General features: G+C 34.6%; 60 protein-coding genes, 1 pseudogene and 1 riboswitch (1 of these 62 running past the window's edge). Of the genes and pseudogenes, 59 read left to right on the plus strand and 2 right to left on the minus strand.

Annotated elements, in window-relative coordinates; genetic code table 11:
• From DER71_RS02160 to tkt, 18 genes are all read left to right on the plus strand, one after another.
• The coding region (locus DER71_RS02160; RefSeq protein ID WP_114457469.1) for a formate--tetrahydrofolate ligase at positions 1-92 on the plus strand (92 nt) is incomplete at its 5' end.
• Between the two features lie 259 nt (positions 93-351).
• Positions 352-954: a hypothetical protein gene (locus DER71_RS02165; RefSeq protein ID WP_114457470.1), complete on the plus strand. Its 603-nt coding sequence runs from the start codon at positions 352-354 to the stop codon at positions 952-954.
• A 36-nt stretch (positions 955-990) separates the two neighbouring features.
• Entirely contained in the window at positions 991-2,232 is a 1,242-nt protein-coding gene (gene glp / locus DER71_RS02170; RefSeq protein ID WP_114457471.1) for a gephyrin-like molybdotransferase Glp, read from the plus strand.
• Between the two features lie 74 nt (positions 2,233-2,306).
• A complete protein-coding gene (locus DER71_RS02175; protein WP_199505546.1) occupies positions 2,307-3,299 on the plus strand; it encodes a beta-ketoacyl-ACP synthase III in 993 nt (330 codons plus the stop codon).
• Positions 3,300-3,317: 18 nt separating this feature from the next.
• Entirely contained in the window at positions 3,318-4,247 is a 930-nt protein-coding gene (gene fabD, locus DER71_RS02180) for an ACP S-malonyltransferase (RefSeq protein ID WP_114457472.1), read from the plus strand.
• A 28-nt stretch (positions 4,248-4,275) separates the two neighbouring features.
• Complete coding sequence (gene fabF / locus DER71_RS02185; RefSeq protein WP_114457473.1) at positions 4,276-5,520, plus strand: beta-ketoacyl-ACP synthase II; 1,245 nt, start codon at positions 4,276-4,278, stop codon at positions 5,518-5,520.
• Positions 5,521-5,838: 318 nt separating this feature from the next.
• Complete coding sequence (locus tag DER71_RS02190) at positions 5,839-7,338, plus strand: carboxyl transferase domain-containing protein (RefSeq protein WP_114457580.1); 1,500 nt, start codon at positions 5,839-5,841, stop codon at positions 7,336-7,338.
• Positions 7,339-7,371: 33 nt separating this feature from the next.
• A complete protein-coding gene (locus DER71_RS12325; protein WP_255416515.1) occupies positions 7,372-7,494 on the plus strand; it encodes a hypothetical protein in 123 nt (40 codons plus the stop codon).
• Positions 7,495-7,499: 5 nt separating this feature from the next.
• Positions 7,500-7,883, plus strand: a complete 384-nt coding sequence (locus DER71_RS02195) for a biotin/lipoyl-containing protein (protein WP_114457474.1) — start codon at positions 7,500-7,502, stop codon at positions 7,881-7,883.
• 112 nt (positions 7,884-7,995) lie between these two features.
• Positions 7,996-8,931, plus strand: a complete 936-nt coding sequence (gene arcC / locus DER71_RS02200) for a carbamate kinase (protein ID WP_114457475.1) — start codon at positions 7,996-7,998, stop codon at positions 8,929-8,931.
• A gap of 118 nt (positions 8,932-9,049) precedes the next feature.
• Positions 9,050-9,877 (plus strand): Asp23/Gls24 family envelope stress response protein, encoded by an 828-nt coding sequence (locus DER71_RS02205; RefSeq protein ID WP_114457476.1) that lies wholly within the window; start codon positions 9,050-9,052, stop codon positions 9,875-9,877.
• Positions 9,870-10,853, plus strand: coding sequence for a GTP 3',8-cyclase MoaA (moaA, locus tag DER71_RS02210; protein ID WP_114474249.1), 984 nt, complete (start codon positions 9,870-9,872; stop codon positions 10,851-10,853). The genes DER71_RS02205 and moaA overlap by 8 nt, the downstream gene beginning before the upstream one ends.
• Position 10,854: 1 nt before the next feature.
• Positions 10,855-11,331 (plus strand): cyclic pyranopterin monophosphate synthase MoaC, encoded by a 477-nt coding sequence (gene moaC / locus DER71_RS02215; protein WP_114457478.1) that lies wholly within the window; start codon positions 10,855-10,857, stop codon positions 11,329-11,331.
• Positions 11,315-11,821 (plus strand): molybdenum cofactor biosynthesis protein B, encoded by a 507-nt coding sequence (locus tag DER71_RS02220; protein WP_114474250.1) that lies wholly within the window; start codon positions 11,315-11,317, stop codon positions 11,819-11,821. Before moaC ends, DER71_RS02220 begins: the two co-directional genes overlap by 17 nt.
• Before the next feature lie 93 nt (positions 11,822-11,914).
• Positions 11,915-12,358 (plus strand): MOSC domain-containing protein, encoded by a 444-nt coding sequence (locus tag DER71_RS02225; RefSeq protein WP_114457480.1) that lies wholly within the window; start codon positions 11,915-11,917, stop codon positions 12,356-12,358.
• Between the two features lie 124 nt (positions 12,359-12,482).
• A complete protein-coding gene (locus DER71_RS02230; RefSeq protein ID WP_114457481.1) occupies positions 12,483-14,840 on the plus strand; it encodes a glycoside hydrolase family 65 protein in 2,358 nt (785 codons plus the stop codon).
• Positions 14,841-14,854: 14 nt separating this feature from the next.
• Entirely contained in the window at positions 14,855-15,733 is an 879-nt protein-coding gene (locus DER71_RS02235) for a DMT family transporter (protein WP_114457482.1), read from the plus strand.
• Between the two features lie 102 nt (positions 15,734-15,835).
• Complete coding sequence (tkt, locus tag DER71_RS02240; protein WP_114457483.1) at positions 15,836-17,800, plus strand: transketolase; 1,965 nt, start codon at positions 15,836-15,838, stop codon at positions 17,798-17,800.
• Positions 17,801-17,924: 124 nt separating this feature from the next.
• Here the strand turns inward: tkt and DER71_RS02245 are convergent, their stop codons facing one another.
• Positions 17,925-18,356 (minus strand): divergent PAP2 family protein, encoded by a 432-nt coding sequence (locus DER71_RS02245; RefSeq protein WP_114457484.1) that lies wholly within the window; start codon positions 18,354-18,356, stop codon positions 17,925-17,927.
• Between the two features lie 171 nt (positions 18,357-18,527).
• Here DER71_RS02245 and DER71_RS02250 point away from each other — a divergent pair, with 171 nt between their 5' ends.
• The 36 genes and pseudogenes from DER71_RS02250 to DER71_RS02430 all read left to right on the plus strand — a co-directional run bounded on the left by DER71_RS02250 (position 18,528) and on the right by DER71_RS02430 (position 51,676).
• Positions 18,528-19,865 carry a folylpolyglutamate synthase/dihydrofolate synthase family protein gene (locus DER71_RS02250; RefSeq protein WP_158531703.1) on the plus strand — a complete coding sequence of 446 codons (1,338 nt, stop codon included), beginning with the start codon at positions 18,528-18,530 and terminating at the stop codon, positions 19,863-19,865.
• A gap of 4 nt (positions 19,866-19,869) precedes the next feature.
• Positions 19,870-20,436: an SPOR domain-containing protein gene (locus DER71_RS02255; RefSeq protein WP_114457486.1), complete on the plus strand. Its 567-nt coding sequence runs from the start codon at positions 19,870-19,872 to the stop codon at positions 20,434-20,436.
• 123 nt (positions 20,437-20,559) lie between these two features.
• On the plus strand, positions 20,560-21,885 hold the full coding sequence (rsxC, locus tag DER71_RS02260; protein WP_114457487.1) for an electron transport complex subunit RsxC: 1,326 nt from the start codon (positions 20,560-20,562) through the stop codon (positions 21,883-21,885).
• A gap of 11 nt (positions 21,886-21,896) precedes the next feature.
• Positions 21,897-22,808, plus strand: a complete 912-nt coding sequence (locus tag DER71_RS02265) for an RnfABCDGE type electron transport complex subunit D (protein WP_114457488.1) — start codon at positions 21,897-21,899, stop codon at positions 22,806-22,808.
• Positions 22,809-23,369 carry an RnfABCDGE type electron transport complex subunit G gene (locus DER71_RS02270; protein WP_114457489.1) on the plus strand — a complete coding sequence of 187 codons (561 nt, stop codon included), beginning with the start codon at positions 22,809-22,811 and terminating at the stop codon, positions 23,367-23,369.
• A complete protein-coding gene (rsxE, locus tag DER71_RS02275) occupies positions 23,369-23,965 on the plus strand; it encodes an electron transport complex subunit RsxE (RefSeq protein WP_114457490.1) in 597 nt (198 codons plus the stop codon). Before DER71_RS02270 ends, rsxE begins: the two co-directional genes overlap by 1 nt.
• Before the next feature lie 3 nt (positions 23,966-23,968).
• Positions 23,969-24,559 carry an electron transport complex subunit RsxA gene (rsxA, locus tag DER71_RS02280; RefSeq protein ID WP_114457491.1) on the plus strand — a complete coding sequence of 197 codons (591 nt, stop codon included), beginning with the start codon at positions 23,969-23,971 and terminating at the stop codon, positions 24,557-24,559.
• A gap of 21 nt (positions 24,560-24,580) precedes the next feature.
• Complete coding sequence (locus tag DER71_RS02285) at positions 24,581-25,573, plus strand: RnfABCDGE type electron transport complex subunit B (protein WP_114457492.1); 993 nt, start codon at positions 24,581-24,583, stop codon at positions 25,571-25,573.
• A gap of 178 nt (positions 25,574-25,751) precedes the next feature.
• The gene (locus tag DER71_RS02290) at positions 25,752-26,159 is read left to right on the plus strand and encodes a NusG domain II-containing protein (RefSeq protein ID WP_114457493.1); all 408 of its coding nucleotides are present in this window, start codon (positions 25,752-25,754) and stop codon (positions 26,157-26,159) included.
• Positions 26,160-26,187: 28 nt separating this feature from the next.
• Complete coding sequence (locus DER71_RS02295; RefSeq protein WP_114457494.1) at positions 26,188-26,703, plus strand: Gx transporter family protein; 516 nt, start codon at positions 26,188-26,190, stop codon at positions 26,701-26,703.
• Positions 26,704-26,707: 4 nt separating this feature from the next.
• A complete protein-coding gene (locus tag DER71_RS02300) occupies positions 26,708-27,283 on the plus strand; it encodes a nucleoside triphosphate pyrophosphatase (protein ID WP_114474251.1) in 576 nt (191 codons plus the stop codon).
• A gap of 19 nt (positions 27,284-27,302) precedes the next feature.
• On the plus strand, positions 27,303-27,998 hold the full coding sequence (gene radC, locus DER71_RS02305) for a DNA repair protein RadC (RefSeq protein WP_114457496.1): 696 nt from the start codon (positions 27,303-27,305) through the stop codon (positions 27,996-27,998).
• Between the two features lie 16 nt (positions 27,999-28,014).
• On the plus strand, positions 28,015-29,055 hold the full coding sequence (locus DER71_RS02310) for a rod shape-determining protein (RefSeq protein ID WP_114457497.1): 1,041 nt from the start codon (positions 28,015-28,017) through the stop codon (positions 29,053-29,055).
• Positions 29,056-29,058: 3 nt separating this feature from the next.
• On the plus strand, positions 29,059-29,898 hold the full coding sequence (gene mreC, locus DER71_RS02315; protein WP_233486964.1) for a rod shape-determining protein MreC: 840 nt from the start codon (positions 29,059-29,061) through the stop codon (positions 29,896-29,898).
• A gap of 14 nt (positions 29,899-29,912) precedes the next feature.
• On the plus strand, positions 29,913-30,413 hold the full coding sequence (gene mreD / locus DER71_RS02320; RefSeq protein ID WP_158531704.1) for a rod shape-determining protein MreD: 501 nt from the start codon (positions 29,913-29,915) through the stop codon (positions 30,411-30,413).
• On the plus strand, positions 30,401-32,290 hold the full coding sequence (gene mrdA / locus DER71_RS02325; protein WP_114457500.1) for a penicillin-binding protein 2: 1,890 nt from the start codon (positions 30,401-30,403) through the stop codon (positions 32,288-32,290). The genes mreD and mrdA overlap by 13 nt, the downstream gene beginning before the upstream one ends.
• 62 nt (positions 32,291-32,352) lie before the next feature.
• On the plus strand, positions 32,353-32,952 hold the full coding sequence (minC, locus tag DER71_RS02330) for a septum site-determining protein MinC (protein WP_114457501.1): 600 nt from the start codon (positions 32,353-32,355) through the stop codon (positions 32,950-32,952).
• 24 nt (positions 32,953-32,976) lie between these two features.
• Positions 32,977-33,771, plus strand: coding sequence for a septum site-determining protein MinD (minD, locus tag DER71_RS02335; protein ID WP_114457502.1), 795 nt, complete (start codon positions 32,977-32,979; stop codon positions 33,769-33,771).
• A 22-nt stretch (positions 33,772-33,793) separates the two neighbouring features.
• Positions 33,794-34,048 carry a cell division topological specificity factor MinE gene (gene minE / locus DER71_RS02340; protein WP_255416517.1) on the plus strand — a complete coding sequence of 85 codons (255 nt, stop codon included), beginning with the start codon at positions 33,794-33,796 and terminating at the stop codon, positions 34,046-34,048.
• A 12-nt stretch (positions 34,049-34,060) separates the two neighbouring features.
• A complete protein-coding gene (rodA, locus tag DER71_RS02345; RefSeq protein WP_114457504.1) occupies positions 34,061-35,200 on the plus strand; it encodes a rod shape-determining protein RodA in 1,140 nt (379 codons plus the stop codon).
• A gap of 31 nt (positions 35,201-35,231) precedes the next feature.
• On the plus strand, positions 35,232-37,100 hold the full coding sequence (locus DER71_RS02350; RefSeq protein WP_114457505.1) for a TIGR03960 family B12-binding radical SAM protein: 1,869 nt from the start codon (positions 35,232-35,234) through the stop codon (positions 37,098-37,100).
• On the plus strand, positions 37,090-37,791 hold the full coding sequence (locus tag DER71_RS02355; RefSeq protein ID WP_114457581.1) for a TIGR03936 family radical SAM-associated protein: 702 nt from the start codon (positions 37,090-37,092) through the stop codon (positions 37,789-37,791). Before DER71_RS02350 ends, DER71_RS02355 begins: the two co-directional genes overlap by 11 nt.
• Positions 37,792-37,796: 5 nt before the next feature.
• Complete coding sequence (locus DER71_RS02360; RefSeq protein ID WP_114457506.1) at positions 37,797-39,479, plus strand: Rne/Rng family ribonuclease; 1,683 nt, start codon at positions 37,797-37,799, stop codon at positions 39,477-39,479.
• Between the two features lie 159 nt (positions 39,480-39,638).
• Positions 39,639-39,950 carry a 50S ribosomal protein L21 gene (rplU, locus tag DER71_RS02365; RefSeq protein WP_114457507.1) on the plus strand — a complete coding sequence of 104 codons (312 nt, stop codon included), beginning with the start codon at positions 39,639-39,641 and terminating at the stop codon, positions 39,948-39,950.
• A 38-nt stretch (positions 39,951-39,988) separates the two neighbouring features.
• On the plus strand, positions 39,989-40,267 hold the full coding sequence (gene rpmA / locus DER71_RS02370) for a 50S ribosomal protein L27 (protein ID WP_114457508.1): 279 nt from the start codon (positions 39,989-39,991) through the stop codon (positions 40,265-40,267).
• A 146-nt stretch (positions 40,268-40,413) separates the two neighbouring features.
• Positions 40,414-41,685: a GTPase ObgE gene (obgE, locus tag DER71_RS02375; protein ID WP_114457509.1), complete on the plus strand. Its 1,272-nt coding sequence runs from the start codon at positions 40,414-40,416 to the stop codon at positions 41,683-41,685.
• An 11-nt stretch (positions 41,686-41,696) separates the two neighbouring features.
• Complete coding sequence (gene yhbY / locus DER71_RS02380; RefSeq protein WP_114457510.1) at positions 41,697-41,993, plus strand: ribosome assembly RNA-binding protein YhbY; 297 nt, start codon at positions 41,697-41,699, stop codon at positions 41,991-41,993.
• Positions 41,994-42,024: 31 nt separating this feature from the next.
• Positions 42,025-43,962, plus strand: coding sequence for a ribosomal protection-like ABC-F family protein (gene abc-f, locus DER71_RS02385; protein WP_114457582.1), 1,938 nt, complete (start codon positions 42,025-42,027; stop codon positions 43,960-43,962).
• Between the two features lie 689 nt (positions 43,963-44,651).
• Positions 44,652-44,813: pseudogene (locus DER71_RS12455) on the plus strand (flavodoxin family protein); the annotation flags it as partial.
• Positions 44,814-44,890: 77 nt separating this feature from the next.
• The gene (locus tag DER71_RS02395; RefSeq protein ID WP_114474252.1) at positions 44,891-46,429 is read left to right on the plus strand and encodes an ABC transporter substrate-binding protein; all 1,539 of its coding nucleotides are present in this window, start codon (positions 44,891-44,893) and stop codon (positions 46,427-46,429) included.
• 147 nt (positions 46,430-46,576) lie between these two features.
• Complete coding sequence (locus tag DER71_RS02400) at positions 46,577-47,515, plus strand: ABC transporter permease (protein WP_114457513.1); 939 nt, start codon at positions 46,577-46,579, stop codon at positions 47,513-47,515.
• Between the two features lie 17 nt (positions 47,516-47,532).
• Positions 47,533-48,408 (plus strand): ABC transporter permease, encoded by an 876-nt coding sequence (locus DER71_RS02405; RefSeq protein ID WP_089655701.1) that lies wholly within the window; start codon positions 47,533-47,535, stop codon positions 48,406-48,408.
• Positions 48,409-48,414: 6 nt separating this feature from the next.
• The gene (locus DER71_RS02410; RefSeq protein WP_114457514.1) at positions 48,415-49,389 is read left to right on the plus strand and encodes an ABC transporter ATP-binding protein; all 975 of its coding nucleotides are present in this window, start codon (positions 48,415-48,417) and stop codon (positions 49,387-49,389) included.
• A gap of 12 nt (positions 49,390-49,401) precedes the next feature.
• Complete coding sequence (locus tag DER71_RS02415; RefSeq protein ID WP_114457515.1) at positions 49,402-50,382, plus strand: ABC transporter ATP-binding protein; 981 nt, start codon at positions 49,402-49,404, stop codon at positions 50,380-50,382.
• Between the two features lie 33 nt (positions 50,383-50,415).
• Positions 50,416-50,823, plus strand: a complete 408-nt coding sequence (locus tag DER71_RS02420; RefSeq protein WP_089655698.1) for an Rrf2 family transcriptional regulator — start codon at positions 50,416-50,418, stop codon at positions 50,821-50,823.
• Between the two features lie 508 nt (positions 50,824-51,331).
• Entirely contained in the window at positions 51,332-51,676 is a 345-nt protein-coding gene (locus DER71_RS02430) for a DsrE family protein (RefSeq protein ID WP_114457517.1), read from the plus strand.
• Between the two features lie 118 nt (positions 51,677-51,794).
• Here the strand turns inward: DER71_RS02430 and DER71_RS02435 are convergent, their stop codons facing one another.
• Positions 51,795-53,729: an SLC13 family permease gene (locus DER71_RS02435; protein ID WP_233487362.1), complete on the minus strand. Its 1,935-nt coding sequence runs from the start codon at positions 53,727-53,729 to the stop codon at positions 51,795-51,797.
• Between the two features lie 260 nt (positions 53,730-53,989).
• Between DER71_RS02435 and DER71_RS02440 the strand changes: the two genes are divergently transcribed.
• The 5 genes from DER71_RS02440 to DER71_RS02460 form a co-directional block, all read left to right on the plus strand.
• A complete protein-coding gene (locus DER71_RS02440; RefSeq protein WP_114457519.1) occupies positions 53,990-54,706 on the plus strand; it encodes a LexA family transcriptional regulator in 717 nt (238 codons plus the stop codon).
• A gap of 152 nt (positions 54,707-54,858) precedes the next feature.
• A complete protein-coding gene (locus tag DER71_RS02445; protein ID WP_233486967.1) occupies positions 54,859-55,146 on the plus strand; it encodes a nucleotidyltransferase family protein in 288 nt (95 codons plus the stop codon).
• 129 nt (positions 55,147-55,275) lie between these two features.
• Entirely contained in the window at positions 55,276-55,494 is a 219-nt protein-coding gene (locus tag DER71_RS12150) for a DUF86 domain-containing protein (RefSeq protein WP_233486968.1), read from the plus strand.
• A gap of 440 nt (positions 55,495-55,934) precedes the next feature.
• A riboswitch (cyclic di-AMP (ydaO/yuaA leader) is annotated at positions 55,935-56,057 on the plus strand.
• Between the two features lie 140 nt (positions 56,058-56,197).
• On the plus strand, positions 56,198-57,520 hold the full coding sequence (locus DER71_RS02455; RefSeq protein WP_108142509.1) for a TrkH family potassium uptake protein: 1,323 nt from the start codon (positions 56,198-56,200) through the stop codon (positions 57,518-57,520).
• A gap of 20 nt (positions 57,521-57,540) precedes the next feature.
• A protein-coding gene (locus tag DER71_RS02460) for a TrkA family potassium uptake protein (protein WP_108142510.1) crosses the window boundary here: on the plus strand, positions 57,541-57,671 show its start. 523 nt of this gene lie beyond the right edge of the window; the window shows 131 of its 654 coding nt (coding positions 1-131); it begins with the start codon at positions 57,541-57,543; its stop codon lies beyond the right edge, outside the window.

Genomic DNA, 57,671 nt, shown 5'->3' on the forward strand with positions numbered 1-57,671 from the left:
GGCCAGTGCTGATAATGCCTGGGCTACCTAAGAGACCATCAGCAGAAGATATAGACATAGATGCAGATGGTAAGATATCAGGCCTGTTCTAAAAATAAATAATGATAAAGATTTTGACATAACACCTAAGCCATCATATATTATATATGGTGGCTTTTAATAATTATCCAGCAGTATCAGTGATCTGTAATATACAAAATTAGATGAAGGATAAATGAAGATAATATAGAAATAGATATATTAAAGATAAGTTTGCATATATAATAAAAAAAGCTGACTTATCTAAAAATATTTATCTTTATGGTGCTATATTTTGACAGCATCAAGTATATTATATGGGGAGGATTTAAAATGGATATTATTGGAGTGGCTGGTTCTACAAGTAAAGCAGGTAAAACTACTTTGATAAGTTTAATGCTGGAAGACAGCAGATATAAAACTGCCGTTATTAAAACTTCAATAGATAACAGTCTAAATCAGTATAAAATTATTACAGATAGAAAGATAATACATCAAAAAGGTACAGATACTGCAAGGTTTATAGAATCTGGTGCTGACAGAGTTGTACTGCTAAAAAGTCCTGCCAGTCAAATTCCGGAAGCTTTTAATATTGTAGAAAATTTAATTGGAAAAGTGGAGCGGCTGCTTATTGAAGGGAACACTTTAAATAATTTTTTAAATCCTGATCTGATTTTTTATCTTGATAATAGTGAAGAGGAAGAAAAAGAGTCTGCCAGGATAATAAAAAATAGAGCACATATTATTGTAAGCTCAAATATACTGCTGCAGCGCAGAAAGCTGACAGAACTACCGATTGAAATCAAAGCAGACAGTTTAACCTGCTATCAGACACACCTGCTGGCAGATTTGCTCAAAATCAATGTTGGACGGGTAGGAAAAATAATTCATGATCAAAATATAAAAGTTAAAAAATGTCAGCTGGGATTATTTTAAACATAAAAATATAATATTTTATTAGGAGTGATATAGTTGGGAGAATTTTTTGATTTAATTACTGCAGATAAATTAAAAAATATTATCACAAATAGTTTAAAAGATCGAAAAGTAGAAATAGAAAATATTGATTATCTTTCTTCATTAAATAGAATTACTGCAGCAGATATTAAGGCAGGAGAATTTCTCCCCCCTTTTAATCGTTCAGCAGTAGATGGTTATGCTGTAAAAGCTGCTGATACAAATGGAGCTTCATCTTCTCTTCCTGCATATCTGAATATAGCAGGAGAAGTGGAAATGGGTAAAAAAGCTGAGCCTATAATAAAAGAAGGAGAAACAGTTTATATACCAACAGGAGCTATGCTGCCGGAGGGAACAGATAGTGTAGTAATGATTGAAGAAACAGAAAAAATCAGCGACAAGCTTGTGGAAATTTTCACATCAGTATCACCTGGAGAAAATATTATCAAAAAAGGTGAAGATATGAAAGCAGATGATATTATTATAAAAAAAGGCAGAAAAATAACTCCAAGGCATATAGGTGCCTTTGCCGGACTTGGAATTACTGAAATCCCAGCAGTAAAAAAACCAAAAGCAGTAGTAATATCAACCGGGGATGAACTTGTATCTGCTGATAAAAGACCAGTTGCTGGAGAAATAAGAGATATCAATTCACCTGTCTTAAAATTATTATTAGAAAAATGGGGAGCAGAAGCAGAAATAGCTGGTATTGTAGAAGATAAACCAGAAAAATTGGAAGAAATGATCTTAAAAAATAAAGATAAGGATATAATATTGATTTCTGGAGGAAGTTCTATTGGGTTAAAAGATATGACAGTTAAAGTATTAAATAAGCTCGGCAGTCCAGGAGTTTTGGCTCATGGTGTAGCTGTAAAACCGGGTAAACCTACTATATTTGCTGTTCTGGGAAAACAGGCTGTTTTTGGACTGCCAGGTCATCCAGGCTCAAGCTGGAATGTAAGCAGCATATTTGTAAAAAAAGCAGTAGAAGAATTGCTGACAGTAGATGACGAAAAAAATAAAATTAAAAAGAATATAAAAAAAGCTGTTTTAAGCAGAAATATTATGTCTGAAAAAGGTAGTGAACACTATTTTCCAGTAAAATTAGTAGAAGAATCTGGAAAGTTGAAAGCTCTTCCACTACTTGGTAAATCAGGGTTGATAAGTATTCTTGCAGAGGCAGATGGTGTAATTAAAGTTAAGATAAATACAGAAGGTTTTAATAAAGGTGATTTGGTCGATGTCGAATTATTTTAGATTCATCTAAAACTTGACTATCGGTCAGAAATCTGATATAACTTTATTAGATTACCCTGAGGAAGGTGATAATTTTGAGAAAAGCTACAATTGCTGGTATGGGAAAATACCTGCCAGAAAAAGTAATGACAAATAAAGATCTAGAAAAAATTGTGGATACGAATGATGAGTGGATAAAGTCAAGAACTGGAATAGAAAAAAGAAGAATAGCAGCAGATGATGTACCATCATCTGAACTTGGTTTAAAAGCTGCCAGAGCAGCTTTAAAAAATGCAGAACTTGATGCAGAAGATCTGGATTTGATTTTGGTTGCCACAGTAACACCGAATATGCCTTTTCCTGCTACTGCCTGTATTATACAGGATGAACTTGGAGCAAATAAAGCTGCGGCTTTTGATCTGGAAGCAGGCTGTTCAGGATTTGTATATGGATTAAGTGTTGCTAGTCAGTTTATAGAAACAGGAATGTACAACAATATACTGGTTATTGGTACAGAAACACTTTCTAAAATAGTAAACTGGGAAGATAGAACAACCTGTGTTCTTTTTGGAGATGGCGCAGGTGCTGCTGTTTTAAAGCCGACAGAAAGTGGTGGTATTCTTGCATCACATTTAGGATCTGATGGTTCGGGAAAAGATGCATTATATATTCCAGCAGGAGGATCACAAAAACCTACTACAGAAGAAACAGTTAAAAATAATGAACACTACTTAGTTATGGAAGGTAATAGGGTATTTAAATTTGCTGTAAAGACAATGAGTAAAGCGTCACTAAAAGTTTTAAAACAGGCCGGACTTAAAAAAGAAGATATTGATCTGCTGATACCACATCAGGCAAATACAAGGATCATAGATGCTTCTGCAAAAAGATTAAAGCTGGAAAGTGATAAGGTTTATGTTAATCTGCCGGAATACGGAAATACATCTGGAGCATCTGTACCGATTGCACTGGCAGAAGCTGAAGAAAAAGGGTTAATTAAAAATGGAGATATAGTACTATTGGTTGCATTTGGTGCTGGTTTAACATGGGCATCAGCAGTTATGGAATGGAATGATCTTAAAGGATAAAGTATTGGAGGTTTTAAAATGAGTGAAAAATTAGTTTTTTTATTTTCAGGACAGGGTTCACAATATGTAGGAATGGGAAAAGAATTATACAATAAATATCCATCTGCTGCAGAAATAATGGATCAGGCTGTTGAAATTCTGGATTTTGATATTAAAGATTTGATCTTTAATGGTCCGGAAGAAGAATTAAATAATACTAAAAATACCCAACCTGCTATATATATAGTTAGTGCCATGGTAAATAAAGTGCTTGCTGAAGAAGGAATATTCCCTTCTGCAGCGGCAGGACACAGTTTGGGCGAATACAGTGCACTTTCAGCAGCGGGTGTAATTTCATTTATTGATGGGCTGAAACTGGTTCGCCGCAGAGGTGAACTGATGGATCAGGCAGACCCGGAAGGCAGAGGAACAATGGCTGCTGTTATTGGACTTGCTGATGAAGTCATAAAATCAGTACTGGCGGAGATAGATGGAATTTGTACTGTTGCCAATTATAATTCTCCCGGTCAAGTGGTTATTTCTGGAGAAAAAAAGGCGGTTAAATCAGCTGAAGAAATTTTAAAAGAAAAAGGAGCTAAAAAAGTAATTCCACTACAGGTAAGTGGTGCCTTCCATTCTCCTCTAATGGAGCCTGCCAAAAAAGAGCTGAAAAGAGAAATTGAAAATACAAATTTTACTGAAGCTGAGATTCCGTTTATTGCAAATGTGACTGCTTCATATCTGCAGAGTGGTGCAGAAATTAAAGATGCACTTATAAAACAGCTTACTAATAGTGTTCGCTGGGTAGAAACTATAGAAAGATTTAAAGAAGATGGTTATGAAACATATATAGAAGTTGGACCTGGAAGAGTTTTAAAAGGTCTGATGCGCAGAATAGATAGGAAGTTAACAGCATATAATGTTGAAGATGAAAAAAGTTTGAAAAAAACATTAAAAAAACTTAAATAAAATTTTATATCTGGAAGGAGATTTTATAATGGGAAAGAGAGTTGTTATCACCGGTGCAGGAGTGCTGCACTCACTTGGAGATCAGGTAGATGAATTCTGGAAAAATGTAGTTTCTGGAAAATCTGGCATTAGTAAAATTGAATCATTTGATACTGAAGAATATGCCAGTCAGATTGGTGCAGAAATAAAAGACTTTTCCACCGGAAAATATATAGATAGAAAAGAAGCCAAAAGAATGGCTCTTTACAGCCAATATGCCATTATCGCATCTATGAAGGCTTTAGAACATGCGAATCTAGAATTGGATGAAGAACTTGCTTTAGATACTGGTATTATCATAGGATCTGGTATTGGTGGGATAGAAGTTTTTGAAGAACAGGTAGTTAAGCTTAATGAAAGAGGTCCCAAAAGAGTAAGTCCATTTTTTATACCAATGATGATTTCCAATATGGCTGCTGGTAATGTAGCTATTTATACTGGGGCTAAAGGACCCAATATGAATACAGTAACAGCATGTGCTTCAGGTACAACAGCTGTTGGAGAAGCATTTGAAATGATAAAAAGAGGTTCTGCCAGAGTAATGCTTGCAGGTGGAGCTGAAGCATCTATAACCCCTTCAGCACTGGCTGGTTTTTCTTCTATGAAAGCACTTTCCACCAGAAATGATGAACCGGAAAAAGCAAGCCGTCCTTTTGATAAAGATAGAGATGGTTTTGTTATAGGTGAAGGAGCCGGTGTAGTTGTACTGGAAGAACTGGAAACAGCACTTGCAAGAGGGGCAGATATTATTGCTGAAGTTATAGGATATGGTGCATCAGCAGATGCATATCATATAACACAGCCTGCTCCAGAAGGAGAAGGTGCAGGTAGAGCTATGAAAGCAGCAGTAAAGAGTTCCGGACTTGACCTGTCAGAAATTAATTATATAAATGCACACGGAACATCTACCCCACTTAATGATAAATACGAATCACATGCAGTAAAAGAACTATTTGGAAATTATGCAGAAAATCTAATGATCAGCTCTACAAAATCAGTTACAGGTCACCTGCTGGGAGCTGCTGGTGGTATTGAAACTATTTTAACAGCTTTAACACTTAAAAATGGAATTATACCGCCAACTATGAATCTGGATAACCCAGATGAAGAATGTGATCTTAATTATGTTCCAAATAAAGCTGTAGAAAAAGAAGATTTAAAAGCAGCTATGTCAAATTCTTTTGGTTTTGGTGGTCAAAATGCCTGTCTTGTTTTGAAAAAGTACGAAAAATAAAAATCTACTTAGAAATTTTAGATAAAGGCCGTCATTAAATGGCGGCCTAATATTTTTAAAACTTGACTTACTTAATTTAGTTAAGGTATGATTAATATTGCAAATCTCTTTTAAAGAGGTACAATTTTTTAAAAAAACTAATCGGACTTAAAGTAAAAGATGTATTTAAGTTTGAAAGATTTGATCAAATTAAATTTAGTGTAGAACTATTTTTTTCGTCAGAAAAGTGTTAAAGAAAATTTTAGCCGTATGTGAAATTAAGGAGGCAATATCGTGAAAGAGAAAATAGATAAATTAAATAGAAAAAGAAAAAGATTGATGGCCGGTGGTGGAGAAAAAAGAGTTAAAAGGCAGCATGATAAAGGTAAATTTACAGCCCGCGAAAGAATAGATTTGCTGCTTGATGAAGATACATTTGAAGAAATCGGGATATTTGTAGAACACCACAGTACTCAGCTGGGTATGGAGGATAAAGATGTGCCAGCAGATGGGGTAATAACAGGTCAGGGAAGAATTAATGGCCGCAGAGTTTTTTTATATGCTCAGGATTTTACAGCAATGGGCGGCTCACTTGGAGAAATGCATGCAAAAAAAATATGGAAAATGATGGATATGGCTGGCAAAGCGGGTGTTCCAGTTATTGGCTTAAATGATTCAGGTGGTGCTAGAATCCAGGAGGGTGTAGGGTCACTAGCCGGTTATGGAGGTATTTTTTACAGAAATTCCCTTAATTCTGGAGTAATTCCCCAGCTTTCTGTTATACTGGGCCCCTGTGCTGGAGGAGCATCTTATTCTCCTGCTTTAAACGATTTTGTATTTATGGTTAATGATACAAGTAAAATGTTCATTACTGGTCCTCAGGTTATAAAATCTGTAACTGGTGAAGAAGTTTCTTCTGAAGAACTCGGCGGGGGTATGACACATAATGAAATAAGTGGTAATGCTCATTTTCTTGCACCGGATGAGCAAAAAACATTTGACCAGATCAAAACTCTTCTTTCTTTTCTTCCCTCTAATAATAAGGAAAAACCTCCTTTTAGAGAAACAGACGATTCTGCTGACAGGCTGGTTAAAGATCTGGAAGATATTGTGTCTGATAATCCTAACAAACCTTATGATGTAAGAGATGTAATAGAAAGGGTTGTTGATAATGATTTCTTTTTTGAAGTTCAGCCTTTTTATGCCCGCAATATAGTTGTTGGATTTGCCAGAATAGCCGGAAATTCAGTAGGTATTGTTGCAAATCAGCCTAAATTTAAAGCCGGCTGTCTGGATATAGATTCTTCAGATAAGGCATCACGGTTTATAAGATTTTGTGATTCATTTAATATACCTATTATTACATTTACAGATGTACCTGGATATCTCCCCGGTGTGGATCAGGAATATGGTGGAGTAATAAGACATGGAGCAAAACTGCTTTATGCTTATTCTGAAGCAACTGTTCCCAAAATAAATGTAATTTTACGTAAGGCTTATGGAGGAGCTTATATAGCCATGAGCAGCAGGCATCTGGGGGCAGATTATGTATTCGCCTGGCCGTCAGCTGAGATAGCAGTAATGGGACCTCAGGGAGCGGCAAATATTATTTTTAGAAGAGAAATCAATGCTGCAGATGATCCACAAAAAGTACGTACAGAAAAAATAGAAGAATATAGAGAAAATTTTGCTAATCCCTATCAGGCAGCTGCAGAAGGATATATTGATGATGTAATTCTGCCTTCAGAAAGCAGAAAAAAATTGGCTGCTGCATTAAATATTATGATTGATAAAAAAGAAGAACGACCTGCCAAAAAACACAGTAATATGCCTCTGTAATAATTATATTTTTATATCAGGATGTGAATTTATGTGAGAAACAAAAGAATTTCAGAAGAAGTAAAAGCTGTTATCAAAGCAGCTCTGCTGACAATTTATGATGGTAATGTTAATAATAAGTCATTTAAGATAAAGAACATTGAAAAAAGGAGTTAACTGAGATGTTAAAAAAATTCAAAATAAAAGTCAATGGAAATCATTATGACGTTGAAGTTGAAGAGGTAGAACAGGCGTATAATTTCTGTAAAAATTCAGAAGGAAAATCGGCTGATCAGGAATACACCAGTCTAAAAATGCCGAGGCCAGAAAAAATGTTTGATTCTATTATTAGAGGAAATGCGGTTGAAGCACCAATTAATGGTACAGTAGTAGATATACTTGTTTCTGAGTCAGATAAAGTAAAACAGGGGGAGATCCTGCTTATTTTGGAAGCAATGAAAATGGAAAATGAAATAATTTCTCCCAAAGATGGGAAAATAGAAAAAATATCTGTAAAAAAGGGTGATAAAGTAGATATAGGTGATATTTTAATTGAAATATCTTAGATAAAATAATAAACTATAATTGTATACAGTTACTAATTGTTTACAGTTACTAATTGTTTACAGTTACTTTTATAATTTGATTAAATAAATATAACTATGGAGGTAATAACTTATGAGATTAACAATAGCTTTAGGTGGAAATGCTATTTTAAAGCCGGGAGAAAAAGGAAGCTACAGTGAGCAGTTTGCAAATGTTTATTCAACCTGCAGACAGATTGGACAGCTGGCCCTTAAAGGGCACGAAATTATCATTACACATGGAAATGGTCCTCAAGTGGGCAATATTTTAATACAGCAGGAGGCTGGAAGCAGCAGAGTACCAGCAATGCCTCTTGATGCATGTGGTTCCCAAACACAGGGGTTTATTGGCTATATGATTCAGAACAGCCTTTTTAATATACTAAGAGAACTTGGTTTAGAGAAAAATGCTGCAGCTGTTGTTACACAGGTTTTAGTAGATAAAAATGATCCAGCCTTTAAAGAACCCAGCAAACCGGTTGGTCCTTTTTTTGATAAAAAACATGCAGAAAAAATGATAAATACCAGTGGAGAAACCTGGATTGAAGACAGCGGCCGCGGCTGGAGAAGGGTTGTTGCTTCACCAGAACCGATAAAAATTATTGAATCAGAAATTATAAATAGTATAATCGAAAATGGAGAAATAGTAATTGCTTCTGGAGGGGGAGGAATTCCTGTTATTGAAGAAAATGGGCATTTGCGAGGAGTAGAAGCAGTTATTGATAAGGACAGAGCAGGCTGTATTCTGGCTGAAAACTCTTCCTCAGATCTTTTTTTGATTTTAACTGATGTAGAAAATGCTATGATAAATTATGGTACAGATAGAGAAAAAAAGATAAAAAAAGCTTCAGTTTCAGATATGGAAGAATATATTAAACAGGGCCAGTTTGGGAATGGTAGTATGAAGCCCAAAGTAGAATCTGCGGTCAAATTTGTTAAAGATACCGGAAATAATTCTGTTATAACTTCAATAGAAAAAGTTGTTGAAGCAGCTGAGGGAAAAGCAGGAACAATTATAACTGAAGATTAAATTAATATACTAAACAGCAGAATTTAGGATTGAAATAATATATTTTATTTTTCAGATATTTTATTATATTTTTGTTAATTTAAATGCAAAAGATAAATTACAGAGGAAGGTTTTTATTATGAAAGTATATGCTCTTGTTGGAGCAAGTGGGTCTGGTAAAAGTCACAGAGCAGGACTTATTGCAAATGAACTTAGAATACCTGTTATTTTAGATGATGGTCTGCTTATTTATGATGGAAAAATACTTGCTGGTAAATCGGCTAAACGAGAAGACAGTAAAATGGCAGCAATTAGGAGAGCACTTTTTTATGATGATGAGCAGGTCAAAGATGTAAAAAAAGCACTGGAAGATATAGATGCAGACAAAATACTGCTTTTGGGAACATCGATAGGAATGGTTGAAAGGATAAACGAAAAATTAGAGCTCAATGGGATAGATGAATATCTGGATATCAAAGATTTTGCATCAGAAGAAGAAATTAAAAAAGCTATGTCCGTACGGAAAAATGAGGGTAAACATGTTATTCCGGTTCCAACTATTGAAGTTCAGCCAGAATTTCCCGGCTATCTGCTCCATTCTTTGGAGTTTTTTTTCAAAAAAGGAAATAAAACTATCAAACAGGAGAAAAGTATTGTCAGACCTAAATTTAGTTTTTATGGTAATCTAATTATTTTCAATAAAGTGCTGGTAGAGATAGTAGAATATTTTTTAAAGAGAGAAGAATCTATCAGTGATTTCAAAAAATTGAAAATTGATGATAATGATAATGATCTTACTATTAATATTTGTCTAGAATTACAGTACGGAGTTTTACTTTCTGAAGTAGTCAAAAATATACAGCATCAGTTAAAAAAAGAAGTAGAAAAATTGACTGGTTTGACAGTAAAAAAAATAAATATAGAAGTTTATTCCTTATCTGTTGAGGAGAGATATAAAGATGATTAAAAATGATAGATTAAATGGAATAACATATTTAAGAGTTTCTGTTACTGATAGGTGTAATCTGAGGTGTAAATATTGTATGCCGGAAGAAGGTGTTGCAGATAAACCTCACCAGAAAATTTTATCTTATGAAGAACTTGAGAAAATAATTTCCGTCTCAGCAGAGCTTGGTGTTACACATATCAGGTTAACTGGTGGAGAACCTCTGGTAAGAAAAGATCTTGATTATTTTATAAAAAAAATAGATGAGATTGAACAAATAAAAGATATTTCAATAACAACAAATGGGGTTCTACTTTCAAAGCTGGGAGAAAAATTAAAAAAAGCCGGTCTGGATAGAGTTAATATTAGTCTCGATACACTGGATCCAGATAAATTTAAATTTATAACCAGAAGGAAAAATTTTTCTGATGTAATAGCAGGAATTGATACAGCACTTGCATTAGATTTAAAACCTGTTAAAGTAAATACAGTCTTGATGAAAGATTTTAACTTAGATGAAGTGGAAGAATTTATTAAATTTGTAAAAGAGAGAGATATTAATCTCAGATTTATTGAATTTATGCCTGTCAGTGGTGATAGTGATCATTCCAAACACTTTTATCCAGTAGAAAAAGTGAAAAAAGAATTAGTAGATAAATATAGGCTGCACAAAGTTTCTATGCGGGGTGTCGGTCCGTCTGAAGACTATACTGCTGATGGTTTTAAGGGGAGTATAGGTTTTATTGCAGCACTTACCCATAAATTTTGCGGTTCCTGCAACAGGTTGCGCCTGACTGCTGATGGGAAGTTGAGGGTTTGTCTTGTTTCTGATAAAGAGCTTATTTTAAAAAAAGATGGTAAACTGCTTGAAAAGGATAAATTAAAAGAAGCTTTTTTTAAAGCTGTATCCTGTAAACCAAAAGGACATGATTTTCTCGGTGCAAATTTAGACATTAATAATATAAAAGAGAGAAAAATGTTTCAAATAGGGGGATAAAATGAATAATTTTAGCCATATTGACAAAGAAGGTAAGGCAAAGATGGTAGATGTATCTAGTAAAGAGGTTACTTTCCGCAGAGCTGTTGCTTCGACAAAAGTTATAATGAAAAAAGAAACACTGAAGAAGATAAAAAATGGGTCTATAGAAAAAGGAGCTGTTTTGAGTACAGCCAGAATTGCCGGTATTATGGGTGCTAAAAAAACACCATATTTAATTCCTATGTGTCATCAGTTAGAACTGACATCGATTGATATTGATTTTTCTTTTATCAGTGATAAAGAAATAGAAATAACATGTACTGCAAAAAGCAGCTATAAAACAGGTGTTGAAATGGAAGCATTAATTGGAGTTTCAACTGCAGCATTAACTATTTATGATATGTGTAAAGCAGTAGATAAAGGTATGGTTATTTCTGATCTTAAACTTATGTATAAATCTGGAGGGAAGAGTGGGACTTATGAGCGAAAAGAATAATAGTTTTATAATAAAAACCGCCGTTTTAACAATCAGTGATAAAGGATCAAAAGGCGAAAGAAAAGATTTGAGCGGACCAGTGATTAGGGAAATGATGGCAGAAATAGGTGCAGAAATTGTTTGTACCGATATTATCGCTGATGAGAAAGAAGAAATTAAAGCAGCCATATGCAGTATTGCTGATGAAGAAAAAGCAGATCTCATTTTAACCACAGGTGGAACCGGATTTGCCAAAAGAGATGTTACACCAGAAGCTACTATGGAAGTTATCGAAAAAGAAGTGCCTGGACTTCCGGAAAAAATAAGAGCTGATAATATTTCTATTACCCCACAGGCTGCACTTTCAAGGGCCAGGGCAGGAATCAGAAAAAATACTTTGATTATTAATTTTCCTGGCAGTCCTAAAGCTGTTAGAGAATGTCTGGAATCAGTTATCAATATTATTCCACATGGAGTAAAAATTTTAAAAGGAGAAATTACAGAACATTAAATTAATTGTGCGAAAAAAACATTTTTGATCTGATATCTATGGATGATAAGCAGATTGATCATGTTTATTAGTACATCTATAAGGAGTGTTACTATGAATGCAAAAATTAAAGCTGTCTGCCGGAGCAAAGAAAAAGGAACCACAAAAAATGAAATAAACAAAGGAGAGCTTATAGAAGATTTTGGACTTAAAGGTGATGCTCACGCAGGAAATTGGCATCGACAGATAAGTCTTTTGGATAGTTCCAGTATTGATAAAATGAAAAACAGAGGCTGGGAAATTAGACCTGGAGATTTTGCAGAAAATATTACAACAGAAGGAATGGAAAATCTCTATAAACTGTCGGTGGGGCAAAAAATTAGAATAAGGAAAGAAATCTTACTTGAGATAACTCAAATTGGAAAAAAATGTCATCAAGACTGTGAAATCAGGCAGAAAATTGGTGACTGTGTAATGCCCAGAGAAGGTGTTTTTGCCAAAGTTATAAAAGGTGGAGAAATAAAACCGGGAGATAAAATAGAGATTTTAGAGAATTAAATTGATTAAAAGTTGAGTTTTGATATATATTGTTACCAATAGACACGGCAGTCAAATTTTTATGCTTTATTTTAAAATTTATCCAAAGATTATTTCACTGCTAAATTTGAGGAGGAAAAATCTGGTGAGAAAATATCATGCAAAAAAAATGGATAAAAAAGCTATTTATCCCTATCAGCCCTGGAAAATAACTGAAGAGGAATTTTTGCTTCATAATAATCACCACAATGAATCTATTTTTTCTCTTGGAAATGGATATATGGGATTGAGAGGAACAGTTGAAGAAGATTATCCTGGCAGTGAAGAAACTACCACACCAGGATTTTATATTAATGGTGTATATGCTTCAGAAAAGATTATTTATGGGGAAGAAGCTCCTGATTTACCGGGCTGGGGTCAGACTCTTGTAAATCTTGCTGACTGGAGTGAAATCAATCTTTATATAAATGAAGAAAAACTGGATCTTTTAAAAGGGCACGTACTGGATTATAAGAGAGAACTGGATATGAAACAGGCAATTTTGAAGAGAGAATTAGCCTGGGAAGATCGTCAGGGAAGGCAGATTAAAATTGAAATTCAACGTCTTATTTCGCTAAGCAGAGAACATATAGGTGCAGTTAGATATAAATTTAAACCACTTAATTTTTCTGGCAAGATAAATATTAACTCTGCTGTAAACGGAGATGTCAGAAACCATCACCATCTGCGAGATAAAGAAGCTCTTAATGTAACAGATAGTGAGATCGACACATATAAAGGTTATTTACTGCATGAGGTAAAAAGCACAAAATTTAAAATAGCATATTTTGTAGAACATCTGCTGGATAGCTCTCTTAAAAAAAATTGTGAAATAAAGAAAAGATCATCTGATAAAAGAGTTGACTGGATATTTGAAATTAATGCAAGAAAAGGTTCGGAATATATTATTGATAAAATTGCAGGTATTAATCACAGCAGTATGAAAGAAGAAAGTCCTCTGAGTGCCGCTCGTGCTTCTGCAGCCAGAGCTTCAATCAGCGGTTTTGAAACTTTAAAACAGGAGCAGATGGAATTTATGTCAGGGTACTGGCAGGATGTTGATGTTAAAATTGATGGAGATGAAGCACTACAGCAGGCTTTTCGATTTAATGCATTCCATATCCTTCAGTCGGCTGGCAAAAATGGACGAACAAGTGTGGCTGCAAAAGGATTAAGTGGAGAATATTATGAAGGACATTACTTCTGGGATACAGAAAGTTATGTACTTCCCTTTTATGCATTTCAGAGGCCTGAAGTAGCCAGGAATCTTCTTATATATCGCTATAATACTCTGGATAAAGCCCGGAAAAATGCTAAAAAAATGAAGCTTAAAGGTGCTCTTTTTCCCTGGCGTACAATTAATGGTGAAGAAGCTTCTGGATTTTTTATGGGGTCAACTGTACAGTATCATATTAATGCAGATATTGCATATGCAGTTAATTTATATTATCAGACAAGCAGAGACCAGGAATTTATGGAAAACTATGGACTGGAAATTTTAATTGAAACTGCCAGAATGTGGCTCAGTCTGGGGAATTATATCTCTTTCTGTGACAGCCGGTTCTGTTTTAATGTTGTGTGTGGACCTGATGAATATAAACCAGGCGTAAATAATAATGCTTATACTAATTTTATGGCTAAATTTAATATAGAAAAGGCAGCAGAAATGGCTGAGAAGATAAAAAAACAGTCACCGGAAAAATTTCAAAAAATAGCTGAAAAGATTAATTTTAAAATCGATGAAATTGATGAAATGAAAAAAACTGCTGCAGATATTTATCTTCCCTATAATGAAAAAACGAAAATCACTCCACAGGATGATTCTTTTCTTTATAAAAATCATGTTGAAATTGATGATATTCCGGAAGAAGAATTACCTCTGGTCAAAAACTGGCATCCCCTTATTATCTGGCGATATCAGGTAATAAAACAGGCTGATGTTATTTTGTTAATGCTGCAGCTTGGGAATAAATTCAGCCGGGATTTAAAAATAAGAAATTATGATTACTATGAGCCAAAAACAACACATGATTCTTCCCTTTCTCCAGCAATTTATAGTATCATAGCCTCTGAAATAGGATATAAAAAACAGGCTTATAAATATTTTATGCAGACAGCAAGGCTGGATCTGGATGATTATAATGAAAATGCATATCAGGGCCTTCATATAGCCTGTATGGGAGGAACCTGGCTTGCACTTGTACAGGGATTTGCCGGTATGAGGATGTTTAATGATAAATTATATTTTTATCCTTATTTACCAGATGAGTGGGAAAAATATAAGTTCAGGCTGCGTTTTAAAGGAAGTCAGATTGAGGTTACAGTTAAAAAAGAAAAAGTTAATTATTTTTTAATATCAGGAAACAAGGTAGAGTTTAAACATTTTGATGAAAATATTTATCTGGATAAAAATAATTTAAGCAGAGAAGTTAAGATAAAAAAATTATTAGATGCTAATACTTAAAGTTGGTGTAATTAATGGATTCTAAAAAGAAAATATATATATTATTATCAGTTGGGATTTTTTTTCTCTCACTTTCTGGTATCTTAATTAAAGTTGCTGATGCACCACCACTTATTATAGCTTTTTACCGCATGTTTTTTGCGGTACTGCTGTTGACACCGTATTTTTTAATAAAACACAGCGATAAACTGTACTATTTTTTGGATTATCGGCCGGCACTGGTTGGTTTTCTGCTGGCTCTTCATTTTATATTCTGGATAACATCAATTGAGTATACGGATATTTCTAATTCAGTAATATTTGTTGCTTTACAGCCCCTTTTTACTATAATTTTAGAATATTTATTTGCCAGAGATGATCTGAGACAGGGTGTAGTTGCAGGGATAATATTTTCTATTATTGGTAGTATTATAATTAGTATTGGAGATCTGCATATGCTTCAGAGCAAAGTGTTTGGAGATCTTTTGGCATTAACTGCTGCACTTTTTGCAGCTTCATATCTATTTATCGGCCGAGGAGTTAGAAAAGAGCTTGACTATTTTCCATATTTATATATTCTTTATACATATTCAGCTCTTTTTTTAGCTGCCGGTGTTTTTCTGCTGGATATTCCTTTTGGAGGCTATGGAACTATTAATTATCTGATATTCTTTTCTCTTGCAGCAGGACCAACACTAATTGGACATTCGATTCTCAATTATTCAGTTAGATTTATTCCTACCTCAATAGTATCTTTATCTATTTTAGGAGAACCCATTTTGACCACGTTTTTTGCCTGGATCCTGCTGGGAGAAAAAGTTATGATTACAACACTTGCAGGTGGGAGTTTTATACTTTTAGGAATATATATGGCAGTTTCTTATGAAAGCAGAAAAAATAAAGAAATAATTTAATTATTTTTACGGCTGGACATTGTTCTTATAAAGATATAAAATAATGATTGAAGAGAAAAGTTGCTTAAAATTATAATTATATTAATACAGGGAGGTATTATTTTGATAAAAGAAATAGCTAATACAGTGAGAGGTTTATCAGCAGATATAGTAGAAAAAGCAAATTCCGGACACCCGGGAATGCCAATAGGATGTGCTGATATAGGTGCACTTTTATTTGGAGAAATTATGGAGCTGGATGGAAGTTCACCTGAGTGGCCTGACAGAGACCGTTTTGTACTTTCGGCCGGTCATGGGTCCGCTCTTTTGTATTCTTTTCTGCATTTGAGTGGTTTTGATCTTTCTATGGATGATTTAAAATCTTTTAGACAGCTCAATTCCTGTACACCTGGACATCCCGAATATGGTTATACTGATGGTGTAGAAACAACTACAGGTCCTCTTGGACAGGGGTTTGCAAATGCTGTTGGTATGGCGGCAGCAGAAAAAATGATGTCTTCTAAATATAATAAAGGTCGGTATAATATTGTAGACCATTATACATATACCTTACTTGGTGATGGATGTATGATGGAAGGTATTTCATCCGAGGCTGCTTCATTTGCAGGTCATCTTGGTCTTAATAAATTAATTGCCGTTTATGATGATAATAATATTTCTATAGAAGGCAGTACAGATATTACATTTACTGAAGATGTTGCAGATCGTTTTAAAGCATATGGCTGGCATGTTGTAGAAAATGTGGATGGTCATAATATTTCTGAATTGAGAAACGCTTTTAAAAAAGCAAAAGAAGATAAAGAAAGACCGTCCTTAATAATTGCAAAGACACATATTGCTTATGGTGCTCCAAATAAACAGGATTCCAGTTCTGCTCATGGTGCTCCACTGGGAGAAGATGAGATTAGGCTGTTAAAAGAACATTTTGATCTGCCAGCTGATAAAAAATTCTATATTCCAGATAATGTTAAAGATTTTTTTAAAAAAAGAGCTGCTGAAATGAAGAAAAAACGCTCTAAATGGCAGGAAAAGTTCAAATCCTGGGCCAGGGAAAATCCAGAATTAAAAGAAGAATGGGATAATGCTTTTAATCTGGATATTCCATCAAATTTAAAAGAAACAATTATGAAGATGGATATAAAAGCTCCGGTAGCAACTCGTAAAGCTTCTGGTGCTGTTCTAAAAGAAATAGCAGAATCACTTACCTATCTGGTAGGTGGATCCGCTGACCTTGCACCTTCAAATAAAACTTATTTGGACAAATACGGAGAAATTCAAAATGGTGACTACAGTGGCAGAAACTTCAGATTCGGAGTCAGAGAACATGCCATGGGAGCAGTAGTAAATGGAATTTCTCTGCACAAGGGACTGCGCCCATTTGCAGCAACATTTCTGGTTTTTTCAGATTATATGAGGCCGGCAATTCGACTTGCAGCTTTGATGAAACAGCCAGTTATATATGTATTTACACATGATTCTATTTATATAGGAGAAGATGGGCCTACACATCAGCCGGTTGAACATGTAGAATCCCTGCGCTTAATACCCGGACTTAAAGTGCTCCGCCCGGCAGATGAAGAAGAAACAAAAGCTGCCTGGATGGAAGCAGTGGAAAATACAGCTGGTCCAACAGCTCTTGTGCTGACAAGGCAGAGTTTGCCTCATCTGGAAAAATATCAGGGACTTGATAATTTTGATAGAGGAGCATATTTTATCAACAATCCACAGGATGCAGATATTATAATTTATGCAAGTGGTAGTGAAGTATCTCTTGCTGCGGAAACAGCAGAGAAGTTAAAGGAAGAAAATATTAAAGCTGCTGTAATGTCAGTTCCAGAAAAAACTAAATTTATGAATTTAGAAGATAAAATTGATCTTCCTGATCTAAAATTAAAGGTTGCTGTTGAAGCTGGAGTTGGCAGTGGATGGTGGAAGCTGGTTGGTGAAGATGGATTAATTATCAGTGTAGAAGATTTTGGTATAAGTGGACCCGGCAGTGAGGTTGGAGCAGCTTTCGGCTTTGATTCTGATCAAATTGTTGAAAAGATAAAAAAAAGATTAAAGTAGATTTAAAAAATTGAGACTGCAGATAAAGTTCTACAAATAAATAATACAGCAGAGCGGAAAAGTCCGCTCTGCTTTTTTGCAGGGAAATTGGTTTTGTTCTAGAATATTAATATCAGGTTGAAAATTAAAGCAAATAAAACCAGTTTATAAATGCCAGGATAATTCCAAGTACAATACCGGAAACAACTTCAATTGGAGTATGACCTATTAATTCTTTTAAATCTTTTTTTATTATCTGTTTATCTTCTTCATAACTTCTGATCTCAAGATGTTTAATCATATTATTTATTACATTTGCCTGTTCCCCAACAGCTCTTCTTACACCACTTGCATCATAAGTTACAATTAGAGAAAATACTGTTACTATGGCAAAAAGATCAGAGTTGATTCCATATTTGAGGCCGACAGTTGTGGTGAGAGAGGCCACAAAGGCAGAATGAGAGCTGGGCATTCCCCCGGCAGTAAAGAAAGTGGAAATATTTAATGGTTTTATAAAAAATATTTTTAAAAATTGAGCTGTAAAAAGGGAAAAAAGTGAAATCCAAAGTAGAGACATATTTATACCTCCAGATAAAGACCTTGTAAAATAAATTCATTACTTTGTTTTTTTTATTTTAACTTATATCATCCCTTTTTTGCAAATAGAATTGATCAATATTTTAAAAATGCAATATTTTTGCTGCTGAAATAAGGATAAAGAAATTTATGGAATTGAGGTGTTTAAATATTGAATCCTTATTTGTATTTAAATAATTTAAACAAATTTGGTAAAGAAGGTGGTTATAAACCAGGATTAAAGAGAATAGATCGACTTTTATATTATCTGGGCCGGCCGGAAGAAAATCTAAAATTTATTCATGTTGCTGGGACAAATGGTAAGGGATCTACTGCTTCTTTTATAGAGAAAATTTATAGAGAAGCAGGCTATAAAACAGGATTATATATATCACCTCATCTTTATCATTTTAATGAACGGATTTCTGTTAATGGCCGGACAATAAGTAGTGTTGAACTTGAGGAACTGGTTGCTGAAGTTAAAAAGGCATCAGATAAGGTTGTAGAGGAAAGTGATTATGGAGAACCCAGTTTTTTTGAAATAGCAACTGCACTGGCTTTTTTGTTTTTTGACAGACATAGACCTGATATTGTTATTCTTGAAGTAGGACTGGGAGGGCGATTTGATGCAACAAATATTATTAAGGATTCTCTTGCTTCAGTAATAACCAGTATAGATCTGGAACATACAGAACTTCTGGGAGATACAAGAGCTAAAATTGCTTATGAGAAGGCAGGTATAATAAAAAATAATGGACTTGTTTTTTCAGCTGTTTTAGATAGTTCTGCCAGGAATGTTATTCAAAAGAGAGCAGAAGAATTAAATGCAGAATTTATAAATATTGATGATATCTATGCAAAAATCGGTAATGAAAGCAGCTTTTACAAAAATTATTTAATTATATCAAAAAACAGCAGAATACATAGATTCAAAATTGGACTTAATGGCAGATATCAGGCTCGTAATGCCGCTCTTGCCCTTGCTGTGGTAGAAGGATTGAAAAAAATACTTCCTTTAGAAAATCCAGCTGTAGAAAAAGGACTGGCCTGTACATACTGGCCGGGAAGGTTAGAAATAGTCTGCCAGAATCCTCCTGTATTGATTGATGGTGCACATAATCCTGCCGGCATGAAATCCTTTATAGATTTTGTGGAAGAGCATCAGTATAGATTTGATGGAGTTGATTTTATTTTCTCTGTGCTTTCAGATAAGGATGTAGATCTTATGCTGGATCAAATTAAAAGAATAAAAAATAATCTACACATACACCTGGCTGAAAACAGGTCAGAAAGAACTATGAAGATTGATAAATTGATAGATCGATGTAAATTTTATGATTTAAAATATACAGCATATAAAAGTCTTTCTTCTGCAGTAGAAAAAATATTTTCAATTTATGATGAGAAAAAAAGGCTGATAACAGCTTCTGGTTCTTTTAATACAGTTGTAGAAGCCGGCATAACAGCAAAATTGAGCTGTCGAGAAAAAATTACAAATAGTAGAAGGTGAAAATATGTCTGAAAAGAAGAAAAAAAGTGGATTTTCTTTAACAGTGATAGTTATTTTTATGGCTGCAGCTGCTATTTTTGTTGGATATCTGCTGGGAAGCTGGTTAATACAGCTTCTTAATGAAGATAATACTCCTCAGATGGCACAGGAGCAGTCGGAAGAAATTACCTCAACTGAAAGTAGTATATCCACAACCGGTGAAGCAGAAACGGATACAGAATTTAAAAAACCCAAAACAGAGTCAGTAAAAGAGGAAACTTCTGCTGTAGATACTTCTGAGTCCCAGAATATCTCTGAACCTGCGGCCAATGTTTCTGAAAACCAGAATAATGTGGAATCTGAAACAATTGTTGAAAGTGGTGATTTTGGTATTCAAGTTGGTGCATTTGCTAACTATGAAAATGCCAAGCAGTATAAAAAAGAAATAGAAGCTAGAGGTTATAAAGTTATAATTACTGATACAGACCCCCACAAAGTACAGATAGTTGGCTATACAAGCAGAGAGGAAGCTGAAAAAGCAGAGAAAGAAATAGAATCAGCTGGGTATAATGGATTTATTGTAAGTTTTTAGGCTATAATTTGATTTTAATGTTGTTCTTATTTAAATATTAGTATATAATAGGAATGGTCATTATTTATATTTAATATTTTATTATTTTATATACTTTAATCATTTAAGGGGTGAAATTATAAAGTGAGTATTTTGTCTTTTAAACAGGGGATACATCCTGAATATAATAAAGAATTAACAAAGGATAAACCCCTAAAAAATGCTGCACGACCAGAAGTTGTTACTATTCCTCTCCAGCAGCATATAGGAGCTCCATTAAAAACTCTTGTAAAAAAAGGGGATCATGTAGATATGGGGCAGAAACTGGCAGATAGCGATAGTTTTGTTTGTGCACCTGTACATGCTTCTATAACAGGAACAGTAAAGGAGATTAAAAAAGTAGTAACACCTGGCGGCAGCCGATCTGATGCTGTAGTAATTGAAGCAGATGATGAGGATAACTTCTCCAGCGATTTAGAAAAATTTGCTGATCTGGATGAACTCAGTGGAGAAAAAATTCGTAAAATTATTCGTGAAGCTGGGATTGTAGGTATGGGGGGAGCAATGTTCCCAACCCATGTAAAAGTCTCCATTCCAGATGACAAAAATGTTGAATATGTTATTTTAAATGGGGCAGAGTGTGAGCCGTATTTAACTGTTGACCACAGAGTCATGGTAGAAAGACCGGAAACTGTGGTCTTTGGCTTAAAAGCTTTAATGAAAGCAGCTGGCGCAGAAAAGGCTTTTATTGGAATTGAGGTAAATAAGCCTGAAGCAATAGCCAGTATGAAGGACGCTGCTGCAGATGACGAGAAAATCGAAGTCAAAGAACTAGAAACAAAATATCCACAGGGTGGTGAGAAAATGCTTATAGAATCCATCCTTGGTAGAGAAGTACCTGCCGGTGGCCTTCCGCTGGATGTTGGGGTTGTTGTTAATAATACTTCCACTTCAGCTGCAGTAGCAGATGCAATTAGAAAGGGAAAACCACTGATAGAGAGGGCTATAACTATTACAGGCAGAGGAGTGGAAAAACCTCAAAATCTTGTTTATAGGATTGGTACATCTATTGCAGACTTAATTGATCAGGCCGGTGGATTTAAGGGTGAACCAGGGAAAGTCATTTTGGGAGGACCGATGATGGGATTTGCCCAAAAAGATCTTGATATCCCTACAGTTAAAGGTACTTCCGGGATTTTAATTTTGCCGAGAGAAGAAGTAGATGCTTATGAGCCCTCTCCATGTATAAATTGTGCAAAATGCGTGGATGCATGCCCTATGTTTTTAATGCCTACTCAACTTGTTAATTATACGAAAAATGATATGGTGGATGAGCTGGAAGAATATCAGGTATTAAGCTGTATTGAATGTGGGTCATGTTCTTATGTGTGTCCAGCTAAAATACCACTGGTACATTATCTTAGAATTGGGAAAGGCCAGGTTATGGCCCGGAGAAGGAAAGAGCAATAAGGAGGATGAAAATGAATAACGAGCAACTGATTGTAACATCTTCACCACACATCAGAGCTGCAGATTCTGTTAGCAAAATTATGTGGTCGGTTGTAATATCACTGATACCGGCTGTGTTTGCTGCAATATACTTTTTCCAGGCTCGGGCCCTTTCTATAGTAGTGGTAAGTGTTCTTGGAGCAGTTCTGACAGAGTATGTTTTTCAGAAAGTAAGAGGCAAAAAAATAACCATCAAAGATGGAAGTGCAGTTGTAACAGGTGTTTTACTGGCTTTAACATTACCACCATCTATACCACTGTGGACAGTTCTGCTAGGAGCGGTAGTTTCGATAGGACTTGGGAAACAGGTATTTGGTGGAATCGGATATAATCCATTTAATCCTGCACTTGTAGGAAGAGCTTTTTTAATGGCAGCTTATCCGGTGATTATGACAACCTGGACTGTGGATGGAGTAAGTTCTGCAACTCCCCTAAATAATATGAAGATGCAGGGAATTGCAGCTGATACATGGAATTTATTTGTTGGTCATGTAGGTGGATCTCTGGGAGAAACATCTGCCCTTGCACTATTACTTGGTTTCGCATTTCTGCTTTATAAAGGATATGTAAATTGGAGGATTCCAGTAGGAATGGTAGGAACAGTGTTTATTTTTACACTGGTTTTTGGGGCAAATCCTATTTTTCATCTTTTTGCAGGTGGATTAATGCTGGGGTCATTGTTTATGGCAACAGATATGGTTTCTTCACCGGTGACTAAAAATGGCCGCTGGATTTTCGGAATAGGTGCAGGTTTAATTGTTGTAATCATCAGGCTCTGGGGTGGATATCCAGAAGGAGTAATGTATGCTATACTGCTGATGAATACCACAGTTCCACTCATTAATAGATATACAAGGCCTCGTTCCTTAGGAGAGGTGAGATAAATGGAAAAAGAGAGTATTGGAAGATTAGTTCTTACTTTAACAATAATTGGAATAATCTCTGCCCTTACACTGGCTTTTGTATACCAGTGGACAACACCTTACATAAAGGAACATCAGGCAGTCGCTCAGGAAAAAGCAGTATTTAATGTGCTGCCCGGTGCAGAAAAATTTGAAGAAGTAACTAAAAATGGACATACTTTTTATGAAGGTTACAATAATGCAGGTTCACGTGTGGGTGTTGCATATATCGCAACTGGTGGAGGTTTTCAGGGACAGATTGAATTGATGATTGGGGTAAATTTAAATGAAGAAAAAATTTATGGAATCAGCATTTTAACTCATTCAGAAACACCGGGTTTAGGAGCTAGAATTACAGAAGATGCATATAAAAGCAATTTTGTAAATAAACCTTTTGGTGATTATACAGTAGTAAAAAGAGAAGCTGCTGAGCAGACAGAAGTAGAAGCAATTTCGGGTGCTACTATTTCTTCTGAAAAGGTTACTACCATAATAGAAAATGCAGTAAGTACAATACAGAGTGCATATGGAGGTGGAATGTAATGGCCAGTCAACTGCTTGATGATTTTAAAAATGGTCTCTGGAACGAAAACCCTATTTTTAGATTAGTTATTGGAATGTGTCCAACTTTAGCTGTTACTAATACTACAGAAAATGGACTGGCTATGGGGATAGCGACTTCTTTTGTATTGATTTCTTCAGAAATTGTAATATCTTTAATTAAAAAATTGATACCCAAAAATGTTCGTATTCCAAGTTATATTCTTATAATAGCTACCTTTGTAACATTTACTGATTATTTCCTTAAAGCTTTTTATCCAGGTATTGCGGCATCTTTGAGCCTGTTTATACCACTTATAGTTGTTAACTGTCTGATTCTGGGAAGACAGGAAGCTTTTGCATCCAGAAATCCTGTACATAGAGCTATTGCTGATGGGCTAGGCATGGGTATAGGTTTTACCTGGGCACTGACTCTTTTAGGTGCAGTTAGAGAGCTATTTGGTATGGGTTCAATCTTTGGTTTTCAGATTTTAGGTGCATGGTATAAACCGATGATTATTATGGTTCTGCCAGCCGGAGCTTTTATAACGCTTGGTATTTTAGTTGGTATTATGAACTTGATCAGCAGGGAGGGTTAAATAATGGAACAGTTCACACAGGTAATACTGTTATTTATCAGTACAGTTTTAATAAATAACTTTATACTGGTTAGATTCCTGGGAATATGTCCATTCCTTGGTGTTTCTAAACATGTAGAAACAGCTTTTAGTATGGGATTAGCAACAACATTTGTTATGACCCTTACTGCAGCAGCAACCTGGCTGATAAATACTTTTATTTTGGAAGCTTTAAATCTTCCTTTTTTACAGTATGTATCCTTTATAATTGTAATAGCATCTCTGGTTCAGTTTGTGGAAATGTTTATCAAAAAAACGAGTCCTGTTTTATATAAAGCACTGGGTATCTTTTTACCTTTAATTACAACTAACTGTGCGATACTCGGACTGGCTCTGCTGATTCCTTTAAATGGATACAGCTTTATTGCCAGTGTTGTATTTGGATTTGGTGCCGGTGTAGGTTTTACTCTGGCTATAGTATTAATGGCCGGTTTAAGGGAAGGACTGGAATTTGGTGATGTCCCCGGTACTTTAAGGGGTGTACCGATTACTTTAATTATAGCTGGAATTATGGCAATGGCATTTATGGGCTTTTCTGGCCTTATTTCGATGTAGTTGGAGGTGGAATACAGATAAATGGATTCAGTATATATATATTCGATTTTAAGCATGGGTGGTATAAGTGCTCTATTAGCAGCTGGTTTAGGTTTTGCTTCAAAGAAATTTGTAATTGACCAGGACCCACGTATAGATAAAGTAGAAGATGTTTTACCGGGAGCTAATTGTGGTGCATGTGGTTATGCAGGATGTGCCAGTTTTGCTGAAGCTGTTGTAGAAGGTGATGCACCGGTAAATGGATGCCCGGTTGGTGGTGACAAGGTTGCCAGTAATATAGGAGATATTTTAGGAAAAGATGCAGGCAGTTCTACCAAAATAGTAGCAGAACTTCTCTGTGGTGGTGGTAAAAAAGAAGCCAGACGCAGAGGAGAATATAAGGGGATTGAAACCTGTCAGGCAGCAGATGCAATAAATGGTGGAGAAAAAATATGTTCATTCAGCTGTCTTGGATTTGGTGACTGTGAGGCTGTTTGTCCTTTTGATGCAATTGTAATGGGGGAAAATGGTCTTCCAGAAATTGACCCGGAAAAATGTACAGCGTGTGGTAAATGTGTTGAAGCATGTCCGCACAATATACTGCTTCTGGCACCAAATTCTGCTAAAACACATATTAGATGTTCTTCTCATGACTCCGGAAAATTAGTTAGAAAAATATGTGAAGTAGGCTGTATAGGATGCGGTATTTGTGCAAGAGTTTGTCCGGTTGATGCAATAGAAATGCAGGATAATCTGGCAGTAATTGATTATGATAAATGTGTTAACTGTGGTCTCTGTGCAGAAAAATGTCCAACTGGAACAATAAAATTTCAGGCTGAAAGAATTCAGCAAGTAGAAATTAATGATAAATGTGTTGGCTGTACATTATGTGCAAAGGCATGCCCTGTTGATGCTATTTCGGGTGAAGTTAAAGAAAGGCATGTAATAGATCAGGACAAGTGTATTCAGTGTGGTTTGTGTTTTGAAGCATGTAATGTTGATGCAGTTGACCTCTTTTATGAAAAAGACTTATAAGAAGTTGAGAAGTGAATGATTAAAAATGTAATTTCAATTTAATCTTTACACTTATATACCCGGCTTAAGCCGGGTTTTCTTTTGTTTATGATATTTACAGATATGTGGACATAACAGCTAAAAGATGTTAAAATATTAATTAATGATAGTACAAATTAATAAATTGTGGTGAATTTATTTGAAGATAAATGATATTATTACGTTTTATGATAAAATTTTGATTATAATGATAATTATTGCCAGTTTATTAATGCTTTTTGCGCCTTTTTATTATTTTCAGCAGGGTGATTCAGAAAATCTTTATCTCATTATTGAATCAAATGGAAAAGAGGTTAAAAGATTTCCACTGGAAAATACCTTTTCTAAACCTGTTGTATTTGAGGTGGCTGGACCAATAGGTATACATAAAATTGAAGCATATCAGGGAAAAGTTAGGGTTAAAGAAGCACCGGATGATGATCCCCTAAAAATATGCGAAAAAACCGGCTGGATAGAGCAGCAGGGTCCTATTATTATCTGTGTCCCAAACAAGATTGGTATTTGGATTGAATCTTCAGATGCAGAAGTTGATGGTATGAGCTGGTAATGATGATATTGAAAAGAAGGGTAGATCAGTGATTAGAACTAGGAAAATAGTTATTATAGGTTTATTAGTTGGATTAGGTCTTATTATGCATTTTGTGGAAACTATGCTTCCATTAACTGCTGTAGTGCCGGGCGCCAAATTGGGGCTGGCTAATATCGTAAGTTTAATTGGAATTGTTCTGTTTGGATTTAGTGGTGGGCTGCAGATTGTGCTGTTGAGAATTATTATAGGTTCACTTCTTGCGGGTACTTTTATGACTATAAATTTTTATTTAAGTTTAAGTGGTGGATTGTTGAGTTTTTTTATGATGTATTTTGTTTATGAGTTTTTTCAAGATAAATTCAGCCTGATAGGTGTCAGTGTAATTGGGGCAGTTACACATAATATAGGACAAATAGTTATAGCATATCTAATAATCGAAAATGCTGCTGTCTTTTATTATCTGCCATTTTTAACATTACTTGCAGTACCTACGGGAATAAGTGTTGGCCTGGTTAGTTTTTTTACAGTTTCATATTTGCCCACTTCTCTTACCGGGAGGTGAAATAATGGGAAAACTCGTGTTAGCTTCAGCTTCCCCGAGAAGGGAAGAACTTTTAAAACAGCTGAAACTTCAATTCACAATAGTTCCGAGCAGAATAGATGAAAGTCAGTTTAATGGTTTAAAACCTGTTGATATGGTGGAAAAATTGGCATTTGCAAAGGCTGAATCTGTTTCAGAGCTGGTTGAAGAAGCTATTATAATTGCTGCAGATACTGTTGTTGTAGCTCAGGATAGAGTTCTGAACAAACCGGAAGATGCAGAAGATGCTAAAAATATGCTTTCAGCTTTAAGTGGTAAAGAGCATCAGGTTATAACAGGTGTGGCTGTAATGAATTCTGAAACAGATGAATATCTGGTAGAACATAATATTACCAGTGTATTTATGGAAGAAATTTCAGAAGAAGAGATAGATAAATATCTTGAAACAGGGGAACCGATGGATAAAGCTGGAGCATATGCTATACAGGGATTTGGATCATTATTTGTTAGAGAAATTAAAGGTTCTTATTATTCTGTAGTTGGACTGCCTTTAAATCAATTATCAAAAATGTTGAAGAAATTTAATTATGGAATCTTATAAGAGAAAGGAGTTTATTTTGATGGAGGCCGAAAAAGGCAGGTTTACCATCAAAGAATTGCCAAAAGAAGAAAGACCCAGAGAAAAACTGCTTTCTAAAGGAGCAGAGTTTTTAAGTAATGCAGAACTACTGGCACTAATTATTAGGACTGGAAGTAGAGAAAAAACTGCTGTGGAGCTTGCTCAGTATATTATTAATTATTTTGGAGGACTAAAAAATTTAATTAATTTAAGCTGTGAAGAACTGACGGCTGTTAAAGGTGTTGGTAAAGCAAAAGCAGCACAGATATCTTCTTTAGTAGAACTATCAAAAAGAATTTCTAAAACAAAGGCAAAAAAAGGGAAAACGATTTTTACTCCATCTAAAGCAGCTGAACTGCTAATGGAAGATATGAGGCATTTAGAGCAGGAAGTTGTAAAAACAGTGCTGCTTGATGTTAAAAATAAAGTTATTAAAATTGCTGAAATTACAAAAGGTGGATTATCAAGTTCAATTGTACATCCCAGAGATGTTTTTAAAGAAGCGATACGCAAAAATAGTGCTGCAATCATTATGGCACATAATCATCCAAGTGGTGAACCTACACCGAGCCCTGATGATATCAGAATCAGCAAAAAAATTGCTAAATCTGGAACAATACTGGGTATTGAACTGATTGACCATATAATAATTGGTGATGGAAAATATGTAAGTTTAAAAGAAAAAGATTTGATTTGAAAGGGGTATTTCATAGATGATATTTGAATTTCTGAGTGCACCGTTTTCCAGGGATATGGGAGTTGACCTGGGAACTGCCAATACACTCGTATATATTAAAGGGAAAGGAATATTGATTCGGGAACCATCTGTTGTGGCTCTGCGAAAAAATAAGCAGGAAGTTCTGGCTGTTGGAGATGATGCAAAAAGGATGATTGGAAGAACTCCTGGAAATATAATTGCAGTTAGACCAATGAAAGATGGGGTTATCGCAGATTTTGATGTAACCGAAACAATGCTCAGATACTTTATTACAAAGGCACACAAGAGGAGCCGTATGGTTAGGCCGAGGATAATTATCTGTGTTCCTTCTGGTGTTACTGAAGTAGAAAAAAGAGCAGTAATAGATGCCGCAGTACATGCAGGGGCGAGGGAGGCATATTTAATTGAAGAACCGATGGCCGCTGCAATTGGTTCAGGACTGCCGGTACATGAACCGACTGGGAATATGATTGTGGATATCGGTGGTGGAACTACAGAAGTTGCAGTTATATCACTTGGCGGTATAGTTACCAGCAGATCTATCCGAATTGGTGGAGATGAAATGGATGATGCTATAGTTCAGTATGTTAAAAGAAAGTATAATTTAATGATAGGAGAAAGAACAGCTGAAGAAATAAAAATAGACATTGGTGCAGCTTTTAGTGAAGAATTACAGGGAAGCAAAGAAATAAGAGGAAGGGATATGGTTACCGGTCTTCCAAAGACTATAGAAATAACAGGAGAAGAAATTCAAAAAGCTTTAGAAGAACCTGTTATCAGCATTATTGATGCTGTTAAAATGACACTGGAAAAAACACCACCAGAACTTGCTTCTGATGTGATGGATAGAGGTATTATACTTACAGGTGGTGGTGCACTGCTTCAGGGGTTAGATCAGCTTTTAATAAGAGAAACACAGATGCCTGTTCACATTGCTGATGATCCTCTTGATTGTGTTGTAAAAGGAACTGGAATAGCTTTAGAAGAAATCGATTCACTTAAAAAAATACTTATAACTCCCAAAAAACTATCATAGGAGGTGTACCTGTTGTTTGATTTTAACAGGACCTCTATTATTACATTGATTTTTATTGTTCTAATTTTATCTATACTAGGATTTTTATTTTTAAATGATATAGAAATTTCTTTTTTGAACTGGATTTCCAGTCGGATATTTAATCTTTTTACACCTGTACTTAATTTGATAAACAAAGTATATGATCAAGTTACAGGATATTTTTCTGCCCTGTTTTCTATTAATGATCTCATTGAGGAAAATAGGAGATTAAAAAAGGAAATTGCTTCAATAGACCGGCAGAAAATGATAATACAGAGTGTGATTAGAGAAAACAATAGATTGAGAAGCATGCTGTCATTTAAAGAAGCCAATGATTTTGAAGTTTTAGGTGCTGAAGTTATAGGAAATTCTTCTACTAATTGGGAAAAAAAGATTATAATTAATAGAGGAGCTGAAGACGGTATAAGAAATAGAATGCCAGTTATCACATATAATGGTTTTCTTGTGGGTAAGATTGATTATGTCGGCAGTAATTCATCACATGTAATGCTGGTTAATGACAGTGAGTTTGTGGTTGGAGGAATAATTTCCAGGGAAGATTCAAGAGCTATTGGACTTATAAGAGGATCTGTAGGTGGTAAGAAAATGAATATAATGGATAATATTGCCTGGAATGAAGATATAGCAGTTGGTGATACCGTAGTAACTTCCGGCCTATCAAATAATTACCCACCGGGATTAAAGATTGCAGAAATTACAGAAGTGACAGCTGATAATTATGGTGTTTCCCAGAAAGCAGAGCTGCAGCTTTTTGCTGATACAGTTACAATAGAAGAAGTACTGGTCATAACCGAATTTTAACTGGAGAGATTAAATTGAGAGATTATGCTTACAGTTTTTTGATATTAATAGTTTTGCTGCTCTGCCAGTTATCTGTCAGAACGTTTTTCCCATCGTTAATATATATACCGGATTTTTTGCTCGTTTTTGTTGTTCTCAAATCTTTAATTAAGGGATATAAATCTTCGGCTGTTTCAGCCCTTACTGCCGGAATACTTCAGGATATTTTACTTGGGGAATTTATAGGTGCTTTTACCATAGTCAAACCAATAGTTACTTTTTTTTCTTCTGCTCTTTCTGGAAGGTTTTTTGCGGAAAATTTTGTTATTCCTCCTGCAGTAGTCTTTATGGCTACCATTTTACACGAAACTTTGTTCATACTTTTAAAAGAAAATTTTAATTATAATTTTGATTTTATATCATTGTTTATTAATATTATATTGCCGCTTGCATTTATAAATGCTTCTATTGCATTTGTATTTTATCTCTTTTATTATTTTTTGTTAAGTGAGGGGGCAGTTGATTGGATAGAGTAAAATTTTTGCGCATTATAATTATTATTATTTTTGCAGTAATGCTTGTTAGAGCGGGTTATCTGCAGATTGTCAGAGGAAATTATTATTATGAATTATCGGAAGGTAACAGGATTTCAATTAGACCAATTAATGCACCCCGAGGAAAGATAATTGATCGAAAAAATAGGGTAATTGTATCAAATAAATTAACCTACAGCTTATATCTGCTTCCAAATGAAATTCCTCCTGCTGAAAACCCAAAAAATATATTAAAAAAACTTTCAGAAATAGCCTCAATTGATTATAAAATATTACTGGATAATTATAACCGCAGTTTTCATGAAGACAGCTTAGAGCCAATTATTTTAAAAAGAAATTTAGCAAAAGAAACAATGGTTGTTGTTGCAGAAAATAATGATGTACTGCCCGGTATTTTTGTTAAAGAATCTTCACTTAGGGATTATGTTTATCCAGAAACAATGGTTCATGCAACTGGCTATATTGGTGAGATAAATAAAAATGAATTAATTAAACTTAATAAAGCAGGATATAATTATTCGGGTGGAGATTTAATTGGTAAAGCAGGTCTTGAAAGAGAGTATGAACTTTATCTTAGAGGTCAAACAGGTGCTGAGCAGATAGAGGTAAACAGTAGAGGTAGAAAAGTTAAAACTATTGGTATAAAAAGTCCTGAACCCGGAAATAATTTAATATTAAATATTGATTTTGATCTGCAGCAGGCAGCTGAAAAATTGCTGGAAGAAAATTTCGAAAAACTGCGCAGAGAAGCAGAAGATGACCCGAAAAGAAATAAACCAACTGGAGCTGCAGCTATTGTAATGGATGTTAGAGATGGGTCAATTTTATCAATCACAAGTGTTCCGGATTACAATTTAAACTTATTTGCCAGGGGTATTTCCGAAAATGAGTATAGTTCTCTGTTAAATAATAAATTAAAACCGATGATCGACAGAACTATTATGTCAGCTGTACCACCTGGCTCTATCTTTAAACTGGTAACAGGTACTGCAGCAGTGGAGGAATTAGGAGTAAGGGCTGACACAAATTTTTATGACTCATCAGGTGTTTTTTATTTACCTAACTGGTCCAGACCTTTTAGAAACTGGCATTATGGTGGAGAAGGCAAGCTGGATTTTACAAAAGCTATTGCCAGGTCAAATAATATAATATTTTATCAGCTGGGATTTGATTTATACAAAGAGTATAAAGGAAAAATGCTGGCCAGATATGCTCATAAATATGGACTAGGGAAAAAAACAGGGATAGATCTTCCAGGAGAAAAATCGGGTTTGGTTCCAGATGATGAATGGAAGCAGAAAACTTTTTCTGAAAACTGGTATCCAGGTGATTCAGTTAATCTTTCTATTGGTCAGGGAGGACTTTTAACTACACCAATACAGATCACAGAGCTGATAGCGGCTATTGCCAGTGATGGTGCTATGTATAAACCTCAGATTGCAGATAAAATAGTTGATCCTGATGGTAAGATTTTGGTTGATTTTAAACCTGTGTTAAAAGAAAATCTTGCTTCAGTAGCTCCAGAAACATTTGCTGTTCTTAAAGAAGGTATGTATGAAGTTACAAATAAAACATATGGAACTGCAAACAGATATTTTAAAAATTTTCCGATAGAAGTGGCAGGTAAAACTGGTACTGCTCAGACATCAACTGAAAATAATCATGGCTGGTTTGGCGGATTTGCACCATATGAAAAACCAGAAATTGCTGTCCTGGTTTTTCTGGAAAACGGTGGCTCCAGTTCTTTTACAGTACCAATAGCCAGAGATATAATGGGTTATTATTTTGGATTAAAAAATTTCAGCAATGGAAGAAAAAAAATATATTATCACAGTAAAAGAAATATTTTAGATGAGTAGAAGGAATTTATATTTGATTAAAGAATATTATATAATAATTAGCATATTTGAGGAGAGATTGCATGAGTTCAGTTTTTTCATTTCAGGCAGTTACAGATGGGGTTTTAATGAATTTTAGGGCAGGAGTAAATTTTGAACAGATCAAAAGTTCTGTAAAACTTCATGCCAAAGAAGCTGGAGATTTTTTTAAAGGTATCTGTCTTTATATTAACTTAAATGGAGTAAAATTAACTTTTTCAGAAATGCAGCAGCTGATGGATATTGTCCAGAATTATAATAAAGTGAGGGAAATATATTTTACTGCTCAGCAGTCTACCCAAAAAGCTGATAGTGAAGGAGATAAAGCTTTAATTATTAATAGAACACTGCGATCCGGACAGATGATTAAGCATTTTAAAAGTATAGTTATTATAGGAGATGTAAACCCGGGAGCTGAAGTGATAGCAGGAGAGGATATAATAGTATTTGGAAGACTTAAAGGTGTTGTACATGCTGGAGCAGGTGGAAGCAGAGAAGCGAAGGTTGCTGCTTTAAAGCTTAATCCTACACAACTTCGTATAGCTTCTTTAATTGCTCGTTCACCTGATGATGCTTATACAGCTGAATTGGAACCAGAAAAGGCTTATATTAAAGATGGAGTAATTATAGTTGAAAAATTATAAATAATATTTTAGGGGGGATGAAATTTGGCAGGAACAACTATTGTTGTTACATCAGGAAAAGGTGGAGTGGGGAAAACTACTTCTACTGCTAATATTGGAACAGCACTTGCAATGCATGATAAAAAAGTATGTTTAATAGATGCAGATATTGGGCTGCGTAATCTTGATGTTGTAATGGGATTAGAAAATAGAATAGTATATGATATTGTTGATGTTGTTGAAAATAACTGTAGAATGGAACAGGCTATGATTCGCGATAAGAGGTATGATGGATTATTTCTTCTTCCGGCCGCACAGACACGAGATAAAACTTCAGTAACACCATATCAGATGAAAGAGTTAATAGAAAAGTTAAAAGAAGATATGGATTATGTTATAGTTGATTCTCCAGCTGGAATTGAGCAGGGTTTTAAAAATGCAATTTCTGGAGCTGATAGGGCTGTTATAATTACTACACCAGAGGTTTCAGCTGTTAGGGATGCTGATAGAATAATTGGGCTTTTAGAGGCTGAGGGTATATATAAACCGGAAGTTATTATTAATCGGATTAGAGTGGATATGGTCGAAAAAGGTGATATGATGGGTATAGAAGATATGATAGAGATACTTGCAATTGAACTTCTTGGTATTGTACCTGAAGATGAGGGGATAGTAGTTTCTACAAATAGAGGAGAGCCCATTGCTTTAAATGATAAATCAAAAGCAGGACAGGCATATAGAAATATTGCTAGAAGAATAATGGGAGAAGATCTTCCGATTATGAAACTTGAAAAGGAAAGCTTTTTAAGCAGATTTAAAAAATTAGTTGGTTTATCCTAGATGAGGGGGGATTAATATCGATATTTTAAAATGGCTTGGATTTAAAAATAAAGAAGATAAATCCAGTAAAAATGTGGCTAAAGAGCGTCTTCAGTTTGTATTGGTTCAGGATAGAATCAAATTAACTTCAGATGAAATGGAATCTATGAAGGAAGAATTAATTGAAGTACTGACAAAATATATTGACGTTGATTCGAGCAAAATTGAAATGGATGTAAAAAGAGAAGAGGATATGACAGCACTTGTAGCAAATTTTCCCCTTAAAGGATCAAGATAAAGGTGTTATTTTATGGGATGGAATAAAAAATTACTGCGCTATTTGAATTTTAATATTCCCTTAACTGTACTATTATTAATATTTATAGGTCTGATGGTAATAAGCAGTGCTACTGAAGTTAACAAAGTTGATTCTACCGGGTTTTTTTATCTGCAAAAACAAATTATTTCAGTTGTGCTGGGAATTATTGCAGTTATTGTTTTGCAATTTTTTGATTACAAAATTTTCAAAGAATATGCTCCTTTTATATACAGTTTTATGATTTTTCTTTTAACTGTAATTTTGTTTTTTGGTCGAACAATTGCCGGTGGAAAACGCTGGTTAAGTATTGGACCTTTTAATATTCAGCTGGCTGAGCTTGCTAAAATTATGCTCATTCTAGTACTGGCAGCCATACTAGATAATAATTCTGATGATTTAGGTTATTTAAAAGGGATGTTTCTTCCCTCTGTTGCTGCTTTTATTCCATTTTCGTTAATAATTCTGCAGAATGATTTGGGGACAGCACTTGTGCTGTTTTTTATATATTTAGTTATGATGTTTGCAGGTGGAGGAAATCTAAAAATAATGGCAGCTATTTTTGGTGGAGGATTTTTAATAGTAGTGCTGATTATTACTGCTCATGTGATGATTGATACCCCTTTACCTTTTCTTCAGGAATATCAGCTGAATAGATTGATTGTTTTTATAAATCCTGATGTAGATCCATACGGCAGTGGTTATAACATTATCCAGTCTAAAATTGCTCTTGGCTCCGGCAGAATAACCGGCAAAGGCTTATTTGCAGGGACACAAAATCAGCTTAATTTTTTACCAGAAAAACACACAGACTTTATTTTTTCAGTAATTGGAGAAGAGTTTGGATTTATTGGTTCAGCAGCTGTGATTTTGTTATATTTATTTTTGCTCTGGCAGTTTATGAATGTTGCAGAAAATGCGAGAGATAGATATGGGTATTTGGTAGCTGTCGGTATAATGGCTATGTTTTTATTCCATATTTTGGAGAATATAGGAATGACAATGGGAATTATGCCTATAACAGGTATTCCACTTCCTTTTATTAGTTATGGTGGTACTTTTATGACCACTTCACTTCTGGCAGTTGGAATAGTGATTAATGTCAATTTAAGAAAAAATAAAATTATATTTTAAAAGTGTTTTGAAAATTTAATGAGGTGGTTTTTTGCAGTATAAAGAAAAAATTAATAAAAATTTACATAGAATTTCAAATCCAGAAAGATATATTGGTAATGAATGGAATTCTGTTAGAAAAGAATGGTCACCAGATAAACTAAAAATTGCACTTGCGTTTCCTGATGTTTATGAACTTGCTATGTCACATTTAGGTTTAAAAATACTTTATCATCTGATAAATTCTGAAGAAGAATTTATTGCAGAAAGAGTTTATGCTCCCTGGACTGATATGGAGAAATTAATGAGAGATATTGACATTCCTTTATTTACACTGGAGAGCTATCATGAAATTAAAGATTTTGACTTAATTGGATTTACACTTCAGTATGAGATGAGTTATACAAATATATTAAATATGCTTGATTTGAGTGGTATTTCTATTTACAGCTGTGAAAGGAAAGAAGAAGCTCCTCTTGTTATTGCTGGTGGGGCAAATGTTTTTAATCCGGAACCGATAGCTGATTTCATTGATTTATTTTTTGTAGGAGAAGCAGAAGATTTAATTATACCATTTCTTAAAAAATATCAGCAGCTTAAAGATAGTTTTTTGAATAAAAAAGAAATTTTAGTTGAATTAAATAAATTATCAGGTATTTATGTACCTTCACTGTATGATGTTAAATATGAAGACAGAAAAGTTTTGTCATATAGCAGCTCCAAAACAGATAAAGAAAAAGTGAAAAAACAGCTGGTGAAAAATCTCGATCAAGCATTTTATCCGGTTAATTTTATTGTACCTTATAAAGATACAGTTCATGATAGAATTGTTCTAGAAATTTCAAGAGGGTGTACAAGAAGCTGTAGATTTTGTGAAGCCGGAATGACCTACCGGCCTGTCAGAGAAAGAAGTATAGAAAGGCTTGTTGATCTGGCTGAAAGAGCTGTTGACAGTACCGGTTTTGAAGAAATATCTCTTACTTCTTTAAGCACAGTAGATTATATAGAAATAAAAAAACTTGTAAAAGAAATGAACCGCCGTTTTAGTGATAGAAAGATAAGCATTTCTCTTTCTTCATTAAGAGTGGATAAATTTTCTGTGGAACTGGCAGAAGAAGTTCAGAAAGTCCGCAAAACTGGTCTAACTTTTGCACCTGAGGCTGGTACACAGCGTTTGAGAGATGTTATTAATAAAAATGTGGATGAACAAGAACTCTACAGTGCAGCTCGAGCTGCTTTTGAAAGCGGCTGGTCAAAAATAAAGCTTTATTTTATGATTGGTCTGCCAATAGAAACTATGGAAGATATAGAAGGTATAGTTAGAATGGCCAGAAAGGTTCTGGAAATTGGTCGTCAAATAAGAAGAAATACCAAAAAAAAGATGAGGCAGATAGAAATTTCAGTCAGTGTATCAACATTCATTCCCAAACCTTTCACTCCGTTTCAGTGGGTAAAGATGGATGAGGTTGAAGAAATTATAGAAAAACAGAATTATTTGCGTGATAATCTAAGGGGAAGGGGATTAAACTTCAGCTGGAATGATCCAGAATTAAGCAGGCTTGAGGGAGTTATAGCTCGTGGAGACAGGAGACTTGCACCTGTTATTGCAGATGCCTGGAAAAAAGGAAGTAGATTTGAAGGATGGAACGAATTATTCAATCCACGACTCTGGGGAGAAGCTTTTAGAGAAAATGATATTAATCCCAAAGATTATCTGTGCATGAGGGAGGACGAAGAAGTATTCCCCTGGGAAATACTGGATATTGGTGTCAGCAGGGATTTTTTATTTAAAGAATATCAAAAATCTTTTAGTGGTGAGAGAACGGCTGACTGCAGATTTGAAAGCTGTACAGGCTGTGCAGTCTGTGACAGCTTTTCTGCTGGTTTGGAACTGATGAGTGGTGATGGAAATGCTTTATAGAATAAAATTTTCCAAACTTGAGGATGTTATGTATATATCTCACCTTCAGCTTATAAAAACACTGAGGAGAATTGTTAGACGGTCCAAACTTCCTGCTGTTTTTAGTGGTGGATTTAATCCACAGATAAAATTATCAGTAGGACCTCCACTTGCAGTGGGAATTATCAGCAGAGGAGAATATTTTGATTTAGAATTAGCGGAAAAGTTGGAAACAGAAGTGATTATTAACAGATTAAATAATGTTTCTCCATCAGGAGTAAGATTTATTCAAGCAGTTAAAATAGATAAAAGCACAAAATCTTTATCTTCTATTTTAAATACTGCTGTATATACAATAAATTTTAATTTTAATGAAAATTTGAATTTAAAAAAGCAGAAAAAAATGCTGGATGAATTTATGAAAGAAGATAAAATTATCGTTGTCCGAAAAAGGCGAAATAAAGCAGATAGAGAAGTGGACTTAAAACCGAGAATATTTTCTGCTGAAATTGTGGAAAAAGATTTATGGAAGTTTGCTGTTGTCACAGGCAGCAGAGGAAATGTGAGGCCTGAAGAATTAAATAAAGCACTGATGAAAAAATATTCATCAGTGAACAAAATTACTCCACTTGATGTAATAAGAGAGGGAGTTTTTGTTAATAAAAACAACAAATTTTATAGTCCATATTCAGACAGCATTGTCAGGAGTTGAGAACGATGAGCAGACAGATAATTATTAATTCAGAATATAGAGAAAGAAGGGCAGCACTGGTAAATAATAATTCTTTAGAAGATTTATTTTTTGAAAGAGATACTTATCACAAAATTGCAGGCAATATTTACCGGGGAAGAGTCCAGGATGTTCTTCCGGGTATGCAGGCTGCTTTTGTTGATATAGGTATTTCTAAAAACGCATTTATTCATTTAAATGATCTTTATCCACTTCTGGATAATAATCAAAAAAATATGTTGAAAGAAAAGAAATTAAATATTAAACATGTACTTCAGCCAGGACAGTGGCTGTTGGTACAGGTAGTTAAAGAGCCGATGGGCAGTAAAGGTGCAAAAGTAACCTGTAAAATTTCCATACCGGGTAGATATTTTGTATATATTCCTTTTGACAGTAAAATTGGTGTCTCCAGGCGTATTACTGATAATGACGAAAGGGACAGATTGCGTGATATTGCGGCAGAGCTTAAATCTGATAAAGAAGGTTTAATTATTAGAACAAATGCTTATAAAAAAGATTTTAATAGTTTTAAAAATGACTATAATTTCCTTTCTGGTACCTGGAAAAGAATTAGGAATCAGTTTTTAAAAAGTTCCAGTATAGAAAGACTTTATCAGGAAGAAGACCTCTTAAAAAATTTAATAAGGGATTATTTAGATCATAATATTGATAGAGTAGTGGTAGATGACAAAAAAGATTATCAGAGATTAATGGACTTAACATCAACTTTTGCGCCAGAGTTAAAAAGCAGAATCGCACTTTATCAGAGGAATATACCTATTCTGGCAGCATATAATATAGAAAAAGAAATTGAAAGTCTTTTAAAAAGGAGAGTCTGGTTAAAATCAGGTGGTTATATTGTTATAGATAATACTGAAGCCCTTGTCTCTATTGATGTAAATACAGGTAAATTTGTGGGCAAAAAAAACCTGCAGGACACTATAGTTAAAACCAATAAAGAAGCTGCAGAAGAGATTGCCCGTCAGTTAAAATTGAGAGATATAGGTGGTATAATTATTATTGATTTTATTGATATGAAAAAATATGAAGATCAGCAGGAAGTAATAAATCTGCTGGAAGGTGAATTAAAAAAAGACAGGACAAAAACATCTATTTTAGGTTTAACCCAGCTTGGTCTTCTTGAGATGACTAGAAAAAAGGTTAGAGAAGGTTTTGGAACATTGATGCAGAAAGATTGTCCCTGCTGTGGAGGAACAGGACAGGTTTTATCTGAATCAACTGTTGCAATGAAAGTTATAAGAAAAATTGATGAAATAACTTCTAGAGAAAATTATCAGGCAATAGCACTTGAACTGCATCCGGAAGTTGCAGCTGTGCTGATTGGTTCAGGTGGAGATAAGCTTAAAGAACTGGAAGATGAGTTTGGTATAAATATTTATATTTCTGGTAATGCAGAATTAAGATATGAAGATATTGTGCTAGAAAAAGGAAGCAAAGAGGAAATGAAGCCCGATAGTTTGGATATCAATCCTGGAGACAGGATGAGGGTTGTAATAGAAGAAGAACATGCAAGTAATTCCAGTTCTGGTATAGCTAGAATTGATGGCTTTATAATTATAGTTAATGGAGCAGGTAATATGGTAGGAACTGATGTAGAAATAGAAATTGATGATCTGCATCGGACTTATGCCAGAGCACATTTAACTTGACTATAATTAAATAATATGCTAAAATAAATATCTGGAATTAATTTTTCAGATCCTCACTTAGGTGAGAATGCCAAAACCGCACGGGAAAGGTCTGAAATCTCATTTGTAATATGAGTACCTTTATCCGGCGAGTCTGAGGTAGGGGAGGTGTATGTAGAAATGTATGCAATTATTAAAACTGGCGGGAAACAATACCGTGTAAAAGAAGACCAGATCATTAAAGTAGAAAAACTCCCTGTAGAAGAAGGAGAAATAGTAGAATTTGATAAAGTTTTAGCTTTTTCTGATGATGATGGTTTTAAAGCTGGAACTCCTTTTGTTGATGGAGCATCAGTAAAGGCTAAAGTTATCGAGCAGGGTAAAAATAAGAAGATTGTGGTTTTCAAATATAAACCTAAAATTAGATATCGTAAAAAAACCGGGCACAGACAGCCGTATACTAAAGTTTTGATTGAAAGTATTGAAGCATAAATATTATTTTAATTTTTTGTTTAAGGGGGGTGGAGAGATTGTCCCAGAAAAAGGGTGTTGGTAGTTCCAAAAATGGTCGTGATAGTGAATCGAAACGACTGGGAGTAAAAGAGTTTGACGGTGAATTTGTGTCTGCCGGCAGTATTTTAGTGCGTCAAAGAGGTACTAAATTTAAGCCAGGTTTAAATGTAGGCAGAGGTAGTGATGATACATTATTCTCCAAAGTAGATGGATTTGTTAAATTTGAGAGAAAAGGCAGAAAAAACCGCCAGATTAGTGTATATACTGAAAGTCAGGTTGCTGCTATTTCAAGCTAATATATGAAATATTATCCCTCAGTGCTGTTTAGTACTGGGGGTTTTTCTTGTATTATTAGTGTTATATAATATCTGATGTTTAGAAAAGTATCTGTAAATTGTTATTATATTAGATGTAACGGTTCTAATTACAGGAGGTGAAATATATGTTCATAGATGAAGTAGAATTTACTGTAAAAGCTGGAGATGGTGGAAATGGTGTTGTCAGTTTTCACAGAGAAAAATATATTGATATGGGTGGCCCTGATGGCGGAGATGGTGGAGATGGCGGCAGTATTATACTTGAAGTTGATGAAGGTATGAATACTCTAGCTGATTTCCGCTATAACAACATTTATCAGGCAGAAAATGGGAAAAATGGGGCCGGAAAAAATCAGCACGGTAAAAATGGTGAGGATTTAATACTGAAGGTTCCACCAGGAACAGAAGTTTATGATGCTGATACTGATGAATTTCTTGTTGACCTTAAGGAAGGTCAGGAAAGATTTATTGCTGCTGAAGGTGGCAGTGGTGGTAAAGGAAATGCAAGATTTAAAAAATCTACTCGTAAAGCTCCTAAATTTTCAGAGAACGGAAAAAAAGGGGAAAAACGCAAACTACGGCTGGAATTAAAAGTGCTGGCTGATGTTGGACTTGTAGGATATCCTAATGTGGGTAAATCTACACTGATTTCGCAGGTTTCACATGCTGAGCCTAAAATAGCACCCTATCATTTTACAACCCTACATCCTAATCTGGGAGTTGTAAGTTATGGTGAATACCAGTCATTTGTGATGGCTGATATTCCTGGAATTATAGAAGGAGCACATAAAGGTACCGGCCTTGGAGATGAATTTTTGAAACATTTAGAACGAACAAAATTATTGGTTCATGTAATAGATGTTTCGGGAATAGAGGGAAGAGACCCACTGGATGATTTCGACAAAATAAATTATGAGTTAAAAAAGTATAATGATTATCTTTTCTCATTACCCCAAATTGCTGCTCTTAACAAAATTGACCTCAGAGAGGCAGAAAAAAATATTGAGCGGGTAAAGAGAAAATTAAACAAAAAAGGATATGAAGTTTTTCCTATCTCGGCAGTTACTGGAGAGGGCACAAAAAATCTGGTATATAGAATTGGACAGCTGCTGGAAGATTTACCTAAAGTTAAAAGCAAAAAAGAAGAAGAAATAGTTATTAAACCTGATTTTAAGGAAGAATTATATATAAAAAAAGTTGGAAAAGGAAGATACGAAGTTCTGGGGACGGTGGTAAATGATTTTGTAGAAAAAACTGATTTTAATAATGATGCCGCTGTTCAGAGAATGCTCAGAGTTTTAAAACACTATAATTTAAATGAAAAGCTTAAAGAAGAAAATGTGAAGGAAAAAGAAACTGTAGTAATTGGACCAATGGAATTTGAATATATAGAATAGAGGTGAAAAATATGTCAAAATTAACTGGAAAGCAGAGAAGTTTTCTGCGTGCACAAGCAAATAATCTTGACCCTGTTGTTCATGTAGGTAAAGATGGGATAAATGAATCAGTAATAAATCAGGTTGATAAAGCATTAGAAGATCATGAATTATTAAAGGTTCGTATTTTAGAATCTACAGGTAGATCAACAAAATCTTGTGCTGATGAGCTGGCTGCAGCTGCAGCTGCATCAGTAGTACAGGTTATTGGAGGAATTGCAGTTCTTTTTAGACCGAATGATAAAGAAAGCAGCTACCAGCTTCCTTAGTCCAGGAAAAAACATAAAAGCGGTGTTTTTAATGTCAATACTAAATATAAATAATATCAAAAAATCATATGGAATAACAGATGTTTTAAAGAGTTTTTCTCTTAACTTAAATAAAGGCGAAAGAGTGGGATTAATAGGAGCAAATGGTTCCGGGAAAACAACAGTTTTTAAAATAATTGCAGGTTTAGAGAGCTGTGAGGGTAATATTTCCATCCGCAGTGATAAAACGATTGGATACTTAAAACAACTGTCGGATTTTGCAGATGATAAGACGATTTATGATGAACTTTTATCTGTTTTTGCTGATGTAATTGAAATGATAGATAATTTAAATAAGATGGAAAAAAAGATTGCTCAGCTTGGTGAAAAAGCTGATGAATCTCAGGAAGTAAAATTAAAATTGGAAAAATTGATGCAAGAATACAGTGATTTACAGCAGGAATTTAATGCTGGAGTTGGATATGAATACGAAAGCAGAATTAAGCAAGTTGCTGTTGGACTTGGTTTTAGTGAAAAAGAAATATTTAATAAAAAGCTGGTCCAGTTAAGTGGAGGAGAAAAAACACGGCTTGGTTTGATAAAACTTCTTCTGTTAAAACCTGATATTTTGCTACTTGATGAGCCGACAAATCATCTTGATTTAAAATCTGTGGAATGGCTGGAAAATTACTTAAAAGATTATGAAGGAACTTTACTTGTTATTTCACATGATAGATATTTTTTGGATAATGTGGTTGAAAGAATAGTAGAAATCAAAAATGGTAAAAATGAAGATTATGCAGGAAATTATTCTTACTATCAGAAAGAAAGAAAACGCCGATATAAACAGAGATTAAAAGAATATAAGAACCAGCAAAAAAAGATTAAACAGCTGGAAGAAGCAATAGAACGGCTTTATGTCTGGGGCAGATCTCGTGATAGTGAAAAAATGTTTAAAAGAGCTAAAGCCATGCAGAAGAGACTGGATAAAATTGATCGTATCGAAAAACCAAGATTAAAAGCTCCTAAGATTAAACTTTCGCTGGATAAGGGTATTCGAGGTGGAGATGAAGTTTTAAAAGTCAGTAATCTTTCCAAAAGCTTTTCCAATTTAGAGCTTCTGGATGATGTTAATATATCACTTTTTAGAGGAGATAAAGCGGCTGTTATTGGAGATAACGGTTCAGGAAAATCAACATTATTGAAAATTATAATGAGTGAGTTGGAAGCAGATTCTGGTAAGGTAAAAATTGGTGCTAATGTCTATCCAGCTTTTTATAGGCAGGAATTTAGTGGTTTTAACGAAAATGATGATCTTATAACTGCTCTGCAGAGGGAGACATATGTAACAAAATCGGAAGCGAGAAATTTACTTGCTGCCTTTTTATTTACAGGAGATGATGTTTTCAAAAAAGTTTCTCAGCTGAGTGGGGGAGAAAAAAGCCGTCTGCGGCTGCTTCAGCTTATGACTGGTAATTATAATTTTTTAATCCTTGATGAACCTACTAATCATCTTGATCTTGCTTCCAGAGAAGTATTAGAGGAAGCACTGGAAAATTATGAGGGTACAGTTTTAGCTGTATCTCATGATAGATATTTTCTTGATAAAGTAGTTGATTATATATATGAGCTGGAAAATAAATCTTTAAAAAAATATTATGGCAGTTATAGTTACTATAAAAACAAGAAAAAGGATAATCAGTCAAAGGAAAGTGATAGTGATGACAAAGTAAATAAAGGCAAATTAGATTATGAAAAGCAGAAGCAGAAACGAGCTAAAGAAAACAGAAAACAGCAGCGATTTATGGAAATAGAAGAAGAAATCACAGCTGCAGAACGGGAATTGGAAATTCTCGAAACTAAAATGACAGAACCAGAAAATATTGATAATTTTGAGCTGCTGCAGGATTTAAAAGAAAAATATGATAGAAAAAGCCGCCTGCTTGAAAAACTTTATGAAGAGTGGGAAGAACTATTAGAATTAGAATAAAAAATTCATCTCAAATATGCCAGATATCTTAATATCTGGTTGTTTTTTGTTAATATACCCTTACTTCTTTCCATAAACAAAAACTTTCGATAATAACCACTTCCAGGGTCAATCTAAAAACGATAAATTCTTGTTATATTCTAAATTTGCTGCATAATTATCTGAACTAAAAAAAGAATTAAATTGGTTGAGAGAAGTTACAAGCAAAATCCAAAATGAAACGCCTAAGAAAAGAAAGCTCAAACAATTGGTACAAAGCAAAGAATAAATTAGATTAGAGTACACGAAAAAGTAGCTAATGTTTTGTCTAATTTTATTTTATCAGTAGAAAAACTTTCTCCCCATTTTTGGGAAGAACAGCTTTTATTAATTCCACAACTTGGACTTCCTTCTACTCCAATTATCGCAGAAATTTTATTATAAACTTATATTTTTGAGTTTGCGCTTGTAAATTCATTATCAATGTACTATAATTAGTTTAACATAAACGCGGACATTTAACATCTAAGTTAAAAGGAGGCAGGAAAATGGAATTAAATGAAAAGCAGCTTAAATTGTGTGAAGAAAATACCGAAGATTTTTCTAATTTAAAGGCTTTATTTATTAACTGTACTCTTAAAAAATCACCCAAGATCTCAAATACAAGGGGATTAATGGATGTAGCAAAGGCAATTATGGAAAAAAATTTGGAAAATGATTTTACCCAGAGAAATACAACTTTTATGACCTGGAATTTAATGCACCTGGCCAAGATGCTTAAGGGAAATGATGGAATTACTGCCCACGGCAATCAGCGCAGTGCCTGGGATGCAGGCTGCAGCTTCGATCATCCAAATCCAGAATATAGATAGGAAATGAGATAAGAAAATATTTAAATTTAAAATTAGTTTTTGTATTGTGGAGGAAGAGTGAATCGAAGGAGGTCAAAATGTTAAAAAATAAATATATATATTTATTCATAATTACTGTTTTATGTTTAGGACTTTTAACTAATCCGGCAGCTGCTCAGGATGACAGTTTAAATATTGCTATACCTGGTAGGGCTCAGACACTTGATCCAGCCTACCTGCAGCGGGTTTTATCTGACTGGCCGGTTATGAATTCAATTTTTAATGGACTTGTTAAATATAAGCCGGGAACATTTGAGGTAGTGCCTGATTTGGCAAAAGAGTGGGAGATTTCGGAAGATAACACAGAAATCACTTTTCAGCTGAAAGAAGGAATAGAGTTTCATAAAGATTACGGGGAATTTACTGCTGAAGATGTTAAATTTTCTTTTGAAAGAATAATCGCAGAAGATGCAAATTCACCAGAAGCACAGTCATTTATTAATCTGGAACGAGTTGAAGTTATCAATCAGTATACAGTTAAATTGATTTTGACACAGCCAATGGGAAGACTTTTCACTTCTACCTTACCTTTTAATGCCGGTTTGATTGTCAGCAAAAAGGCAGTTGAAGAGATGGGAAGAGAAAAATTTGCCAGCAACCCAATTGGTACTGGACCTTATGTTTTTGAAGAATGGGATGTCAACAATAATATAACACTAAAGAGAAATGATGATTATTTTGAGGCAGGGGCTGAATATGGTGAAATAGTATTTATGCCGATGTCTGATCCTACATCTCAGGAACTGGCTTTACAGTCTGGAGAGATCGATATTGGCCAGCTTACTCTTGACAACTTTGATCAGATAAGTCAAATGGAGAAGTTTGAAGCTGAAATTTATCCAGACCTGGCAATTCAATATGTTGCTTTCAATACCAGTAAGAAACCACTGAATAATAAGAAACTAAGAGAAGCCTTAAGGTATATAATTAATCCAGAAGAAATTTTGATTGGAGCCTTTGCCGGTAAGGCAGAAAGAGCCAACTCAATTTTGCTTGAAGATATGACCGGTTACTGGCAGGCTCCTGATTTTAAGCTGGAAGACGTGGGAGAAGATTATGTCTGGAATCTGCTGGCAGAAGCGGGTTATCCCGAAGGAGAAGGTTTTGAGCTGGAGTATGTAACTGACGCCAATGAAGAAAGAAGATTAATTGGAGCTCTAATTCAGGATCAGTTATCACGCTTTAATATTGATTTAAATATCGAAGCCCTGGAGGTTGGACCAAAAATTGACCGCTGGCAGGACGGCAGTTATGATATTACCTATGCCAGATTTACCAACACTGTTGATCCAGGCTATAATTTTCAGTGGAATTTGAGTGAACAGCTTGGAAAGTGGAACTTGTTCCACTGGTCAAATAAGGAATATGATAATCTCTGGCAGGAAGCTGAAACTACCCTGGACAGTAATCTGCGGGCTGAAAATTACAAGAAAATGCAGCAGCTGATGAATGACGACTCGATTGGAATCTGGGTTACCCATGGAGTTAAAACACCTGCCTGGACTACTGAAATTACGCCGGTTTTTTCACCTGATGGAGTAGTTCTGCCCTGGTTAATAACCAGCAGCGAAGAATAAAAAAACATTATAACACTGCAAACCTGAATTTGGATTTAAATATTTAGATTCAGGTTTTATCCAAACAATTTATTGGGGATTCCAAATGATTCTAATTAAACCAAAAAGCTTTATTCTTTTAAATTTAAAAGCTGGAGGATTAGCTATATGTTTATCTATATCACAAAACGCTTTTTATGGGTGATTCCAACTATTCTTACAGTCTTATTATTGTTATTCAGCCTCAGTTATTTACTGCCGGGAGATCCAGCAGATATTATACTTGGTCCCAGAGCCACTCCAGAAATGGCAGAGGAACTTGAGAGCCGACTTGGACTTGACAAACCATGGTATCAGAGTTATTTAATCTACTTACAGAATATTATTAAAGGAGACCTTGGGACTTCAATTTTTAGAGATCGCTCAGTATTAAAAGTCATTTTAGATGTTCTGCCTTACACAGTTATTTTAACCCTGGCCGGGATGGGCCTGGCTGTTTTTAACGGAATTTCTATTGGCCTCCTGGCAGCAAATTATAATAACAGTTATTTTGAAAAGTTTTTAACTATGCTTTCATTTATTACTGCTTCAACTCCAACCTATATTGCCGGGGTATTATTAATAGTTGTTTTTTCAGTTAATTTTAATCTGCTGCCCTCAATTGGAATTGGTGATGGCGGCTTATTAGACAGCATTCATCACTTAATTGGACCTGCTCTGGCTCTTTCGGTTGGCTGGACCGGTTATATTGCTCGCTTAACCAGAAGTTCAATGCTCGAAACCCTGGATCAGGAGTTCATTCAGACTGAAAAATCATTTGGGATTCCCCGTTATTATATTCTTTATAAATATGCTTTAAAAAAAGCAATTAAACCTATCATTGCAGTAATTGGGCTTGGTATAGGCAGGCTGCTTGGTGGAGCAGTTTTTGTAGAAGTAATTTTTAACCGTCCCGGGCTGGGTAGATTGATTGTTGATTCGGTTAATGAACGTGATCTTCCCCTGGTTAGAGGCGGAGTTTTAGTAGCTGCCCTTTTATTTGTAATTGCAAATCTAGTTGCTGATATCTCATATGCCTATTTTGATCCCAGAATCAAACAAAAATAAACTGCTGGAGGTTAGACATGTTTAAGAGTCAGAAATTTTTTCGCTTTCAAAAAAAGAGTGCTAGAGTAATTAAAATAATGAAAAAAGATTACAAAGCATATCTCGGCGGCTCAGTAATCATGCTGATTTTGATTTCAGCTATTTTTGCACCCCTGATTGCTCCTGCTGACCCCTATAAAACCAATGTGACTAAAAGGTTGGAAGGACCAAGTCTGCAAAATTTGCTTGGTACTGACAGCCTGGGCAGAGATATTTTAAGCCGTCTAATATATGCAGCTCGTCCGGCAGTTTTGGTTTCTTTTGGTGGGATTATTATCTCAGTAATTATTGGAATAATTCTGGGACTATTGGCAGCCTATGTTGGGGGAATACTGGAGAGTATAATTTTATTTATCTTTGATGTGATCAGGGCTTTTCCACCAATAATTTTAATTTTAGTTCTGCTTTCTATAATTGGGCCTTCATTATTAAGTGTAATAGTTATTCTTGGAGTGACAATTATGCCCCGCTATGGCAGAGTGGTCAGAGCAGAAACTCTCTCTGAAAAAGAAGAGGATTTTGTTGAGGCAGCCAGATCACTGGGAGCAGATAACTCCCGCATAATTTTTAAACATATTTTGCCCAATATTTTTGCTTCAGTTCTTGTCTTAAGTGGAATGGATATGGCCTCAATGATCATGTGGGAAGCAGGACTTTCTTTTCTTGGTCTGGGCTTACAGCCTCCTTTAAGCAGCTGGGGAGTAATGCTGCAGGAGTCATATCAGTATATTCAGACTGCTCCCTTAATGATTCTCTGGCCGGCTCTGGCAATAATGCTGACTATGCTAGGGTTTTCGACTTTTGCTGAGAGTCTGAGGGTGGCTTTAAATCCAAAATTAAACCAGGAGGTATAAGTTCTTATGCCCGATAAAATCTTAAAGATTAATAATTTAGCAGTTGAATATAGAAATAAAGGGAAATATTTAAGGGTACTGCAGGACATAAATCTGGAACTTGACAGTGGTGAAATCCTGGCTCTTGTTGGAGAAAGCGGCTCTGGTAAATCTACTCTTGGAAAAACAATTTTAAGATTGCTGCCAGATTCAGCCAGAATAGCAGAGGGAAGTATATTTTTTAAAGGTAAAGATATCTGCAATTTATCCGAAAAAGATTTTAATGATCAGATTCGAGGTCAGGAAATGGCAATGGTGATTCAGAATCCTCAGAATGCTTTAAATCCAGTCTTTAAAGTGGGAACTCAAATTCTTGACGTACTGTATTTTAAGTCTAAAAAACAAAAAAGTAGAAAAGAACTAAAAAAAGAAGCGGTTGAAATTTTAAAAAAAGTTGGCATTTCAGATCCAGAATACAGATTTGGAGAATATCCCCATCAGTTTAGTGGTGGGATGAAGCAGCGGGTGATGCTGGCCATGGCCTTTATTTCCAACCCCTCTCTTTTGATTGCAGATGAGCCGACAACAGCTCTTGATCTGACAGTGGAGGCCCAAATTTTAAACTTACTATCCAATCTAGTAGATGAGTACAAAACATCTATTCTATATATCAGTCACGATTTAGGAGTTGTTGTCGGTTTAAGTGATAGGATTGCAGTGATGTATGCAGGGCGGATAGTTGAGGTTGCTCAGACCAGAGAGTTATTTGATCACCCCAACCATCCTTATACTGAGGCACTTTTAAAATGTCTGCCGGATTATAAAAAAACAGAAGAACTGCAGACAATTCCCGGACAGGTTCCTGATCCTGGTAATTATCCAGTCGGATGTAATTTCCATCCCCGCTGCAGCTATAGTTTTGAACGCTGTCGGCAGGAAGATCCCCGGCTTGAAAAAATAGCTTCAGAGCATTTTTCAGCCTGTTTTTTAAATGACCGTTAAGGAGATATAAAAATGGCTTTAGTTGAGGTTAAAAATTTAAAAAAATATTTTGTCAATAATGACGGCCTGCTTTACAAACTGGCCAATAAAGGTCCAATTAAGGTTAAGGCAGTTGATGATGTAAGTTTTAAGATAGAGAAGGAGGATACCCTGGCTGTAGTCGGGGAAAGCGGCTGTGGTAAGACAACAGTGGCTCGTTCTGTTTTGCGATTGATTGAACCGACAGCTGGAGAAATTTTGTATAAAGGCAGGTCAATAAATAATTTTAATAAACAGGAGCTGAAAGCCTTTAGAGAAGATGCCCAGATGATTCTGCAGGATCCCCGCTCTTCTTTAAATCCTCGCTTTATTGTAGAAGAGATAGTTTCCGAACCTCTATACATCCATGACCAGATTAAGGATGATTTAAATCTGCTGGATCGAGTCTGGGAACTGCTGGATCTAGTGGGACTTTCTAAAAGGTATTCTGAGCTTTTCCCCCACGAATTAAGTGGTGGTCAGGCCCGAAGAGTTGGAATTGCCAGAGCTCTTGCTCTGCAGCCTGAATTTATAGTCTGTGATGAACCAACTTCCGGTCTTGATATTTCGATAATGTCGGCAGTTTTGAATTTAATGAAAAAGCTGCAGCAGGAATATCAGCTGACCTATCTCTGGATTTCTCATAATTTACATGAGGTAAGATATATCAGCAATAAGGTGGCAGTAATGTACCTGGGTAAAATAGTTGAAATCACAGATACTGATACTATTTTCAACAATTCTGTTCATCCTTATACAGAAGCATTATTTTCTTCATTAAGAGGAATAAATGATAACTGGAATTATCAGGAGCATGAAATTATAGAAGGAGAAGTTCCGAGCCCAATTAATCCACCAGCCGGCTGCAGTTTTCATCCCCGCTGTAAATATAGTTTTGATAAATGTAAAAAGGTAGAACCGGAACTAAAAGAGGTAGAGATAGGTCATTTAGCTGCCTGTCATTTATATAATTAGAATTAAAGTTAAAAAAGGAGATATTTTAAGTATATGAAAACTTCACGAAAAACGGATTATGCAGTCCATGCCTTAATGATCTTAGCCCGAAATAAAGGCCAGGAACTTTCAGTAAAAGAATTAGCAGATTTAGAAAATGTATCTTCATCTTATCTGGCAAAGGTAATGCAGAAATTATCAGCAGCTGGAATTGTAAGCTCTGCTGAGGGAAAAAGGGGGGGATATACTTTAGCTAATAATGCTGATAATATAAATTTGGCTCAAATAATGGAACTTTTTGAAGCTAAAGACAATGTATTTGAATGTGTTGATGATATTCACGGCTGTTCAATTAAAGATAGGTGTAAAATCCATCGTGTATTTGGAAGGGCCTATCAAAAAATGCTGGCTGAACTTGAACAGACAACCATTAAAGATATTATTGATCCTGAAATCAAATAAAAGAAAGGGATTGATCTGATGAATAAGCTAACAGGGGTTTCCCCAAAATTTATTTTCAAGCTGCAAAAAGGGGGCTTTAGTCATCAACGAAATTTTTAGATTTATCTAAAACTCAATTCGGGTGTGAAATAGGGCACACTAATCAATGAGTCCTCCTGACTCATGATTAGCTCACTCCATCCTGCAGTTCAACCCTATTTCTTCCTTCATTTCGTTAAGATTCATTGACTAAAAATTTCAATATTCCTGCATCTCCCCTTTTTGCAGCAGTATATAAAAAATGGGGAAAGTCCAGATAAGCTAAAGATTGAAATTTGTAGCAAAATCTGGTATCATTACTGTAATCTCCAGTTAAACACCTATCAACAGGCACTGCCTGCAGCCTATATTATAAATCAGGAAAGGGAAATAGAATTTGTCGATCTGAATTTAGATTATACTGTTCGCACAGAACCCCAGACAATAATTAATAATTTGTAAATTAAACAAAAAAGAGGAGTTGAATAAAATGGCAGATGAAAATAGTTTAGTTGTTTTATGGACAAGTGGAGATAAAGAAGTAGCTAAAAAAATGGTTTTTATGTACACGCTTAATGCTAAAACAAGAGGATGGTGGCAGGATATTAAATTTATAGTTTGGGGACCATCCTCAAAACTGTTAAGTGAGGATCAGGAACTGCAGGAGCAGATTAAAGAATTTATCGAAGAAGGAATTGAAGTTGAAGCCTGTCAGGCATGTGCTGATCAGTATGGTGTTGCCGATGATTTAGCAGAACTGGGTATTGATGTTAAATATATGGGAGAACCTTTAACTGATTATCTAAAAAGTAATAGTAAGGTTATAACATTTTAAATATCTAATGATTATTCCTATATCCCCCTTTTTTTGTAATATAATTTAAAAAATGGTAAAGATCTTTATTATTTAAGACAAAAATCCAGCCAGCTAAACAAACTATCTCTTATATGTTTTATAATCCCCAAAATATTGAAATAGCAATTGGTACTATAACAGCCATTATTATTTCTAAAGGTGCTCCTACTAACACATAATCCCTAAATTTATAACCTCCCGGTCCATAAACCATTAAATTTGTTTGGTAGCCTACCGGGCTCGCAAACGAAGCACTAGCAGCAAATGTTACTGCTAAAACAAAGGCAAAAGGATTTGCTCCAATCTGATCTGCAGCATTTATTGCCACCGGAATCATAAGTACCACAGTGGCATTATTACTTATTATATCTGTAAGTAGTGTAGTCATATAATAAAATATCGCCAAAACAATAATATCCGGTAAAAATCCTGCAATATTTAAAATCTGATTAGCTATAAACTTAGCAGTTCCAGTCTGCTCAATTGCAACCCCTAGTGGTATTAAACCCGCTAAAAGAAAAATAACTTCCCAATTAATTGAATCATATATTTCCTGTGGATTTATTAATTTTAAGATAACCATTGCTGCAACACCTGCTAAAGTAGCAATCGGAATCGGCAATATTTTAAGTGATGCCAAAATAATTATCGAAAAAGCAATTCCTACTGATAAAATAATATCTGAAGGCTTATAAGCAATAGTTTCTGTTTCATCCCTTTCTCTTATTATAAAGTTTTGATTTTCTTTTAGCCTTTCTATAGTATTTTCAGCAGCCAGTAATAGAAGAACATCCCCTTCTCTCAAATAAAAATTTTTAATATCAGTATGGGCAATTTCCCCTCCATGTCTAATTGCAAGCAAACTTGCATCATAACGATTAAGGAAATTAACATTATTTATAGTCCTGCCTTTCAAAAACGAGTTATCAGGAATAACTAATTCAATTACTTTTTGCCCGGTTATCTCGTTTTCTAATTGTGCCTGAGAAATTTTAATTTCTGGTAGAATAATTACCCCATTAATCTTTGCAAATTCTAAAACAGTTTCATAATCTGCTCTAATAACCAAATGATCATTTGGCCTAATTGTTTTTAATTCTAGAGGTTCCATATATTTTTCATTATTGCGATTTAATTGTATAATATCTAAATTCTTACCCTTATTTGACAATAATTCTCCTATATCCTGTCCAATTAAAGGAGAATTTTCAGCTATTTTTATTTCAGTTAAATATTTTTCTATCTCATATTCTTCTATATAATCTTTTAGATCATGTCTAATTCTTTCGGGTATTAAGCGGTGTCCAATTGTTATTAAATATAAAATTCCCACCACAAATACTACTATCCCTAATTTTGTGAATTCAAACATGGAAAAAGGATGGTTTATCAAGCGAGCAGATACCTGACTTCCTAAAAGATTAGTGGATGTCCCTAATAAAGTTAATGTACCACCCAGCATAGCAGCATAAGAGAGTGGGATTAACAATTTAGAGGGAGATACTTTTGTTTTTCTAGCTAAATCAGTCACCATAGGTATAAAAGTAGCAACTGTAGGAGTGTTATTAATAAAACCAGCAATAATACCTGTCAGTCCACTTATTGCAATCACTTGTTTTTTCTCATTATCACCAGTATATTTAATAATTTTATTTCCTAGAAATTGCATTGCTCCACTATTTTGAATTCCCCTACTAATTACAAACATTGCCATAACTGTAATTGTCGCTGAATTACTAAATCCTGATAAAGCATCCTCAACTGAGACCTTCGTCCAGAAATTGAATATAATTAAAACAACTGGGATACATAAAGATATAACACCTATTGGAAGAGGTTCCCATATAAACAGAACTAAAAGCAGAAATATTAATACAATAATAATAAGTATTTCTTGATTAAAAGTTGGTGCGTTTTTAATATTTATATTACTTTGGTTTTTTTGTGCCTGTGCACAATATGGTTGAGAAAAAACAAATAATAGAATAAGCAAAATGAATACTGCAGTTAAATAATTATTTTTTATCAACATATTCATCTCCTCCTATTAAATTCAATATTGTATTGTTACTGAAAAATCAAGTAAATTTCAATATTACTAAATCGCCTTTTTTGCAGCATAAATTGAAAATTAGGGAAACTTCTTATCTGATATGTTTATTGAGTATATAATAGCATATACAATATAATAGCATATATAGAAGCTTAAGTAAAGTCTAAATTACAAAATATATTAAATAATGTTTTGAATTTAATACAAAATTGAATTATAATGAATGTGAGGTGAGAGAAATGTATGTGTATAATAAGGATAAACTAATTAACTTAATCAAAAAAGCAAAGGGTGAGGATAAAACAGTTTCAAAATTTGCAAAAGAAATGGGGGTAAGCAGACCATACCTTAATAATTTACTTAATAAAAAGCAAAAAAATCCACCAAATCCAGACATACTGCAGAAAGTAGCTGAAAATAATAATCAAGTCCGCTATGTAGAATTAATGGTGGCTGCAGGATATCTTGATGAAAAGTATATTTTAGGTGATAAGAATGATAAGAAAGTAAGGTCTATTAATAAAATGCTTTCTGAGTATATAGAGAAAGTAGAAGATATAAATCCTAGAGAAGTGGTTCCCAGTTACAATTATGATAATGAATCTTTTTGGGATGATAAGAAAGAATGTGTTGCGGAAGACTACTTTATTTTTCCAGAAAGTTATGTTACAGATTCATCTTATGCTTTAAAGATAACAAACAATAATTTCAAGTATTGGAGGATTATTAAAGGTGATTACATTTTAATAAGACCAGCAAATAATGAGCCTGCAAATGGGTCTACAATACTAGTGATAATTAGAAAAGGTGGTGATTACAACAGAACAATAAAAAGATACTATATTATTAATGATAGCAAGGTAAGATTAGAACCAGATATTGAGAACTATGGAGAAATAGATAAATCAGAAGTTAAAATTATAGGATTTGTAGATTACATGGGTAGACAATATTAATACTGCCCAGAAGAAAGATGTGATTTTACAAATTAATTCATAAAAGAGCAGTATAGCGGCCGAGATAGAGATTTTTTATAGGGTTATTCAACTCCGTAATTGATATAATGATATCAATAGTTAATAACGCTACCGAAAGAAGGAGTGAAATTATGGATAAAAAAGCCCTCAAGGAAAAAATTAGGGATTTAAAACCTATTTTAGAGAAAAAATACAAAGTAAAACGTATTGGTCTTTTTGGTTCATTTGCAAGAGATGAAGCAAATGAGGATAGTGACATAGATATTTTAGTAGAGTTTTCTGGAAATATAGGATGGGAATTTATAGATTTAAAACAATTTTTAGAAGAAAATTTAGAGCGAGAAGTTGATTTGGTAACTATAGAAGCTTTAAAACCAGAATTAAAAGAAGACATATTAAGAGATGTGATATACCAATGAGGAGAGATCTTTTGTTTCTAAAGGATAGAATTAATGCAATGAATAAAATATTTAATTATAATATTTAATTATACAGAGAAAATGACAAAAGAAGACTTTTAAAAAGATGAGCGAACTATTGATGCAGTTTTGAGAAATATTGAAATTATAGGTGAAGCAGCTAATAAATTATCTAAAAAAATATATGAAGAAAATGAAAATGTTTCCTGGGGAAGAATGATTGGTTTAAGAAATATAGTAATTCATGAAAATTTTGGAGTAGATTTAAATATTATTTGGCAGGTTATCACAGTCAACTTACCAGAAACTAAACCTAAAATAGAAGAAATATTAAAGGAAATATCTTAACTTTCATGAAATATAATTGATAATAAAATTGAGTCTTGAAATTTTACTGTTTTTTATCAAGAAATAATATATGGTGCCCCCGGTAGGAGTCGAACCTACGCTCAAGGCTTCGGAGAGTTTTGTCGAAGTTCCTTATATTAGCATCTTTTCTTATAATCCCTGTCATAACAGCAATCTAGTGTTGGAAATATCCCATATAGTTGTAAAATACTGTATATTTTACTGCGGTATTTAACGGTGGCTGAGGCTCACTGCGGTGAAATCACGGTGGAAAATCGAATAAAATTAGCATCTCAATTGGAGATTATTTACCCTCAGAGAAACTTCATTTTGTTCAGTTATTGATGGAGTTTTCTGGGGGTTTTTGTTACTTCGGAAGAAATTATTTTTATCACTTATTTGACAAAATATTTATAATGTGTTTTAATATAGGAAAGAAAATAATTCTGTTGTCTAATCTCATCTGAGAGCGGGGGACCCAATTTTTGGGGCGAATCTATATTAGAAGAAGACCTTTACTTCTAGCCCGACAGCTAACTCCGTAGACTTTAAATAAGGGACAGACGTGATGCCACCATTATATTCTATATTATGGTGAAATTTATCTATTGGCACTACAGTCTATCTGTAGTGTTTTTTTGATTTTATAGAGTTTTGATTTATTTAATAAATACATAGATTTGTTTTGAGAGGAGTAGGGAGAATGAAGATCAGCAAGAAAAATTTAACCCCGGCACAGTACTTAGTCTTTGGTTATTTTATTATTATCATGCTGGGTTCAATACTTTTAATGATGCCAATAGCGACAACAGATGGGCAGGGCTTAAATGCAGTAGATGCAGTATTTACAGCCACATCTGCCACCTGTGTGACAGGTTTAATTGTTGTTAATACTAAAGAAGCCTTTACTCATTTTGGTTCAACAGTTATTATGCTTTTGATCCAAATTGGTGGATTAGGTATCATGTCAATGTCTACCTTATTTGCCTTTATAATTGGGAAAAAGATTAGTTTAAAAGAAAGATTAATTATTCAGGAAGATTTAAATCAGTATCAGATTTCAGGTATGGTGAGACTGGTTCAGTATCTGCTTGGTTTTACCTTTGCAATTGAGGGAACTGCTGCAGTTATCTTATTTTTCCGTCTGGTTGAGGATTATCCTGCAGGGAGGGCAATTTATCTGGCTATTTTCCATGCAGTATCTGCTTTTAATAATGCTGGTTTTGATCTTTTTGGAAACAGCCTGGAGAACTTTACCGGTGATATAACAATTAACTTTGTTATTATGGCCTTAATTATCCTCGGTGGTATAGGTTTTGGGGTAATGGTAGAAGCTTATAACAGAGTCAGGTTTAAAAAAACAACTCTGCAGACAAAAATAGTACTTATAATTACTTTAGCCTTACTTATCTTTGGCTTTATTATCTTTTTTGTTTTAGAATATGATAATACTCTTGCTGGTTTACCACTTCTTGATAAAACACTGGGAGCAATGTTTTTATCTGTAACACCAAGAACAGCAGGTTTTAATACAGTTGCAACCGGAGCTCTAAAACAGTCTTCACTCTTTATTATCATTATCTTAATGTTTATTGGTGCTTCACCCGGCTCGACCGGTGGAGGTATCAAAACAACTACTTTTGGAGTGATGCTTGTTACCTTAAAAAACATGATAACAGGTAAAGAAGATATGGAAGTATATAACCGCCGCTTTGAAAAAAAGATCGTCTATGAGGCTTTTACTATTACAATGCTGGCTGCTGGGCTGGTTGTACTGGTAACTACGCTTTTATTAGTGATCGAAGACTTTCAATTTATTGATGTTTTATTTGAGACAGTTTCTGCCTTTGGTACAGTGGGACTTTCAACAGGAATTACCGGGCAGCTATCTGATATCAGCAGGGTTTTAATCACTATCACGATGTTTGCTGGCAGAGTTGGTCCACTGACACTGGCGCTTGCCTTTGGTGAAAGGGTAAGGAAAGGAAAATATCATTATCCGACAGAAAAAGTAATGGTTGGTTAATTTAGATAGGGGGAAAATAAATGAAGCAGTTTGTTGTTGTAGGTTTAGGAAGATTTGGAGCCAGTGTTGCTACTACTCTGGCTGAAAATGGACATGATGTATTAGCGATTGATCGTGATCCAGAAAAGGTGCAGGCAATCAGTGCTGATGT

It is taken from the genome of Halanaerobium sp. DL-01 (assembly GCF_003338615.1).
In the GTDB taxonomy this organism is placed as follows: Bacteria; Bacillota; Halanaerobiia; order Halanaerobiales; family Halanaerobiaceae; genus QPJE01.

Coding starts and splice junctions, on each gene's coding strand:
- DER71_RS02165 (WP_114457470.1), top strand. CDS start 352: ATGGATATTATTGGAGTGGCTGGTTCTACAAGTAAAGCAGGTAAAACT.
- fabD (WP_114457472.1), top strand. CDS start 3,318: ATGAGTGAAAAATTAGTTTTTTTATTTTCAGGACAGGGTTCACAATAT.
- fabF (WP_114457473.1), top strand. CDS start 4,276: ATGGGAAAGAGAGTTGTTATCACCGGTGCAGGAGTGCTGCACTCACTT.
- DER71_RS02190 (WP_114457580.1), top strand. CDS start 5,839: ATGGCCGGTGGTGGAGAAAAAAGAGTTAAAAGGCAGCATGATAAAGGT.
- DER71_RS02195 (WP_114457474.1), top strand. CDS start 7,500: ATGTTAAAAAAATTCAAAATAAAAGTCAATGGAAATCATTATGACGTT.
- arcC (WP_114457475.1), top strand. CDS start 7,996: ATGAGATTAACAATAGCTTTAGGTGGAAATGCTATTTTAAAGCCGGGA.
- DER71_RS02205 (WP_114457476.1), top strand. CDS start 9,050: ATGAAAGTATATGCTCTTGTTGGAGCAAGTGGGTCTGGTAAAAGTCAC.
- moaA (WP_114474249.1), top strand. CDS start 9,870: ATGATTAAAAATGATAGATTAAATGGAATAACATATTTAAGAGTTTCT.
- moaC (WP_114457478.1), top strand. CDS start 10,855: ATGAATAATTTTAGCCATATTGACAAAGAAGGTAAGGCAAAGATGGTA.
- DER71_RS02220 (WP_114474250.1), top strand. CDS start 11,315: ATGAGCGAAAAGAATAATAGTTTTATAATAAAAACCGCCGTTTTAACA.
- DER71_RS02225 (WP_114457480.1), top strand. CDS start 11,915: ATGAATGCAAAAATTAAAGCTGTCTGCCGGAGCAAAGAAAAAGGAACC.
- DER71_RS02235 (WP_114457482.1), top strand. CDS start 14,855: ATGGATTCTAAAAAGAAAATATATATATTATTATCAGTTGGGATTTTT.
- DER71_RS02245 (WP_114457484.1), bottom strand. CDS start 18,356: ATGTCTCTACTTTGGATTTCACTTTTTTCCCTTTTTACAGCTCAATTT.
- DER71_RS02255 (WP_114457486.1), top strand. CDS start 19,870: ATGTCTGAAAAGAAGAAAAAAAGTGGATTTTCTTTAACAGTGATAGTT.
- DER71_RS02265 (WP_114457488.1), top strand. CDS start 21,897: ATGAATAACGAGCAACTGATTGTAACATCTTCACCACACATCAGAGCT.
- DER71_RS02270 (WP_114457489.1), top strand. CDS start 22,809: ATGGAAAAAGAGAGTATTGGAAGATTAGTTCTTACTTTAACAATAATT.
- rsxE (WP_114457490.1), top strand. CDS start 23,369: ATGGCCAGTCAACTGCTTGATGATTTTAAAAATGGTCTCTGGAACGAA.
- rsxA (WP_114457491.1), top strand. CDS start 23,969: ATGGAACAGTTCACACAGGTAATACTGTTATTTATCAGTACAGTTTTA.
- DER71_RS02285 (WP_114457492.1), top strand. CDS start 24,581: ATGGATTCAGTATATATATATTCGATTTTAAGCATGGGTGGTATAAGT.
- DER71_RS02300 (WP_114474251.1), top strand. CDS start 26,708: ATGGGAAAACTCGTGTTAGCTTCAGCTTCCCCGAGAAGGGAAGAACTT.
- radC (WP_114457496.1), top strand. CDS start 27,303: ATGGAGGCCGAAAAAGGCAGGTTTACCATCAAAGAATTGCCAAAAGAA.
- DER71_RS02310 (WP_114457497.1), top strand. CDS start 28,015: ATGATATTTGAATTTCTGAGTGCACCGTTTTCCAGGGATATGGGAGTT.
- minC (WP_114457501.1), top strand. CDS start 32,353: ATGAGTTCAGTTTTTTCATTTCAGGCAGTTACAGATGGGGTTTTAATG.
- rodA (WP_114457504.1), top strand. CDS start 34,061: ATGGGATGGAATAAAAAATTACTGCGCTATTTGAATTTTAATATTCCC.
- DER71_RS02355 (WP_114457581.1), top strand. CDS start 37,090: ATGCTTTATAGAATAAAATTTTCCAAACTTGAGGATGTTATGTATATA.
- DER71_RS02360 (WP_114457506.1), top strand. CDS start 37,797: ATGAGCAGACAGATAATTATTAATTCAGAATATAGAGAAAGAAGGGCA.
- rplU (WP_114457507.1), top strand. CDS start 39,639: ATGTATGCAATTATTAAAACTGGCGGGAAACAATACCGTGTAAAAGAA.
- obgE (WP_114457509.1), top strand. CDS start 40,414: ATGTTCATAGATGAAGTAGAATTTACTGTAAAAGCTGGAGATGGTGGA.
- yhbY (WP_114457510.1), top strand. CDS start 41,697: ATGTCAAAATTAACTGGAAAGCAGAGAAGTTTTCTGCGTGCACAAGCA.
- abc-f (WP_114457582.1), top strand. CDS start 42,025: ATGTCAATACTAAATATAAATAATATCAAAAAATCATATGGAATAACA.
- DER71_RS02395 (WP_114474252.1), top strand. CDS start 44,891: ATGTTAAAAAATAAATATATATATTTATTCATAATTACTGTTTTATGT.
- DER71_RS02400 (WP_114457513.1), top strand. CDS start 46,577: ATGTTTATCTATATCACAAAACGCTTTTTATGGGTGATTCCAACTATT.
- DER71_RS02405 (WP_089655701.1), top strand. CDS start 47,533: ATGTTTAAGAGTCAGAAATTTTTTCGCTTTCAAAAAAAGAGTGCTAGA.
- DER71_RS02410 (WP_114457514.1), top strand. CDS start 48,415: ATGCCCGATAAAATCTTAAAGATTAATAATTTAGCAGTTGAATATAGA.
- DER71_RS02415 (WP_114457515.1), top strand. CDS start 49,402: ATGGCTTTAGTTGAGGTTAAAAATTTAAAAAAATATTTTGTCAATAAT.
- DER71_RS02420 (WP_089655698.1), top strand. CDS start 50,416: ATGAAAACTTCACGAAAAACGGATTATGCAGTCCATGCCTTAATGATC.
- DER71_RS02430 (WP_114457517.1), top strand. CDS start 51,332: ATGGCAGATGAAAATAGTTTAGTTGTTTTATGGACAAGTGGAGATAAA.
- DER71_RS02435 (WP_233487362.1), bottom strand. CDS start 53,729: ATGTTGATAAAAAATAATTATTTAACTGCAGTATTCATTTTGCTTATT.
- DER71_RS02440 (WP_114457519.1), top strand. CDS start 53,990: ATGTATGTGTATAATAAGGATAAACTAATTAACTTAATCAAAAAAGCA.
- DER71_RS02445 (WP_233486967.1), top strand. CDS start 54,859: ATGGATAAAAAAGCCCTCAAGGAAAAAATTAGGGATTTAAAACCTATT.
- DER71_RS02455 (WP_108142509.1), top strand. CDS start 56,198: ATGAAGATCAGCAAGAAAAATTTAACCCCGGCACAGTACTTAGTCTTT.